Genomic DNA, 56,420 nt, shown 5'->3' with positions numbered 1-56,420 from the left:
TCGCCGAGGTCTTCAGGCCCGACTGCTGCCAGGCGCCCTGCTTGAGGTTGGCGACGTACTGCGGAATCCGGCGCTGGGCGGCCATGATCAGCGCCCAGGTCAGTTCGGCCGGCGCGACGGGCGAGCCGGAGCCTTCCAGCACGGCGATGCCGCGCTCGGTGCAGGCGTCCATGTCGATATGGCTCGACGCCTTGCCGGTCTGGCTGATCATGCGCAGATGCGGCAGTTTTGACAGCAGTTGGGAGGTGATGTGGGTGCGTTCGCGGATCAGGACCAACGCTTCGACTTCGGTGAGCCGGCTGGCGAGCTGGCCGAGCCCGCGCACCGTGTTGTTGAAGACCTTGACCTCGTGATCGGCGAGCAACTCGAAACAGGTGAGCTTGCGGACGGCGTCCTGATAGTCGTCGAGGATGGCTATTTTCATGAAGTATTCGAGAGCGGCACGGAAAAACGGATGCGCCGGGTGCGCGACCCGGCGGCCCGAACGGCGGGCCGTCATGATCTTATGCCGCCGCCCCGGCAGGTGTATCGCTTTTTAACAGCTTGTTACGGGCCGGACCGGCGGCGTCGGCTCGCTCGAAACAGTCGCCATCATTGGCATTGAGGCGCGAATCGGCGGGTTTGGCGCCTATTGTTTCCATCGGCAGAATAGTTAGATGAAATCCGATGGTAAGCCCCACCGCGCCGAACATTTTTTGTGAAATTCGCGACCTTCGGCGGCAACTCTGCACCAAATCCGCTGTCGTAGGAGAATTACGCATTTGCTACACAATTTTGAAGCTGTAATGCACAGCGGCGGGAGTGGTTATGGATCATCTGCAGTCGATGCGAGTGTTCGTCAAGGTGGCGGATCTGGGCAGCTTCGCGCGAGCGGCCAGTGCGATGGATATCTCGAACGCGGTGGCCACGCGCCACGTCGCCGATCTCGAAGGCCGGCTCGGCACCCGTCTGCTGAACCGGACGACGCGCAGCCTTTCCCTGACCGAATCCGGCCAGGTCTATCTCGAGCGGGCCCGCCAGATACTCGATGAACTCGAGGACGTCGAGCAGATGGTGGTCGCGCGCAACCACGAACCGGTCGGCACCTTGCGGATCGTCGCGCCGGTGGTATTCGGGCTGCACAATCTCGCGCCCGTGCTGCAGACCTACACCCAGCGCTATCCGAAGGTCGTTCCCGACCTGACCCTGGTTGATCGGCAGGTCGATCTGGTCGAGGAAGGCTTCGACGTCGGGGTCGTGATCGCGCGGCAGATGCGCAGCGCGAGCATTGTCACGCGGCGCCTGACCACGGGCTGCATGACGGTCTGCGCGACGCCGGCCTACCTGGAAAAGCACGGCGTGCCGACCCATCCCGAGCATCTGATGGAGCATCCGTCGCTGAGCCTGCCGTCCGAATACTGGGGCGACGAGCGCGTGTTCACGGGGCCGGACGGCGAGGTTCGGGTGCGGCCGACCAACGTGGTGGTCGCCAACAACACCGAAATGCTGCGCCAGTTCGCGCTGCTCGGGATGGGCATCGCGATGCTGCCGAGCTACCTGATCGGCGGCGACACGGCGCGCGGCAAGCTGGTGCGCCTGCTGCCCGACTACCGCCTGCCGCAGGTCGAGATCAACGTCGCCTACCCGAGCCGCCGCCACCTGCCGGCCAAGGTGCGCACGTTCATCGACCATCTCGTCGAGCACTTCAGCCACTCGCCGGAAACGGCCTTGGGCGAACAATGGGCCGCGCACAGCGGCCTGCAGCCGCCGTCCGAGTCGGCGCCCGGCGCGGCGAACGCCTCGCGCCCGGCCGCCGGCCCGTCGATGCCGGCCCCGCTGCCGAAGACGCGCCAGCGCGCGACCGCGCCGACGCCGCTGTAAGCCGTAACGGCCGAGGCGACGGACCAGGGTCGCTCGCCGTCGCCAAAACAAAAACGCACTGCCCGTGAGGACAGTGCGTTTTTTTCATGCCGACGCTCGGCGAGGGGGCGGCGAAGGCACCGCGCGTTGCCGCACGGCGCCACCCCGAATGGTGTCTTACGAGCCGGTCTTGCGAGCCGGCGTCTTCTTGGCGGCCGGGGCTTTTTTCGCCGCCGGTGTCTTCCTGGCGGCCGGCGCCTTTTTCGCGGCGACCTTCTTGGCCGGCACGGCGCCTTCTTGCGCCTCAGGCGCGGCGCCGTCCTCGTTCGCGGCCGTCCGGGCCGCGGCTTTCTTCGCGGCGGCGCCGGGCTTCGGCTCCTTCTTCTCGAACTCGAAGCCGATCTTGCCGTCCGGCTGCTTGACGAGGAACGCCTTGAAGTTACGGCCGGTACGCGACGACTTGAAGTTCGGCAGCAGGTCGGTGCGGCCGTCGGACAGCAGCTTCGCCATCTGCTCGCGCGCGATTTCCTGCTGCAGGATCACCTTGCCGGAGCGGAAGTCGCAGGTCTTCGGGTTCGCCACCGAGTTCTCGCAGACGTAGCTCATGCCGTGCTCGAATACGCGCGCCTGGCACTTCGGGCACGCGCCGACCGGCTCCTGCGCCGAGAAGTCGGGCGCCTCGCCGTCCTCGCCGCCCTGGTCCTGGCCGAAATCGAATTCGAGCTTGTAGTTCTTCGTCTCGTCGTCGAACGACAGCTTGAGGATCGCCGAGAACGGCCGCCCCATCTTGCTGCGGAAGCCCGACAGCGGGCCGATTTCCTTCTTTTGCAGCAGTTCCTCGACCTCGGCGATCTCGAACTGGCGGCTGCCCGGGATCTTCGAGATCGAGAAATCGCACTTGGTGCAGGCGAAGCGGCGGTAGTTCTCCTTCACCTGGCCGCCGCAGTTCGGGCACGGCGTCTGGAGCGTCGCGTAGTCGCCCGGGATCGTGTCCGAATCGTATTCCTTGGCGCGCTTGACGATGGTCTGCGTCATCCGCGCGATTTCCTGCATGAACGCGTCGCGCGGAAGGTTGCCGCGCTCCATCTGCGACAGCTTGTATTCCCATTCGCCCGTCAGCTCGGGCGCGGTCAGCTCGCGCACGCCGAGCCCGCGCAGCAGCGTCATCAGCTGGAACGCCTTGGCGGTCGGGATCAGCTCGCGGCCTTCGCGCAGCAGGTATTTCTCGCCGAGCAGCCCTTCGATGATGGCCGCGCGCGTGGCCGGCGTGCCGAGGCCCTTGGCGGCCATCGCCTCGCGCAGCTCGTCGTCCTCGACCAGCTTGCCGGCGCCTTCCATCGCCGAGAGCAGCGTCGCTTCCGAGTAGCGCGCCGGCGGCTTGGTCACGAGCGCGTGCGCGGCGACCTTGTCGGTGTTGACCTTCTCGTCCTTCTGCACCGGCACGAGGTTGGCGTCGGCGCCCTCGGCGTCGCGGCCGTACACCTGCAGCCAGCCCGGCTCGACCAGCACCTTGCCCTCGGTCTTGAAGTGATGGCCGGCCACCTCGGTGATGCGCGTCGTGACCTTGTACTCGGCCGCCGGGAAGAACACCGCCAGGAAGCGCTTGACCACCATGTCGTAGAGCTTCTGCTCGGGCTCGGACAGCGCCTTCGGCGCCTGCAGCGTCGGGATGATGGCGAAGTGGTCGCTGATCTTGGTGTTGTCGAAGATCCGCTTGTTCGGCTTCACCCAGCCCTTGTCGAGCACCTGCTTGGCATGCGGCAGGTAGTTGTTGCTCTCCTTGAGCATCTCGAGCGTCGACGACACCGTGCCGAGGTAGTCCTCCGGCAGCGCACGCGCGTCGGTACGCGGGTAGGTCAGCACCTTGTGCTTTTCATACAGCGCCTGGGCCAGGCCGAGCGTGTTCTTGGCCGAGAAGCCGAAGCGGCTGTTGGCCTCGCGCTGCAGGCTCGTCAGGTCGTACAGCAGCGGCGAGAGCTGCGTCGACGGCTTCGATTCCTCGCTGACCACGCCGGTCTGGCCGCGGCAGGCGGCCACGATCGTCTCGGCGGCCGGCAGGCTCCAGAGCCGCGAGTCGCGCTTTTCGGGATCGTGCTCGTCGCGCTTGAATTTCGGGTCGTACCAGCGGCCTTCGTAGACGCCGCCCGCGCAGACGAATTCGGCGCGCACTTCCCAGTAGTCGCGCGGCACGAAGCGGCGGATCTTCTCCTCGCGCTCGACGACGATCGACAGCGTGGGCGTCTGCACCCGGCCGACGGTGGTCAGGAAGAAGCCGCCGCCCTTGCTGTTGAACGCGGTCATCGCACGCGTGCCGTTGATGCCGACCAGCCAGTCCGCTTCCGAGCGGCAGCGCGCCGCGTCGGCGAGCGGCTGCATGTCCTCGTCGGTGCGCAGCTTCGCGAAACCGTCGCGGATCGCCGCCGGCGTCATCGACTGCAGCCACAGGCGCTGGACCGGTTGCTTGGCCTTCGCGTGCTGCGCGATCAGGCGGAAAATCAACTCGCCCTCGCGCCCCGCGTCACATGCGTTGATCAGCAGGCCAACGTCCTTGCGCTTGATCAGCTTGTTCAGGACCTTCAGCCGCGATTCGCTTTTTGCGATCGGGTTGAGATCAAAATGCGGCGGGATGACGGGCAGATGCGCGAAGCTCCACTTGCCGCGCTTGACCTCGTACTCCTCGGGCGCCGCGATCTCGAGCAAATGGCCGACCGCGGACGACAGGACGTAGTCGTCGCTTTCGAAGTATTCGTCATGCTTGGTAAAGCCGCCCAGGGCGCGCGCGATGTCGTTCGCGACAGAGGGCTTTTCCGCAATGATCAGTGCTTTGGACATGACTCGTGTTGGTTGGGTAGACCGGGGGCCGCCTGACGGCCCATTTACGACGGCTTTATAGCACACGGCGCCGGCCTGTCACCCGGCTCGTGTAAAAAGCGGGTCATCATAAGTGGGGGCCGAAGCGCCGGCAAGCCCGCCGAACTGTCAGGCGGCGCGTGCCTGCCGGGGCGCCCGGCGGCCTCGCCGGGCCCGCGCGGTCCGCGGCCGGGACGGCTGCCCGAATGACGCTCAGACGGCGACGTCGAGCAGGTTGCGCAGCTTCGGCGCGTGGGTGACGCCGGGAATCGCCGTGAGATCCGCGAGCATCCGCTCGACGATACCGCCGTGCGGCAGCACCGTGCCGAAGAAGCGCACGGCGTTGGCGTCCTCGATCAGGAGTGTCGGAAAATTCTCGACGTCGAACTCGTCGAGGCGGTCGGCGTGGGTTTCGATGTCGATCCAGACGAAGCAGGCGCCCGGATGCGCGGCCGCGAGCCGTTCGAAGACCTCGGCGTAGTCGCGGCAGGTGCCGCACCATTCGGCGCACAGGCAGGCGACGAGCAGCGCGTCCGGGTCCCGAAGGCGCTCGGCGATCCGATCTGCGTCGGTATCGAGATTCAGCGCGGGCATGACGATTCCTTGCTTGATGACGGCGGCGCGGGCTGCGCCTTGTCGCCGGAATGTAGCACGGCGGCCGAAACGCCGGACGGGGGCGGATCAAGCCGCTGGTAGCGGTCGCCGGGCAGGCTGGCGACGCGGCCGGCCAGCTCGAGCCGCAGCAGCAGGTGCGGCAGCGCGTCGGCGGCCAGGCCGGCCCGCGAGGCCAGCAGATCGGCCGGCACCGGGCCGTGGCCGAGCGCGTCGAGCAGCGCGAGCGCGTCGGGCGGCAGCGGTTCGGTGCCGGGGGAGTCGGGAGCGACGTGTCCGGTCGGCCGCATGACGTCACGCTCGTTCGGCGCTGTTTTTTCGCGCGGCGCCCGCCCGCCGGCGGCACGCGTGGGCGCGGCCTGCCGCGAATCCGCCGCGGCGATGGCGGCGGCGCGAAAATGCGTGTCCGGGCCCGCCGCGGCCGCCGCCTGCCGGATCGCGTCCCGCACGGTGATGCCGAACTCCTCGAGCACGTCGGCCGGTGTTTCGACGAGCTTCGCGCCGTCGCGGATCAGCGCATGGCAGCCGCGCGCGAGCGGCGCGTGGATCGAGCCCGGCAGCGCGAACACGTCGCGGCCGATGTCGTTGGCCGCGCGCGCGGTGATCAGCGAACCCGAGCGCGGCGCGGCCTCGACCACGAGCACGCCGTCGCAGAGCGCGGCGATCAGGCGGTTGCGCTGCGGGAAGTTCGCGGCGCGCGCCGGCGTGCCGAGCGGCCATTCGGACAGCACGGCGCCATGCTGCGCGATCGCCTCGGCGAGCAGGTGGTGCGCGGCCGGATAGACGCGATCGACGCCGGTGCCGACGATCGCGATGGTGCCCGCCGCGCTGTCGAGCGCGCCGCGATGCGCGGCGGCATCGATGCCGCGCGCGAGCCCCGAGACCACGACGAGCCCGGCCGCGGCGAGCGCCCGCGCGAACCAGGTCGCGTCGGCGCGGCCCTGCGGCGTGGCGAGCCGGCTGCCGACGATCGCCACCGCGCGCCGGTGGAGCCGCGCCGCGTCGCCCTTTACATATAGCAGCGGCGGCGGGTCGTAGAGCGCCGCGAAACGCGGCGGATAGCCGGCGTCGTGGCGCGTGACGAGCCGGTGGCCGGGCTTCGCGAGCCAGTCATGCACGGCGTCCGCTTCGGCGTCGAGCGCGGCGGCGCGCGGCGCGTGGACCGCGCGCGCGGCCGCCTCGCCGGCCAGGCCCGCGAGCGTCGCGTGATCGGCGCCGACGAGCGCCTCGATCGAATCGAAGGCGCGCAGCAGCGCTTCGCGGGCCGCCGCCGGCAGGCCGGGTACGGCGGCCAGATGCAGCCAGGCGACCAGGGCCTCGCGCGTGAGCGGCGCCTCGCTCATCGGCGCCGCCCGACGCGCCGCCAGCGGCCCGAAAGCTGCCATGCTAGAATTTTCATCATCCGAAATAAAACGAACGGTCGCGCGCACGAGCCCGCGGCGTTGGGCTGCGCGGCGGATTCCGCGCGACTCCGGCTTCATCTTCCGGATCCCGCGACGGCCCGGCCAGTCGGCCGGATGGCCGATCCGGCCAGCACGCAAGGCCGCATCAACCGCTTTCCGAATCGAACATCATGGCGCTTCTGAACATCCTGCATTACCCCGACAAACGGCTGCACAAGGTGGCCAAGCCCGTGGCGGCCGTCGACGACCGGATCCGCAAGCTCGTCGCCGACATGGCCGAGACCATGTACGCGGCGCCCGGCATCGGCCTCGCGGCGACCCAGGTCGACGTTCACGAGCGCGTGATCGTGATCGACACGTCCGAGGACAAGAACGAACTGCGCGTGTTCATCAACCCCGAGATCGTCTGGTCGAGCGACGGCAGGCAGATCTACGAGGAAGGCTGCCTGTCGGTGCCGGGCGTCTATGACGAGGTCGAGCGGCCCGATCACGTGCGCGTGCGCGCGCTCGACGCGCAGGGCCAGCCGTTCGAACTCGACTGCGAGGGCCTGCTGGCCGTCTGCGTGCAGCACGAGATGGATCACCTGCTCGGCCGCGTGTTCGTGCAATACCTGTCGCCGCTCAAGCAGAACCGCATCAAGTCCAAGATGAAGAAACTCGAACGCGCGATGTGACGCGCGTGACTGACCGATCCTCCATGACTCATTCGTTGCGCGTCATCTTCGCCGGTACGCCGGAATTCGCCGCCGCGGCGCTCGCCGCGATCCACGAAGCCGGCTTCTCGGTGCCGCTGGTGCTGACCCAGCCCGACCGGCCGGCCGGCCGCGGCATGAAACTGCAGGCGAGCGCGGTCAAGCGCTACGCGCTCGAGCACGGCATGCCGGTCGCGCAGCCGCCGTCGCTGCGCCGCGCCGGCAAGTACCCGGCCGAGGCCGCCGAGGCGCTCGACACGCTGCGCGCGACGCCGCACGACGTGATGGTGGTGGCCGCCTACGGGCTGCTGCTGCCGCAGGAAGTGCTCGAGATCCCGCCGCACGGCTGCATCAACATCCACGCGTCGCTGCTGCCGCGCTGGCGCGGTGCGGCGCCGATCCATCGCGCGATCGAGGCCGGCGACGCGCAGACGGGCGTCACGCTGATGCAGATGGACGTCGGGCTCGACACCGGCGCGATGCTGTCCGAAGGGCGTGTCGCGATCGCGGCCGACGAGACCACCGCGTCGCTGCACGACAAGCTCGCGGAAACCGGTGCGCGGCTGATCGTCGAGGCGCTCGTGCAGCTCGAACGCGACGGCGCGCTGGCCGCGACGCCGCAGCCGGCCGACGGCATCACCTATGCCGGGAAGATCGGCAAGCACGAGGCGGCGCTCGACTGGCGCGAGCGGGCCGCCGTGCTCGCGCGCCGGATTCGCGCGTTCGATCCGTTCCCGGGCGGTGCCGGCACGCTCGACGGCACGGTGATCAAGCTGTGGGCGGCCGAGCCCGTCGCCGCGCGCGGCGCGGCCGAGCCGGGCACGATCGTCGAGGCCGGCGCCGACGGTGTCGTGATCGCCTGCGGCGACGGTGCGCTGCGCGTCACGCAACTGCAGAAGCCGGGCGGCAAGCGCCTGCCCGCGCGCGAGTTTCTCGCCGGCGCGCCGCTCGCGGCCGGCCAGCGTTTCGCGCTGCCCGAGGCGGGCTGAGTATCGCCGGGCGGTGGCGGTTGCGCGGCGGTTGCCGCTGGTCGTTACTCTTGCCGCGCGCGCCGCTGGCACGGTCCGCATCCTGGCCTGCATGGCGGCTCGCTTCTCGAACGGCGTCGTGATTCGCGTTCCGATCAGCATTCCGATCCGGGCTTCGATGCGCATCACGATTCGAACCCGGCTTCGCGTCCCTCCCCGCGCCGCGCGACCGGCATGCGCCCACGCCATCCACCCCCGTTCACCCCCGTTCACCCGTCCGGCGACCCGCGTAGAATGCGAACGTCATTCACGCGGTTGCAGGCGTCCCCATGCTCGGCATCACCCATTTCGGTTTCTTCGTGCTGGCCGTGTTCCTGTTGAACGTCACGCCCGGCCCCGACACCGCGTACATCATCGGCCGCAGCGTCGCGCAGGGCCGCGGCGCCGGACTCGTCTCGGCGGCCGGCATCGCGACCGGCTGCGGCGTCCACTCGCTCGCCTGCGCGTTCGGGCTGACCGCGCTGATCGCGGCGTCGCCGGCCGCGTTCACGGTGATCAAGTTCGCGGGCGCCGCGTATCTGATCTATCTCGGCGTGAAGCTCGCGTTCACGAAGCCCGCCGCGGCTGGCGCGGCCGCAGTGACGCGGGCGGCCGCGCAATCCGGCCCCGCGCGGCCGCTGCGCCAGCTGTTCGTGCAGGGCGTCACCACCAACCTGCTCAATCCGAAGGTGGTGCTGTTCTTCGTGTCGTTCTTCCCGCAGTTCGTCACCGCGGACAGTGCCCACAAGACGCTCGCGTTCCTCGCGCTGGGCGGCGTGTTCGTGCTGCAGGGGCTGGCCTGGAGTGCGCTCGTCGCCTGGGCCGCGGGCAGCCTCACGCGCCGCCTCGGCGGCAACGCGGCCGTGAAGAAATGGCTCGACCGCCTGGTGGGCAGCGCGTTCGTGGGCCTCGGGCTGCGCCTCGCCGCCGCGACCCAGCGTTGATTACACCGGTAATGCGCGGGCTAATTTCGAGATATTGAATTTTCCGCGCGCATCCCTATCTAACGAATCGCTTACAATCGCTCGACGGCGCGCCACGGATGCCGCCGAGTGTGGTTTCGATCAAGGAGTCGACTATGTTCAACTGGGTCAAGACGGCAGCGCTGATGGCCGCGATCACGGCCCTCTTCATCGTGATCGGCGGGATGATCGGCGGGTCGCGCGGCATGGTGATCGCGCTGCTGATCGCGCTGGGCATGAATTTCTTCTCGTACTGGTTCTCGGACAAGATGGTCCTGCGCATGTACAACGCGCAGGAAGTGGACGAGGCCACGGCGCCGCAGTTCTACCGGATGGTGCGCGAGCTGGCCACGCGCGCGAACCTGCCGATGCCGCGCGTCTACCTGATCGACGAGGCGGCGCCGAACGCGTTCGCGACCGGGCGCGATCCCGAGCACGCGGCGGTGGCGGCCACCACCGGCATCCTGCGCGTGCTGTCCGAGCGCGAGATGCGCGGCGTGATGGCCCACGAACTCGCGCACGTGAAGCACCGCGACATCCTGATCTCGACGATCTCGGCGACCATGGCCGGCGCGATCTCGGCGCTCGCGAACTTCGCGATGTTCTTCGGCGGGCGCGACGAGAACGGCCGCCCGACCAACCCGATCGCCGGCATCGCGGTGGCGCTGCTCGCGCCGATCGCCGGCGCGCTGATCCAGATGGCGATCTCGCGCGCCCGCGAGTTCGAGGCGGACCGCGGCGGCGCGCAGATCTCGGGCGACCCGCAGGCGCTTGCGACGGCGCTCGACAAGATCCATCGCTACGCGTCGGGCATCCCGTTCCAGACCGCCGAGGCGCATCCGGCCACGGCGCAGATGATGATCATGAACCCGCTCTCGGGCGGCAGCATCCAGAACCTGTTCTCGACGCACCCGGCCACCGAGGAGCGCATCGCGCGCCTGATGGAAATGGCGCGCACCGGCCGCTTCGACTGAGGCGCAGGCCGCTTCGATCGAGGCACCGGCGCCGCCCGGCGGTTCGCGGCCCGGCGGTGCCGGCAGCGACACAAGCGGCATCCGGACGGCCCGGCGGCGCATGGCGTGCCGCCGGGCCGTCGTCATTGTCATTGCCGTTGGCGCAGCGAGCCCGCCGGCCGCCGCGTCGGTTCGAAGCACGGGGCGACATGCGGCGCGTCGCGGGGCGCGGTTTTTCCGGCCGGAGCGGGACGCCCGGCGCGCTACAATCCCTGGTTTGATGCCGTGCTCGCCCGGAGCGCGGCCCGCGCCGTGCCGGCGCGCTCGCTCCCGTATCCGATGACCCAGCCTCGTCCTGCCCGCCCGTCCCGTTCCCGCCAGCCGAAGCCGGCGACGCCGGCCGCCGCATCCGGCGCGCCCGCCTCGCGCGGGCCGCGCCTGGCGCCGTTGCACCTGTCGCCCGATTCGCTCGGCTTTGCGCTCGACGGCGCGGCGCGCGCGATCACGGCCGTCGCGCACGGCACCGCGCTGCCCGCCGCGCTCGCGGCGGTGCAGGCCGCGCAGCCGGCCGCCGCGCAGTCGACGTCGCGCGGCGCGATCCAGGACATCGCGTACCGCACCATGCGCCGGCTCGGCACCAGCGACTGGCTGATCGGCACGCTGGTCAGCAAGGCGCCGCCCGAGCACGTGCGCGCGCTGCTGGCCTGCGCGTTCGCGCTGCTCGTCGACGACGCAGCCGAGGCGGCCTACACGCCGTTCACGGTGGTCGATCAGGCGGTGACGGCGATCGGCGCGCGGCGCGAGTTCGCGTTCGCGAAGGGGCTCGTCAACGCGGTGCTGCGCCGTTTCGTGCGCGAGCGCGAGACGCTCGTCGCGCAGGCGCGGACCGATCGCGTCGCGCGCTGGAACTACCGGCCGTGGTGGATCGAGGCGGTCGAGCGCGCGTGGCCCGAGGCCTGGCAGTCGATCCTCGCGGCCGGCGACGTGGCCGGCCCGCTGACGCTGCGCGTGAACGCGCGGCACACGAGCGTCGAGGCCTGTCTCGCGACGCTGCGCGAACACGGCATCGAGGCGGCCGCGGCCGGCCGCCATGCGGTGCGGCTCGCGGCGCCGCTGCCGGTCGACCGGATTCCCGGCTTCGCCGACGGCGTGGTGTCGGTGCAGGACGCCGGCGCGCAGCTCGCGGCCGAGTGGCTCGGCGCGACCGACGGCATGCGCGTGCTCGACGCCTGCGCGGCGCCGGGCGGCAAGACCGGGCATCTGCTCGAACTGGCCGACGTCGAGGTGATCGCGCTCGAGAGCGACGCGTCGCGCGCCACGCGCATCGGCGAGAACCTGGCGCGCCTGAAGCTGGCCGCCGAGGTGCGCGTGGGCGACGCCGGCGCGCCCGACGCGTGGCACGACGGCCGGCCGTTCGACCGGATCCTCGCCGACGTGCCGTGCTCGGCCTCGGGCATCGTGCGGCGTCATCCCGACATCCGCTGGCTGCGCCGCGAGACCGACATCGCGGCGCTGGTCGCCGAGCAGCGCCGCATCCTGCAGGCCCTCTGGCCGCTCTTGAAGCCGGGCGGCGAGCTGCTCTACGTGACCTGCTCGATCTTCCCCGAGGAGGGCGAGGCGCAGGCGCGCTGGTTTGAAGGCGCGGTTCAAGATGCGGTACGATTGGACGCGCCCGGGCAACTGCTGCCGCGGGCCGCCGCGGGCCGGCTGCCGGATGCCGGCCACGACGAGGCCGCGCGGCAGGCCGATCACGACGGATTCTTCTACGCGCGCTTTCAGAAACGGTGACGATCTCTCGCCTCCTTCCACTTCGGTTCGCGGCCGCGCTGCTGGTCGCGATCACGCTGTGCCTCGGCGCCGCCGCGCCCGTCCATGCCGAACCGGTCAACGTGCAGCGCGCCTCGCTGCAGTCGGACGGCAGCGGCTGGGCGCTCGACGCGCGCTTCGAGTTCGAGCTGAACGCCAACCTCGAGGACGCCGTCAACAAGGGCATCCCGCTCTACTTCACGACCGACTTCGAGCTGAGCCGCGCGCGCTGGTACTGGTTCGACGAGCAGCCGGTGTCGGTGTCGCAGACCATCCGCCTGTCGTTCCAGCCGCTCACGCGCGAGTACCGCGTCTCCACGGGCGGGCTCCAGCTCGGCTTCCCGACGCTCAAGGAGGCGCTCGCGGTGGTCCAGCACGTCACCTCGTGGCATGTGATCGACCGCAGCCAGGTGCAGGCGGGCGAAACCTACACGGCGTCGGTGCGCATGCAGCTCGACACGGCACTGATGCCCAAGCCGTTCCAGGTCGACGCGGTGAACAACCGCGACTGGAGCCTGCTGTCCGACTGGAAGCGCTTCACGTTTACGGTGGCCGATCGTGCGAAATAGCCTGCGCCGCCTCGTGTTCGGCAGAAGCCTGATCGTCCGCGTGATCGTCCTCACGGTGGCGATCACGGCGCTGCTGCTGCTGGTGCTGCTCGCGGCCGCGAGCGCCAACACCGAGTTCTTCGACCGCTACTACTCCTGGCTCTACACGGCCAACATCCTGGTCGCGCTGGTGTTCCTGCTGGTGGTGCTGGCGCTGGTCGGGATGATCTTCGTGCGGCTGCGGCGCGGCAAGTTCGGCACGCGCCTGCTGGCCAAGCTCGCCGTGTTCTTCGCGCTGGTCGGCGTGGTGCCGGGCGGGATCATCTACATCGTCTCGTACCAGTTCGTCTCGCGCAGCATCGAGTCGTGGTTCGACGTCAACGTCGAGACCGCGCTGACGGCGGGCCTCAACCTCGGCCGCGGGATGCTCGACGCGTCGCTGTCGGACCTGCAGAACAAGGCGCGGCTGATGTCCGAGCAGCTCGCCAGCGCCGACGCCACCACCAACGGCACGACGCTCACGCTGCTGCGGCTGCGCGACCAGTTCGGCGTGCAGGACGCGACCATCGTCGAGCCGGGCCACACCGGCTCGGGCGCGGCGCCGGACCTGCATATCGTGGCGCAGGCCTCGGGCAACTTTGCCGCGCTGATCCCCGACGACATGCCCACCTCGCTGATGCTCGGCCAGGCGCGCGAGCACGGCGGCTACGCGGCGATCGAGGGTGAGGTGGACGGCGATCCGCGCGCGCGCGGATCGAAGGGCGCGCTGCGGCTGCGCGTGGTGCAGCGCATCCCCGATTCGTCGACGGCGCTGCTGCAGCCGGTCGAGCGCTACCTGCAGCTGACCCAGCCGGTCTCGCCCACGCTCGCGCGCAACGCCGACGCCGTGCAGCGCGCCTATCGCGAGTACCAGGAGAAGTCGCTCGGCCGCAGCGGGCTGCGCAAGATGTACATCGGCACGCTGACGCTCGCGCTGTTCCTCGCCACCTTCATCGCGATGATGATCGCGCTCGCGCTCGGCAACCAGCTCGCGCGGCCGCTGTTCCTGCTCGCGCAGGGCACCAAGGAAGTGGCCGAGGGCGACTACACGCCCAAGCGCGAGCTGAAGACGCGCGACGAGCTCGGCTTCCTCACGCAGTCGTTCAACGCGATGACGCGGCAGCTCTCCGAGGCGCGGCTCGCCGTGGAGCGCAACCGCGTCGCGCTCGAACATTCGAAAACTTATCTCGAAAGCATCCTCGCGAACCTGACGGCTGGCGTGTTCGTGCTCGACCGGCAGTTCCGGCTGACCATCGCGAACCGCGGCGCCGAGCGGATCTTCCGCCAGCCGTTCCAGGCGCAGATCGGCACCGCGCTCGACCACATCGTGGTGGTGGCCGAATTCGGCGCGATGGTGAGGAAGGCGTTCGCCGACCGCGAGGCGGCGGGCCAGGGCGGCGTCGCGGATCGCGGCCACTGGCAGCAGCAGTTCGCGGTGGTGGTGCCGGGCGAAACCGATCCGCTCACGCTGCTGGTGCGCGGCACGCGTCTTGCGTCATCGGTGGCCGGCGAGGCCGACGACCCGCAGACTTCGGGCTACGTGGTGGTGTTCGACGACATCTCCGACGTGATCTCGGCGCAGCGCTCGGTGGCATGGGGTGAAGTCGCGCGGCGCCTCGCGCACGAGATCAAGAATCCGCTCACGCCGATCCAGCTGTCGGCCGAGCGGCTGCAGATGAAGCTGGCCGACAAGCTGGCCGCGCCCGATGCCGAGGTGCTCAAGCGCGGTGCGACCACCATCGTCAATCAGGTGGCGGCGATGAAGCGCATGGTCGACGATTTCCGCGAATATGCGCGCACCCCGCCGGCGGTGCTCGGCAACCTGCAGCTGAACGATCTCGTCAGCGAGGTGCTGACGCTGTACGGTGTGGGCGAAGGCAAGAACATGATCGTGGTCGAGCAGGGGCCGCTGCCGGTGATCCGCGGCGACGCCACGCAACTGCGCCAGGTGATCCACAACCTGCTGCAGAACGCGCAGGATTCGGTGAACGAGGTCGCGCAGCCCCGTGTGTCGCTCGAAACGAGGGCAGTAGAATATGGCGACCCCGATGCGAACGGCACGAAGCGCATCGCGGTGCGGCTGACCGTGTCCGACAACGGGCCCGGCTTCCCGGCGCGGATCCTCACGCGCGCGTTCGAGCCTTACGTGACGACCAAGGCGAAAGGCACCGGGCTCGGCCTCGCGACGGTGAAGAAGATCGTGGATGAACACGGTGCGCGGATCGATCTGCGCAACCGGATGCAGGGCGAAGTCGTCGAGGGGGCGCAGGTGTCGATCCTGTTCCTGCAACTCGCCGACGACACGACGGGCTCCGAAGGCGGAGCGAACAGCGGAACGGCACCCGCCAAGACAAAAGCAACAGTGCAGACAAGGGCAGCGTAAATGGCAACCATCCTGGTGGTAGATGATGAAATGGGCATCCGGGAATTGCTCTCGGAAATCCTCGCCGACGAAGGACATGTCGTCGAGGTGGCGGAAAACGCGCAGGCTGCGCGCGAGTATCGCCAGCGTCACGCGCCCGACCTCGTGCTGCTCGATATCTGGATGCCCGATACCGACGGCGTCACGTTGTTGAAGGAGTGGGCGAGCCACGGACAACTGACGATGCCGGTGATCATGATGTCGGGCCACGCGACGATCGACACGGCGGTCGAGGCGACCAAGATCGGCGCGCTCGATTTTCTCGAGAAGCCGATCGCGTTGCAGAAGCTCCTGAAATCGGTGGAGCACGGGCTCGCGCGCGGCGCGGCGCCGGTGCTGCAGCATCCGGCCGCGAAGCCGGCCGCCGGCCCGGTGCCGGTCGCCTCGGCGGCCGCGCTGCCGTCGCTCGGCGAGGAGGTGGGCGTGCCAGTCGGGCTCGCGGGGCAGGCGGCCGCGATTCCGTTCGACATCCCGCTGCGCGAGGCGCGCGACGCGTTCGAGCGCGCCTACTTCGAGTACCACCTCGCGCGCGAGAACGGCAGCATGACGCGCGTGGCGGAGAAGACCGGGCTCGAACGCACGCACCTTTATCGCAAGCTCAAGCAACTCGGCGTCGAGCTCGGCAAGAAGGTGCCCGAAGGCGGTCTTTGAAATTTTCTGGAAAAGGGCTTGCTCTCCATTGGGGAGCTCACTATAATCTCACTTCTTCGTTGGCCCGGTAGCTCAGTTGGTAGAGCAGCGGATTGAAAATCCGCGTGTCGTTGGTTCGATTCCGACCCAGGCCACCAAGTATTCAAAGGTCCAAAGGCTTCGCGGCTTTTGGACCTTTTCCTTTTTCCGGAACGGCAAGCGGGCGCGCGGGTTCCTTGCGCGAGTCGATGCGCAGCAGGCCGCGCCACGCGCGGCCTCACCGGGCGCAGGCGCGGGCCGCATGATAAAATCCCTGCCGACTCAAAGACTTGAAGGACTTGAGGACGCAGCTTTCCGGCGCCGCAAGTCCTTTTTTGTTTGGCGCCGAGCCGCCGCATACTCCGCTCACGCGGCGTCGGCCATGCTGGCGGCGCCTCCGGCATCGCGCGACGCGGGCCTCTTGATACACGGAGTACACGGTGATTCGGACAGACGCTAAGGGCGGCGCGCTCGTGCTGTTTTCCGGCGGCCAGGATTCGGCGACCTGCGTTGCCTGGGCGCTCGAACGCTACCAGACCGTCGAGACGCTCGGCTTCGACTACGGCCAGCGGCATCGCGTCGAGCTGGAGTGCCGCGAAGGCGTCCGCGAAGCGCTGCGCACGCGGTTTGCGCAGTGGGCCGGCCGGCTCGGCGACGATCACATGATCGACCTGTCGGTGCTCGGCGCGATCAGCGATACCGCGATGACGCGCTCGATCGAGATCGAGATGGCCGACAACGGGCTGCCGAACACGTTCGTACCGGGCCGCAACCTGCTGTTCATGACGATCGCGGCGGCCGTGGCCTACCGGCGCGGGCTCAAGGTGCTGGTGGGCGGCATGTGCGAGACCGATTTCTCCGGCTATCCCGACTGCCGCGACGACACCATGAAGGCGCTGCAGGTCGCGCTCAATCTCGGCATGGACACGCGCGTGGTGCTCGAGACGCCGCTGATGTGGCTCGACAAGGCCGACACCTGGCGGCTCGCCGAGCAGCTGGGCGGCGCCGCGCTGGTCGAGCTGGTGCGCGTCGAGACGCATACCTGCTACGTGGGCGAGCGCGCCGAGCTGCACGACTGGGGCTTCGGCTGCGGCGCATGCCCGGCCTGCAAGCTGCGCCGGCGCGGCTACGAGGCATACCGCAACGGCGAACAGGTGAGCGAGGCGCCGGCCTGAGATGCCGTCCGAAGCGGCGTCGTCCGGGCGGCTCCCGCGCGGGTCGCGGATCGCGCCCGGCCAGCCGGGCATCAGTCAGTCGCGCGGGCATCCCGCGCACCAATGGAACGGGCGGCATCGAGCCGCCGCACGAGCGATGACGTACACGGTCAAGGAAATCTTCTACACGTTGCAGGGCGAGGGCGCGAACGCCGGGCGCCCGGCCGTGTTCTGCCGGTTCGCCGGCTGCAATCTGTGGACCGGCCGCGAGGCCGACCGCGACAGCGCCGTCTGCCGGTTCTGCGACACCGACTTCGTCGGCACCGATGGCGAGAACGGCGGCAAGTTCAAGACGCCCGAACTGCTCGCCGACCAGGTCGCGGCGCTGTGGCCGGCGGGCGAGGCGCACCGCTTCGTGGTCTGCACGGGCGGCGAGCCGATGCTGCAGCTCGACCAGCCGCTCGTCGACGCGCTGCATGCACGCGGCTTCGAGATCGCGATCGAGACCAACGGCTCGCTGCCGGTGCTCGACACGATCGATTGGATCTGCGTGAGCCCGAAGGCCGACGCGCCGCTGGTGGTGACCCGCGGGCACGAGCTGAAGGTCGTGATCCCGCAGGACAACCAGCGCCTCGCCGAGTACGCGCAGCTCGATTTCGAGTACTTCCTCGTGCAGCCGATGGACGGCCCCTCGCGCGACATCAATACGAAGCTCGCGATCGACTGGTGCAAGCGCCATCCGCAATGGCGGCTGTCGATGCAGACCCACAAATACCTGAACATTCCCTGAGCCGCGAGCTTCACTCATCGTGCTGATTACCCGAAAACTCGAATTCGACGCGGGGCACCGCATCCCCGACCACCGCAGCCAGTGCCGCAACCTGCATGGCCATCGCTACGTGCTCGAAATCACGCTGCGCGGCGACCTCGTCGACGTCGAGGGCGCACCGGACCGAGGCATGGTGATGGATTTCGCCGACGTGAAGTCGCTCGCGATGGAGCATCTGGTCGGCAAGTGGGACCACGCGTTCCTCGTCTACGCGCGCGACGAGGTGGTGCGCTCGTTCCTCGAGAAGATGGCCGACCACAAGACGGTCGTGCTCGACCGGATCCCCACCGTCGAGAACCTCGCGGCGATCGCGTTCGACATCCTCGCGGACGTCTACGACGCGCACTACGGCGTGAACCTGCGCCTCGAGCGCGTGCGGCTCTATGAAACGCCGAACTGCTGGGCCGACGTGGAGCGCGAGCCGGGCCGCTGAGCGGCGGTTGCGCGGGCGCGCGCCGGCTGCGTTGGTGCGCGCAGGGTGCATTTATCCGCTCGTGGCGGCTCTGCCTGCCGATAGCCGGCCGACGTCGTTCGACGCAATCGATCCGGCTGTCCGGCGCGTGCGTCGCTGATGCGCGGCGTGCCGTGCTCGCCACGCTGGCCGCTTGCTCCGGTTTTCTCCGATTTTTCTTCGTCGTTCCTGTTCGCCGCCGCGCTCGCGAGCGTCTTGCCCGCGGCGCCGTTGCCCGCTTTCTTTCCCCACCGACTCGACCGCTTCGCCCGGCCGTTTCCCGCGCCGCGTCAGCGCCCGGCAGCACATTTCTGGCCGCTGTATGATCGTCGCGCGCGTGGTGCCGCGGGCCGATCCGGTCGCTCGCCGCCGCGCGCCGCCACCCGCTCGGGAGCCGGCAGCCGCCTCGCGTCGCTCACGCCTTCCCCCGATTACAACAACGACTTCGCCGCCCGCGCGGCGAAACATCGGATCGCGCGCGCGCGGGTCGCGCGGGATCCGACGCGCGGCGGTCCGCGCGTGACGCAGGAGGAATGGACATGAACGGCTTACGGATGCGGGCGCGGCGCGCCATGCAGGAAATGCCCGCGCGTCGGCGCGTCGGCGGCGTGCTCGCGCTCGGCGTGGCGCTCGCGTGGTTCGCGGCGAGCGGGCCGGCGCAGGCGGCCGATGCCGCGGTCTCGGCACCGGCCGCCGCGGCAGCGAGCCGGCCCGCCGCGAAGCCGACGAAACACGCCGGCAAGCCGAAAGCCTCGCGCGCGACCACCGAGTCGGCCGTCGCGGACTACAACGCGGGCGACTATCCGGCCGCGCTGGCCGGCTTCCGGCGCGAGGCGGCGCGCGGCGACCGGCTCGCGCAGTTCAACTACGCGATGATGCTGCTCAAGGGCGAAGGCACGGCCGCCAGCGTGCCGGACGGCGTGCGCTGGCTGACCGAGGCGGCCGGGGCCGGCATGACGCAAGCGCAATACGTGCTCGCGACGATGTACGACGACGGCCAGTTCGTCGCGCGCGATGCGACGGTGGCGCACGGCTGGTATCTGAAGGCGGCGCGGCAGGGCAGCGTGCAGGCCGAACTCGCGCTCGCCAACCAGTTCCTGGACGGCCGAGGCACGCCGCGCGACAACCACGAGGCGTTCGTCTGGTACCAGAAGGCGGCCGACGCCGGCGAGCCGGTCGCGCAATACGTGACCGCATCGTTCTACGAGCGCGGCGGCGACGGCGTCACGGTGAACCTGAACATCGCGCGCGCCTATTACGCGGCGGCCGCGACGCAGGGCGACGAGGTAGCCGCGCTGAAGTACCAGGAGCTCAGCGGGATCCTGCGCGCGCAGGTGGCGGCGGCCGCTTCGCAGGCGTCGGCCGCGCAGCCGGCCTCGCAATCGGCCTCGCAACCGGCCTCGCAGTGAACGCGCGGCGCCGCGGCTAGATCGCTGCGCCGTCGCGGCGGCCCCGGTGCACGAGCGGCCGCCCCGTGGTGCGATCCGGTTGCCACGCGTCATGCGTCGAACCCGGCTCGCGGTGCCCGCCGCGTGGCATTGGGCGGCATCGCCGACGCCGGGACGGGAGCGGCCGGACCGGGCCGAAGAACCCTCGCGGCCACCGGGCACGCCGCTCGACGAACCGGCCGCCTGCGAACCGATCGCCCCCGCGAACCGGCTGCCTCGCCAATCGGCCAACCCGCCGCCTCAATGAAAAATGCCCGCTCACGCGGGCATCCTGCACATCGACGGCGGCAGCCACAGCGGCGGGGCCGGCCCGCTACGACTTCATCAGCCGCTTCTGCCGCCCGACGCTCATGATCAGGCCGGTCGCGACGCCGAGCGTGATCAGCGCGGTGCCGCCGTAGCTCATGAACGGCAGCGGCACGCCCACCACCGGCAGCACGCCGCTGACCATCCCGACGTTGACGAACGCATAGGTGAAGAAGCCGAGCGACAGCGAGCCGGCCAGCAGGCGCCCGAACAGCGTCGAGCCCTGCGCGGCGATGATCAGCCCGCGCGTGATCAGCGCCATGTAGAGCGTGAGCAGCACGAGGCCGCCCGCGAGCCCGAATTCCTCGGAGTACACCGCGAAGATGAAGTCGGTGTGCTTCTCGGGGATGAATTCGAGGTGGGCCTGCGTGCCCTTCAAATAGCCCTTGCCGAATGGCCCGCCCGAGCCGATCGCGATCACCGCCTGGATCGTGTGGAAGCCCTTGCCGAGCGGATCGGTGGTGGGATCGAGCAGGGTGCAGACGCGGTGTTTCTGGTAGTCGTGCATCAGCGGCCAGACCACCTGCGGCTGGCAGATCTTGTCCTCGAAGGTGGCGATCGCGACCACGGCGATCACGCCGGCGACGAGCACCGGCACGATCAGCTTGAACGACAGCCCGGCCAGGTAGATCACGAACAGGCCGGCCGCCAGCACCAGCACGGCGGTGCCGAGGTCGGGCTGCTTGGCGATCAGGCCGACCGGCAGCAGCAGGATGCCGAACGCGACCAGATAGTCGTACCAGCGGATCCCGCCCTCGCGGCGCTGGTAGTACCAGGCGAGCATCAGCGGCGTGGCGATCTTGAGGATCTCCGACGGCTGGATCACGACGCCGATGTTGAGCCAGCGTTTCGCGCCCTTCTTGGTCATCCCGAACAGCGCGACGGCCACCAGCAGCGCGATGCCGAACGAGTAGAGCGGCACCGCGAAGCGCATCAGCGTCTGCGGCGGGATGTTCGCGATGATCCACATCAGCACGAACGTCAGCATGATGTTGCGAAGCTGGTCCTCGACGCGTCCGGGCATGTCGATGCTCGCGCTGTAGAGCGTGACGATGCCCACGCAGAGCAGCAGGAACACGATCAGCGCGAGCGGGCGGTCGAAGCCCGCGAACATCTGTTTGGCCTTGTCGAGCCAGGCGCGCTTGTCGAATTGCATGCCTTTCTCCGTTATTCGTCGATGCCGGCCGCGGCGGGCCGGGCAGGGGTGCGCTCGTCGCGCGCCGCGGCGGGCGCGCTGGCCGCGCTCGCGGGCGCGCGGTGCGGCCGGCGCGGCAGCCGCCGCGCGGGCGGCAGGCTGGCCGCGGCCGGCGCCGCGGCGCCGGCGGCATCACTGGAGCCGGCCGCGCCCGCGCCATCGGGCATGCCGCCCGAGGCTGCGTCGGCCGCGCTCGCGCCGCGGGCCGCGGCGGCTTCGCTCGCGGCGGCGGGCGGCACCGGCTGCGGCAGCGCCGTGAAGCCGGCCGCGATCTCCACCGGCTGGGTGGTGTCGCCGACCACGGGCGCGCTGACGGGCGCGGTGGCCGAGGCGGCGGCGGCCACCGCGGTAGCCTCGTTGACGGGGTTCTGGCGCTCGACCAGATAGAAGTCGAGCACCTTGCGCGCGATCGGGCCGGCCGACTGCGCGCCCCAGCCGCCGTTCTCGACGATCAGCGCGAGCGCGATGCGCGGATGGTCGGCCGGCGCGTAGGCGGTGAAGAGCGCGTGGTCGCGCAGCCGTTCGGCGAGCAGGTGGCCGCGGTAGTTCGAGCCCTGCAGCGAGAACACCTGCGCCGTGCCGGTCTTGCCGGCCGCCGTGTAGGGCGCGCCGCGGAAGACCTGGTAGGCGGTGCCGGACGGGTTCTCGATCACGTTCTCCAGGCCGCGCTTGACCACGTCGATGTTGGCCTGCTTGAGCGGGATCACGGCGCTTTCCTTCGGCACGGTCAGGTGCCGCTCGCGCGTGATCGGGTCTTCGATTTCCTTGACCAGGTGGGGCTTCATCACGACGCCGTTGTCGGCCAGCGTGGCCATCGCGTGCGCGAGCTGCAGGATCGTGAACGAGTTGTAGCCCTGGCCGATCCCGAGGCTGATGGTCTCGCCGTCGTACCACTTCTGCAGCGCGGGCTTGCGGAACGTCTTGCGCTTCCATTCCGGCGACGGCAGCACGCCGCGCGCCTCGCCCTGCACGTCGATGCCGGTGATCTGGCCGAAGCCGAACGGCTTCATGAAGTTCGCGATGTTGGTCACGCCGAGGTCGCGCGCGAGCATGTAGAAGTAGGTGTCGTTCGACACCATGATCGCGCGGTTCATGTCGACCCAGCCCTGGCCCGAGCGCACGTCGTTGCGGAACGTATGGCCGCCGAACGTGAAGTAGCCGGGATCCTGGAAGCCCCAGCCGGGGGTGCGCTTGCCCAGTTCGAGCCCGGCCAGCGCCATGAACGGCTTGTAGGTCGAGCCGGGCGGGTAGGTGCCGTGCAGCGGGCGGTTCAGCAGCGGCTTGTCGGGCGAGGTGTTGAGTTCGTCCCAGGTCTGCTGGTCGATCCCGTCGACGAACGAGTTCGGGTCGAAGCTCGGCGACGACACGAACGCGAGCACGTCGCCCGTGCTCGGCTCGATCGCCACCAGCGCGCCGCGCTTGCCGGCGAACGCCTGCTCGGCCACCTGCTGCAGCCCGATGTCGATCGACAGCACGAGATTGTCGCCGGGCGTGGCCTGGGTGCGCGACAGCGTGCGCACCGGCCGCCCGCCCGCCGTCACCTCGACTTCCTCGAAACCGGTCACGCCGTGCAGCTCGGTCTCGTAGCTCTGCTCGACGCCGATCTTGCCGATGTAGTCGGTGCCCTTGTAGTTGTTGGCGTCGCGGCGCGGGTCGTAGTGCTCGGGATCACTGTCGTTCGCTTCGCTCATCGCGTCGATGTGGTCCTGGTCGCGCTTCGAGATCCGGCCGATGTAGCCGATCACGTGCGCGGCCGTCGGCCCGAGCGGGTATTGCCGGAACAGCCGCGCGCGCACCTCGACGCCGGGAAAGCGCCAGCGCTGCGCCGTGAAGCGCGCCACTTCCTCGTCGCTCAGGCGGGTGCGGATCGGCAGGCTTTCGAAATTCTTCGAATCCTCCTGCAGCTTCTTGAAGCGGCGGCGGTCGCGCGCGTCGATCGGGATCACTTCCGAGAGCGCGTTGATGGTGTTGTCGAGCGTGTCGGTCAGCTTCGACGGCGTGATTTCGAGCGTGTACGCCGAGTAGTTGCGCGCCAGCACCACGCCGTTGCGGTCGGTGATGATGCCGCGGTTCGGCACGATCGGCGCGACCGAGATGCGGTTCTCGTCGGCCTGCAGCGCGTATTTGCTGTGCTGCCAGACCTGCAGGTAGAAGAAGCGGGTCGCGAGCAGCCCGAAGCAGACGAACACGAACAGCCCCGCCGCCGCGACGCGCAGGCGGAACTTCGAGAGCTGCTGTTGTGTGTCCTTGAATTCGGTCATGCGAGTCTGGAGGAAAGCGGTCGCGCCGGCTGCGCGCGGGCGTCGCGGCTCGCGGCGGGGGCCGGTGGCGGGACGCTCGGCATGCGGCGGCCGGTGCGGGTCAGATCGGCCGCGTGTCGTCCGGATCGACCGGGCGGCGTTGCGGCATCAACAGCAGGAGGCTCGCGAGCGGCCAGAGCACGGCCTCGACGAACCCGTCGACGAGATAGCTCCAGCCCGGGAACGCGGCGCCCATCACGAGGCGGATCACGAACGGCACGAGCTGCGCCACCACCAGCAGCGGCGCCACGTAGAACATCTGCACGCCGAGCGAGAGCCACAGCACGCGGCGGTGGATCGTGATCGCGCCATACGACAGCAGCGTGTAGGCGAGCGCGTGCTCGCCGAGCAGCCCCGCGTCGTGGACGTCCATCAGGATCCCGAGCAGGAACGCCACGCCCATGCCGACCTTGCGCGGCTGGTGGATGTTCCAGAACAGCAGCACCACGGCGACGAAGTCGGGCACGCCGGGCAGTCGCCCCCATGGCATCAGGTTCAGCAGGAACGCGGCGGCGAGGCTGAAGACGATGAAGTACGGATTGACCGGCTGCAGGATGTATTGCGGACGGCTCATGGCTGCGCTCCGCGTGACGGGGCGGCGGCGGGGGCCGCCGGGGCCGGATGCGCGGCGGCCGGGGCCGCTGTCGTGGCGGGGCGCGGCGCCGGCCCGGCGGATTTTCCGGCCGGTTTTGCAGCCGGCTTTTCAGCTGACCTGGCGCCGCTGGCCGCGGCGGGCGTGCTGGCCGGCTGGCCGGCCCCGTCGCCCTTGCCCTTGTCGGCCGCTTTCGCGCCCTTTTTGCCCTTCGCGTTCTTGTCGGCGGCCTCCGGATCGACCGGACGCGGCGGCACGTCGCTCTGGTAGTGCAGCACCAGCATCTCGCGCGCGCCGCGCACGGCCGCGATCGGCATGCAGACGACGTGCGCGAACGCGGTATCGGCGAGCTTGTCGATGCGGACCACCTTCGCGACCGGCAGCCCGGGTGGATAGAGGCCGTCGAGGCCGCTCGTCACGAGCTCGTCGCCGACCATCAGGTCCGCGCTGGTCGGCACGAAGCGCAGGTCCAGCGAATCGCCCTTCGGGGTGCCGTAGATCACGCTGCGCAGCCCGGTGCGCAGCACCTGCACGGGGATCGCGAGATCGCGGTCGGTGATCAGCGTGATCTCGGCCTGCAGCGGGAACACGCGCGTGACCTGGCCGATCACGCCGTCCTCGGTGACCACCGGCGCGCCGTTCTGGATCTCGTCGTGCGAGCCGCGGCCGATCACGACCTTCTGCGAGAACGGGTCGCTCGTGTCGTACTGGATCTCGACCGGCGTGGCCTGCGCGGCGATGCGCGCGCGCAGGCCGAGCACGGCGCGCAGGTGGGCGTTGTCGGCCGCGAGCAGGGCCGCCTGATTGGCCTGCAGCGACAGCGCCAGGTTGCGCTGGTGCAGCTGCTGGTTGTCGTGGCGCAGCGACGCGTTGGTCGCGGCGAGATCGGCCGCGCCCATGAACAGGTCGCGCGGCACCAGCGCGGCCCGCTGCAGCGGGTACAGCGCGGTACCGAGAATGCCCCGGACGATTTCGAGCGTACTGAAGCGCGCGTCCGAGACGAGGAGCGCGATCGCCAGCGCGACGAAGAAGATCAGCCGCGCGAGCGCGGACGGACCTTGCTTGAAGAGGGGCGGCGGACTGTATTCCATGGTCGGCGCCGGGCGCTTGATCGGTTAAATGTTCCTCAGACGCGCAAAACGCGCGGCGGTTCGGCTGATCGTGACAAGCCGTGGCCTCGCGCGCGCGTTATCGGTATCTGCTGCATGCCGGGATCAGGGACGCGGCGGTCGGCCCCCGCGGGCCGGGCCGGCCGCGGCCCGGAGCGCATCACTCGTAGGAGAAGATGCTGCCGAGCTTGTCCATGCGCTCGAGCGCCATGCCGGAGCCGCGCACCACGCAGGTCAGCGGGTCTTCGGCGACCAGCACCGGCAGGCCGGTTTCCTCGGCCAGCAGGCGGTCGAGGTCGCGCAGCAGCGCGCCGCCGCCCGTCAGCATCATGCCGCGCTCGGCGATGTCGGCGCCCAGTTCCGGCGGCGTCTGCTCGAGGGCGATTTTCACCGACGAGACGATCTGGTTCAGCGGATCGGTCAGGGCCTCGAGGATTTCGTTGCTGGAGATCGTGAAGCTGCGCGGAATGCCTTCCGACAGGTTGCGGCCCTTCACTTCCATCTCCTTGACCTCGGAGCCCGGGAACGCGGAGCCGATTTCCTTCTTGATCGCCTCGGCGGTCTGCTCGCCGATCAGCATGCCGTAGTTGCGGCGGATGTAGTTGACGATCGCCTCGTCGAACTTGTCGCCGCCCACGCGCACCGAACCCTTGTAGACGATGCCGCCCAGCGAGATCACGCCCACTTCGGTGGTGCCGCCGCCGATGTCGACCACCATCGAGCCGGTCGCTTCCGACACCGGCAGGCCGGCGCCGATCGCCGCGGCCATCGGCTCCTCGATCAGGTAGACCTGCGAGGCGCCGGCGCCGTGCGCGGCTTCCTTGATCGCGCGGCGCTCGACCTGGGTCGAGCCGCACGGCACGCAGATGATGATGCGCGGCGAGGGCGAGAACATCCGCGACTCGTGCGCCGTCTTGATGAACTGCTTGATCATCTGCTCGGTGACGGTGAAGTCGGCGATCACGCCGTCTTTCATCGGACGGATCGCCTCGATGTTGCCCGGCACCTTGCCGAGCATCTGCTTGGCTTCCTTGCCGACGGCCTGGATCGTCTTCTTGCCGTTGGGGCCGCCTTCCTGGCGGATCGACACGACGGACGGCTCATCGAGGACGATGCCCTTGCCGCGCATGTAGATGAGGGTGTTTGCGGTGCCGAGATCGATCGCGAGATCGTTGGAGAAGTAGCTGCGCAAAAAACCGAACATTCAGAATCCTGTCTCGCTCTGGGCCGACCCGGCGGACGGGACGCTGGGCGGGCGGCGGAAAAAATAACAGCCTCGGATCGGGCGGGGAGCGGCCGCCTCTGGACCTCGAAGCTGCGAGTGAAATCTACCGGGACCGTCGCGCGTCCCGCTTGCATCCCGCCTGGCAGGCGGCTGACTTGCAGCCGGCTTGCAGCTAACGGTGGGCCGTGCGGGAGGGTCGGTCCGGCGCTGGGTCGAACGCGTAATGATACCTTATAATTTCGGGGTATTCGAACCCAAACGGACCGTCAATTCACCGCTTCGCGCCCGAATTTTGAGGGTTCGAACGAGTCCTCCAACCCCCTGTCGCGACCCGGCTTCCGAGGCGTCGCGCAGCCCAGTTTTCCCGGTGACCGCATGGCTTTGACCCTGAACGATGTGAAACGCATCGCGCACCTCGCGCGGCTCGAGATGAACGATACCGAGGCCGGGCACACGCTCGGCCAGCTCAACGATTTCTTCGGCCTGGTCGAGAAGATGCAGGCCGTCGATACGAACGGCATCGCCCCGCTCGCGCACCCGATCGAGCAGATCCAGGAAGTTGCGCAGCGTCTGCGCGACGACGTCGTCACCGAGACGGTCAATCGCGACGAGAATCAACGTCCGGCGCCGGCCGTCCAGGACGGCCTGTTCCTCGTGCCGAAGGTGATCGAATAAGCCTGATCGATCCAGCTCGGCCGGTCGCGACCGGCCTCGGGCTCGCGGCCGCGCCGCGAGCGCTCAAGAATCCAGGAATCCTCCAGCAATGCACGCAAACAGCCTGACCGAACTGCGCGCCGCGCTCGACGCCGGCCAAACCTCGGCCGTCGAGCTCGCGCAGCTCTACCTGCAACGCATCGACGCGGCGAGCGAGCTCAATGCGTTCGTCCACGTCGACGCCGAGCTCACGCTGGCGCAGGCGCGCGAGGCCGACGCCGCGCGCGCGGCCGGCCGCGCCGGCCCGCTCGCCGGCCTGCCGATCGCGCACAAGGACGTGTTCGTCACGCGCGGCTGGCGCTCGACCGCCGGCTCGAAGATGCTCGCGAACTACACCAGCCCGTTCGACGCGACCGTGGTCGAGCGGCTTGCCGCGGCCGGCATGGTCACGCTCGGTAAGACCAACATGGACGAGTTCGCGATGGGCTCGTCCAACGAGAACTCGGCGTTCGGCGCCGTGAAGAACCCGTGGGACACGCTGGCCGTGCCGGGCGGCAGCTCGGGCGGCAGCGCCGCGGCGGTGGCCGCGCGGCTCGCGCCGGCCGCCACCGGCACCGACACCGGCGGCTCGATCCGCCAGCCGGCCTCGTTCGCCGGCGTGACCGGCATCAAGCCGACCTACGGCCGGGTGTCGCGCTACGGCATGATCGCGTTCGCCTCGTCGCTCGACCAGGGCGGCCCGATGGCGCAGAGCGCGGCCGACTGCGCGCTGCTGCTCGATGCGATGGCCGGCTTCGACACGCGCGACTCCACCAGCCTCGAGCGCGACGACGAGCACTTCGGCCGCCACCTCGGCGCGCCGTGGACGCCCGACGCGCCGGCCGGCAAGCCGCTCGCGGGCCTGCGCATCGGCCTGCCGGACGAGTATTTCGGCGCGGGGCTGGCCGACGACGTGCGCGCGGCGATCGACGCGGCGCTCAAGCAGTACGAGGCGCTCGGCGCCACGCTGGTGCCGGTGTCGCTGCCGAAGACGGAGCTGTCGATCCCGGTCTATTACGTGATCGCGCCGGCCGAGGCCTCGTCGAACCTGTCGCGGTTCGACGGCGTGCGCTACGGCCATCGCGCGGCCGAGTACCGCGACCTGCTCGACATGTACAAGAAGTCGCGCGCCGAGGGCTTCGGTCCGGAAGTGAAGCGCCGCATCCTGGTGGGCGCCTACGTGCTGTCGCACGGCTACTACGACGCGTACTACCTGCAGGCACAGAAGATCCGCCGCATCATCGCGCAGGATTTCCAGAACGCGTTCGAGCAGTGCGACGTGATCATGGGGCCGGCCTCGCCCACCGTGGCCTGGGATCTCGGCGCCAAGGGCGACGATCCGCTGCAGATGTACCTGGCCGACATCTACACGCTGTCGGTCAGCCTGGCGGGCCTGCCCGGCATGAGCGTGCCGTGCGGCTTCGGCGCCGGCGCGAACGCGCGGCGCCCGGTCGGGCTGCAGATCATCGGCAACTATTTCAACGAAGCCCGGATGCTGCAGGTCGCCGACGCGTTCCAGCGCGCGACCGATTGGCATAAGCAAGTTCCGGCGGGGAGTTAAGCAATGACGCAATGGGAAGTCGTTATCGGTCTCGAGACGCACGCGCAGCTGTCGACCGCCTCGAAGATCTTCTCGGGCGCCTCGACGCAGTTCGGCGCCGAGCCCAACACCCAGGCCTGCGCGGTCGATCTGGCGCTGCCCGGCGTGCTGCCGGTGCTGAACCGCGGCGCCGTGGAGCGCGCGATCCGGCTGGGCCTCGCGGTCGGCGCGACGGTCGCGCCGCGCAGCATCTTCGCGCGCAAGAATTACTTCTACCCGGATCTGCCGAAGGGCTATCAGATCAGCCAGTACGAGATCCCGGTCGTGCAGGGCGGCAGCGTCACGATCCAGGTGCCCGCCAACGAGAAAGCCGGCAAGGATGCCTACGCGAAGACCATCAATCTCACGCGTGCGCACCTCGAGGAAGACGCCGGCAAGTCGCTGCACGAGGATTTCGCCGGCATGACCGGCATCGACCTGAACCGCGCCGGCACGCCGCTGCTCGAGATCGTCACCGAGCCCGAGATGCGCAGCGCGGCCGAGGCCGTGGCCTACGCGAAGGCGCTGCACGCGCTGGTGGTGTGGCTCGGCATCTGCGACGGCAACATGCAGGAAGGCTCGTTCCGCTGCGACGCGAACGTCTCGGTGCGGCCGGTCGGCCAGGAGAAGTTCGGCACGCGCGCCGAGATCAAGAACCTGAACTCGTTCCGCTTCCTCGAAGACGCGATCAACTATGAAGTGCGGCGCCAGATCGAGCTGATCGAGGACGGCGGCGAGGTGGTGCAGGAAACGCGCCTGTACGACCCGGACAAGCGCGAGACGCGCTCGATGCGCAGCAAGGAAGACGCGCAGGACTACCGCTACTTCCCCGATCCGGACCTGATGCCGGTGGTGATCGACCCGAAGTGGGTCGAGCGCGTGCGCGGCGAGATGCCCGAACTGCCGGCCGCGATGCAGCAGCGCTTCGCCGGGCAGTACGGCGTGACGCCCTACGACGCGGTGGTGCTGACTTCGAGCAAGGCGATGGCCGCCTATTTCGAGGCGGTGGTCGCCAAGGCCGGCGCCGCGAACGCGAAGACCGCCGCCAACTGGCTGATGGGCGACGTGTCGTCGCTGTTGAACCGCGAAGGCATCGAGATCGACGCGTGCCCGGTATCGGCCGCGCAGCTCGCGCTGGTGCTGCAGCGGATCGCCGACGGCACGATCTCGAACAAGATCGCCAAGGAAATCTTCCAGACGATCTGGGACGAGAAGGCCACCGACGCCGCCGCGGCCGACCGCATCATCGAGGCGAAGGGCCTCAAGCAGATCTCCGACACCGGTGCGCTCGAGGCGATCATCGACGAGGTGCTGGCCGCCAACGCGAAGTCGGTCGAGGAGTTCCGCGCCGGCAAGGAGAAGGCGTTCAACGCGCTGGTCGGCCAGGCGATGAAGGCGACCAAGGGCAAGGCGAACCCGGCGCAGGTCAACGAGCTGCTGAAGCAGAAGCTCGGCTGACGGTGGCCCGCTCGGTGGCCCGCTCGGTGGCCCGCTCGGCGGCCGGCGGCGGTGGCCACCTCGGCCGCTGCGGGCCGGCCGCTTGCGTTATGCTCGACGGCTCGCGCCGCATCGGCGACTTCCGAATCCCGTCCAGGAGGCATTGATGGCGAAGCAAGCGTCGCTCGACGATTTCCGCGTGCCGTACCACACCGACGAGAAGGCCGCCGCGGCGTTCCGGCTCGACGCGTTCGAGCCTGGCGCCAAGCCGTTCTCGGCCGGCTCGAAGGACACCGATCGCGCGCATCTGTCCGAGCTGTCGATGCAGATCGACGCGCTGCAGGACATGCTGCACACGCAGCCGCGCAAACGCCTGCTGCTGGTGCTGCAGGGCATGGATACCAGCGGCAAGGACGGCACCGTGCGCGCCGTGTTCCACGAGGTCGATCCGCTCGGCCTGCGCGTCGTGCCGTTCAAGGCGCCCACCGCGGTCGAGCTCGCCCACGACTTTCTCTGGCGCGTCCACGCGCAGGTGCCGGCCGCCGGCGAGCTGACCATCTTCAACCGCAGCCACTACGAGGACGTGCTGGTGCCGCGCGTGTCGGGCGGCATCGACAAGGCCGAATGCGAGCGCCGCTACCGGCAGATCCGCCAGTTCGAGCAGATGCTGTCCGAGTCCGGCACGACCATCGTCAAGTGCTTCCTGCACATCTCGAAGGACGAGCAGCGCGCGCGGCTGCAGGCGCGCGTGGACGATCCGGCCAAGCACTGGAAGTTCGACCTGTCCGACATCGAGGCGCGCAAGGACTGGGACGCCTACCAGATCGCCTATCGCGACGCGCTGGCCGCCACCTCCGCGCCGCACGCGCCGTGGTACCTGATCCCGGCCGACTCGAAGACGCATCGCAACGTGATGATCGCCGAGCTGCTGCTGCGCGAGATGACGGCGATGAAGCTCGCCTATCCGTCCGCCAAGCCCGAGCTCGCCGGCGTGAAGATCGAGTGAGCGAATGAGCGCCGCGGCGCCCGGCTGGCCTCGCCGCCGCGAAACCCCATCCATCGAACCCGGAACACTGAACGGAAACACATCATGCTGCGTGTCATTACGGCGAACCTGAACGGCATCCGCTCCGCCGCGAAGAAGGGCTTCTTCGACTGGCTCGGCGATCAGCAGGCCGACTGCGTCTGCGTGCAGGAAATCAAGGTGTCGGCCGACGATCTGCCCGCCGAATTCACGGCGCCGCACGGTTTTACCGGCTACTTCCACCATGCCCAGAAGAAGGGCTACAGCGGTGCGGGGCTCTACACGCGCCGCGAACCCGACGACGTGATCATCGGCTACGGCAGCAGCGAGTTCGACGCCGAGGGGCGTTACGTCGAGGCGCGCTTCGGCAAGCTGTCGGTGGTGTCGGTGTACGTGCCGTCAGGCTCGAGCGGCGACGAGCGCCAGCAGGCCAAGTACCGCTTCATGGACGAGTTCATGCCGCACCTGGCCGAGCTGAAAGCGAAGCGCGAGGTGATCGTCTGCGGCGACGTGAACATCGTCCACAAGGAAATCGACATCCGCAACTGGAAGAGCAACCAGAAGAATTCCGGCTGCCTGCCCGAGGAGCGCGCCTGGCTGACCAGGCTGTTCGACGACGTCGGCTACGTGGACGTGTTCCGCACGCTCGACCCGCGCCCCGACCAGTACACGTGGTGGAGCAACCGCGGCCAGGCCTACGCGAAGAACGTGGGGTGGCGGATCGATTACCAGATCGCCACGCCGGGCGTGGCGGGGACGGCGAAGGAAACCTCGATCTTCCGCGACATCAAGTTCAGCGATCATGCGCCGCTGACGGTGGATTACGACTATCAGTAACGCCCGTATGCGGTGAAGACGACGGCAGCGCCGGTGGAGCGATCCCCGGCGCTGTCTGCTTTTGGGGGAAGGTGCGGCGGAGCGTGCCCTCGTTACGGATGGCCCGCGGCAGGTTGAAATCGCATTGCTGGAATGAAATTATTTCTATAATTCCCGCATGATGCGAACTTCACCGAATTTCTTATTCAGAAAATTACTGACAGAGCTTCCCCGCGGGACACCACTCGGGACCGACTGGCTGTCGGCGCGGGGGCTCACGGCGAAACAGGTCGCCCGCCTGGCCGAGGCCGGCTGGCTCAGCCGGCTCGGGCGTGGCGTCTATCTCCTGCCCGGCGACACGCTCGACCGTGATGCGTCGCTCGCGTGGCTGGCCAGCGTGATGCCTGGCCTGCATGTCGGCGGCAGGACAGCGCTCGCGTGGCGAGGCATCCGCCACAACCTGGCCTTTCGCGAAACCGTGGCGCTCTGGGGCGATCGCGCGGCCCGGCTGCCGGCCTGGTTCACTGATGTCCATCCCGCGCACTACCAGGCGACCCACGTGTTCGATGCCGCGATGCCGGCGGATCTGGGGCTGGCGCCGCTGCCGGCAGGGCGTGGCGACGTGCTCGTCTCGACGCCGGAGCGGGCGCTGTTCGAACTGCTCAGCGACGTCGGAAAACGCCAGGGGATGGAAGAGACACGTCATCTCGTCGAAGGCATGCGCTCGCTGCGGATGCCGGTGCTCGAAGCGCTGTTCGCGCATCTGGAGCGGATCAAGGTCGTCCGTTTGGCGTATTACCTCGCCGACGAACTCGATCTATCGTGGAAAGCCGTCGCTTTCCATCACTGCGAGCGTCTGGGCGGCGGCCGGCGTTGGGTGGCGGTCGGTAAAAGCGGTGAGCGTCTCGATCTGAAACGTCCTGAATGAATGTCGACCTTGTCGGTACCGTCCAGTTGTTGGTGTGGGTGGCGCCGTTGATCTTCGAATCGCCGTGCTTCGCGATGAAGGGCGGCACCGCGCTGAATCTGTTCGTCCAGAACCTGCCTCGCCTGTCGGTCGATATCGACCTGGCCTTCGTCGACGGCACCTTGCCGCGCGACGCGGCGTTGCGAATGATCGGCGAGGAGTTGGGCGCCGCTGCCGCGAGGCTCGAAGCGGCCGGCTTGCGGGCCACGCTGCGCAAGTCGCGGGACGGCAGCGACACGAAACTGTTCGTCTCGGACGGCGTGCGCGAGGTGAAGGCCGAGGTCAACTGCGTGTTCCGCGGCACGGCGATGGCGCCGGTTCGCGCGGGCCTGAGCGCCGCGGCCCAGCGTCTGTTTGCCGTGAACATCGAGGTGCCGTTGCTGGCCACGCCGGAGCTCTACGGCAGCAAGCTGGTCGCGGCGCTCGATCGCCAGCATCCCCGCGACCTGTTCGACGTGCAACTGATGTATGCTTGCTTCGGCCTGCCGCCAGCCTTCGTCGACTGTTTCGTCGTCTATCTGGCCGGCCATCACCGTCCGGTTCATGAGGTGCTGTTTCCGAACCCGCGCGACATCGGCGCGTTGTTCGACGCCGAATTCTCGGGCATGACGCAGGCCGAGGTGTCGATCGACGCGCTGATCGCAACGCGTCGCCGCCTGTTCGCCGAGTTGCCGGCCGCGCTGTCCGCGCGCCATCGGGCGTTTCTCCTGTCGCTGGTGCGCGACGGGCCGGACTGGAGCCTGCTGCCGTTTGCGCGGGCGAGTGCGCTGCCGGCGCTGCAATGGAAGCTGATGAACCTGCGCAAGCTGAGGCCGAACCGGGTCAAGTTCGAGCAGCAGGCTGCCATGCTGACGCAGCGATTCGACCAGTTGCACTGACGGGCATCAATGAAAAACGCCGCCGGAATCGCTCCCGGCGGCGTTTTTCCTTTCCTGCTTATACCTCGCTCTCATACCCCGGCCCTGAAGCCGGGGCGGCACGCTTACGCCGCGTCCTTCAGCGAAGCGATGTCGATCACGAAGCGGTACTTCACGTCGCTCTTGAGCATCCGTTCATACGCGTGGTTGATGTCCTGGATCCTGATCAGCTCGATGTCCGACACGATGTCGTGCTCGGCGCAGAAATCGAGCATCTCCTGCGTCTCGGCGATGCCGCCGATCAGCGAGCCGGCCAGGCGGCGGCGCTTGAAGATCAGGTTAAACACGTTCGGCGACGGATGGTCGTGCTCGGGCGCGCCCACCAGCGTCATCGTGCCGTCGCGCTTGAGCAGGTTCAGGAACGGATTCAGGTCGTGCTGCGCGGCCACCGTGTTGACGATCAGGTCGAAGCTGTTGGCGTGCGCGTTCATCTGCGCCTCGTCCTTCGAGATCACCACTTCGTGCGCGCCGAGGCGCTTGCCGTCCTCGATCTTCGACGGCGAGGTGGTGAACAGCACCACGTGCGCGCCCATCGCGCGCGCGATCTTCACGCCCATGTGGCCGAGGCCGCCCAGGCCGACGATGCCGACCTTCTTGCCCGGGCCGGCGCCCCACTGGCGCAGCGGCGAGTAGGTGGTGATGCCGGCGCACAGCAGCGGCGCGGCGGCGGCGAGCTCGAGCTTCTCGGGCACGCGCAGCACGAACGCCTCGTCGACGACGACTTGCGACGAGTAACCGCCGAACGTGATGTCGCCCGTCACGCGGTCCTGGCCGTTGTAGGTGCCGACGAAACCGTTTTCACAATATTGCTCGAGGCCTTCCGAGCAGCTCGCGCAGGTGCGGCACGAATCGACCAGGCAGCCGACGCCGACCAGGTCGCCGGCCTTGAAGCGGCTGACTTCGGGGCCGACGGCCGTGACCCGGCCGACGATCTCGTGGCCCGGCACCACCGGGAAAATCGAGTTGCGCCATTCATTGCGCGCCTGGTGCAGGTCGGAATGGCAGACGCCGCAGTAGAGGATGTCGATCTGGACGTCGAGTTCGCGCAGGTCGCGGCGTTCGATCTGGAGGGGGGCGAGCGGGCTGGTCGCGCTTTGCGCCGCGTAAGCGTAAGTCGTGCTCATTGGGAGGCTCCTTACCGTGGGATTCGAGACGATCCGCGCACGCCAGCCGCAGCGGCCGGCGGCGCGAAACGGGTTCCCATACTAAGGACGGGGGCGGCGCGTCGATATACCTGAAGGTCTTGAAGCTTTGCCTTTTCCTCTTGAATTGTGCGGGCGCAGCACGCGCCGGCCGCCCGTGGTGCTAGATTGCAAGCCTGATCCTATTGCTGGTAACGGATGCGCAATGAGCTTCGAACCCCTGATACCGGATGGCGACCTGCGCGTGCAGCGGCGCATGATCGAGCTGATCGACCGGCTCGCGCCGAAAGACGGCTCGACCGACGCGGCGCTCGAAGGCGTGCGCTTCATGCGCGTGAGTACCACCGTGCCGCGCTGTCCGGTGCTCTACGAGCCGAGCATCGTGATCGTCTGTCAGGGCCGCAAGGTCGGCTACGTCGGCGAGCGCACGTTCGTCTACGACGAGCGCCAGTATCTGGTGCTGTCGGTGCCGCTGCCGTTCGAGTGCGAAACCTACACCGCGCCGCACGGCCCGTTTCTGGCGATCTCGGTGCGCATCGACCTCGGCGTGATCGCCGAACTCGCGATGCTGCTGGAGGAAACGCACGGCGCGGCCGCGAGCGAGCCGGACAGCATCTGCTCGACGCCGCTCGGCGCGCCGCTCGCCGACGCGGTGCTGCGCCTGCTCGAAACGCTGCAGTCGCCGCACGACACGCGCGTGCTCGGCCCCTCGATCATGCGCGAGATCGGCTACCGCGTGCTGACGGGCGAGCAGGGCGACGCGATCCGCGCGGCGCTCGGCCAGCGGCATCATTTCGGACGGATCGCCAAGGCGCTGCGGCGCATCCACCTCAATCTCGGCGGCGAGCATTCGATCGACGCGCTCGCGGCCGAGGCCGGCATGAGCGCCGCGGTGTTCCACACGCATTTCCGCAGCGTGACGGGCACCTCGCCGATGCAGTACGTGAAGGCCACGCGGCTGCACAATGCGCGGCTGATGATGGTGCAGGAAGGCGTCAGCGCCGGCGCGGCGGCCGCGCGCGTCGGCTATGCGAGCGCCTCGCAGTTCAGCCGCGAGTTCAAGCGCATGTTCGGCCGCAGCCCCGGCGACGAGGTGCGCTGGGTGCAGGCCAACGGCCTCGTCGTGAACGGCGAGCCGGCCGAGATCAATTGACGGGTGAGGCGGGGCGGCGGCGCACCGCGCTGATGCCGGCATACGGCGGCAGCGTCTCGACGCGCTTGCCGATCGCCTTCGCGTAGACCGGCATCAGGTCGGCGAGCCGCTTCATCAGATCCTGGCGGCGCCGCGCGTCGTAGGGATGCGAGTAGATGAAGCCGTGCCGGCGGTCGCCGCGGGTGGCGGCCGCGAGCTTGTCCCAGAGCGTGATCGCGGCGCGCGGATCGATGCCGGCGCGGGCCGCGATGTCGCCGCCGATCACGTCGGCCTCGGTCTCGTCGGTGGCGCCGTAGCGCAGCGTGGCGAGCCGTTCGGCGATCGCGGGCGGCGCGGGCAGCGGCTCGGCCAGCCCGTACAGCGACGAGATCGGGTTCGCGCCGGGCGCGGCGGCGGGCGGCATGTCGCCAAGGCCGGCGCGCGCGTGTTCGCGCAGCGCATGCGCCATCTCGTGCGCGAGCAGCACGCCGAGTTCGTTGTCGTTCAGGCGCAGCCGTTCGAGGAGCCCCCTGTCGACCAGCAGCTTGCCGCCCGGCAGGCCGAGCACGCGGATCTCGCGCGCGCGCACCACGTTCACGTCCCAGTGCCAGCCCTTCACGCGCTCGTTCCACTTGATCGCATACGGCGCGAGCCGCGCGACCAGCGCGCGCAGCCGCCTGACGCGCGCGTCGTCGGCCGCCATCAGCGTGCCGGACTGGGCGGCCGCCTGCACCATCCGCTGGTATTGCGCGCCGGTGATCTGCTCGAGCACCGGCGACGGGATCAGGTTGCGGAACGCGAACGCGTTGCCGTAGCGCACGCCGGCGGGCGGCTGCCCGTAGGTGGCTCCGTGCCCCGGTTGCGGCGCAGGTGCAATGGCCGAAGGGGGCGAAGGGGGCGGCGCGGCGGCCGACGCCGCGCAGGCGAGCCCGGCCGCGCCGGCCAGCAGCGCGCCGAGCGCGAGGCGCGCGCGCTCAGCTCGCACGGGCGGCCTCGTCGGGCGCGCCGCCGCGCCACGGCGCGACCTTGAACAACAGCAGCAGGCCCGGGATGCCGAGCACGGCGCAGACCAGGAAATAGTCGAACCAGCCGATCCGCGCGACGATGAAGCCGCTCGACGCCGACGCGAGCGTGCGCGGCACCGAGGCGAGGCTCGTGAACAGCGCGAACTGCGTGGCCGTGTAGCGCGGATCGGTGGTGCTCGCGATGTAGGCGGTGAACGCGGCGAGCGTGAGGCCGGTGGCGAACGTCTCGAAGCCGTAGACGCCCGCCATCAGCACCGGATCGGCGCCGGCGCGGGCGAGCCAGGCGAAGCCGAGCGTCGAGGCGATCTGCACCACGCCGAAGATCCACAGCCCGCGCGCGATGCCGATTTTCACCAGCCAGACGCCGCCGATGATGCCGCCAGCGAGGCTGGCCCAGAACGCGGTGGTCTTCGCGATCACGCCGATCTGCGTCTTGTTGAAGCCGATGTCGAGGAAGAACGAGGTGGACAGCGTGGTGGCCATCACGTCGCCGAGCTTGTAGAGGAAGATGAAGCCGAGCACCAGCGCCGCGTTGCGCCAGCCGCCGCGCGCGAGGAATTCGCGGAACGGCAGGATCACCGCGTCGCGCAGGTTCTTCGGCGGCAGGCCATGCACCTCGGGCTCGCGCACTACGAGCGTCATCACGATGCCGGGCAGCATGAACGCGCCGGTGACGATGAACACGAGGCTCCACGGCAGGTGGTCGGACAGGATCAGCGCGAGCGAGCCGGGCACCAGCGCGGCGATCTTGTAGGCGTTCACGTGGACCGCGTTGCCGAGGCCCTGCTCGGTGTCGTGCAGCAGCTCGCGGCGGTACGCGTCGATCACGATGTCGGAGCTCGCGCCGAAGAACGCGACCAGCGTGGTCAGCGCGGCGACGGTCCAGATCGAGTCCTTCGGCGAGACGAAGCCGAGCGCGCCGATCGCCACCGCCACCAGCAGCTGGGTGGCGAACATCCAGCCGCGCCGGCGCCCGGGGCGCCAGCCGGGCAGCCGCGGCACGAAGCGGTCCATCAGCGGCGCCCAGAGGAATTTCCAGGTGTAGGGAAACTGGATCAGCGCGAACAGGCCGATCTCCTTCAGGTTCACGCCTTCCGAGCGCAGCCAGGCCTGCACCAGGTAGACCAGCGTGAACAGCGGCAGCCCCGAGGTGAAGCCCAGGAACACGCAGATCAGCATTCGCGTGTTCAGGAAGGCCCGCCAGCCGGGATGGTCGTCGTGGGCGGCGAGCGCGGGCGCGTCGTGCGGCTCGGGTCGGGTCATTGGCTCGTCAGGGATGGCTGCGCTTCACGCGATAGACCGCAAGACTACCACGCCAGTTCGCGCCCCAACGGACCGGCTGGCCGCCGTGCAGCACGATCCGGTCGAGGATCTCGATGCCGACTTCGGGCGCCAGCGCCTCGAAATCGCGGATCGTCAGCACCCGCACGTTCGGCGTGTTGTGCCACTGGTACGGCAGCGATTTCGACACCGGCATGCGCCCCTTCAGCACCGACAGCCGGTGCGCCCAGTAGCCGAAGTTCGGGAACGACACGATGCATTCGCGGCCCACGCGCACCGTCTCGCGCAGGATCGCGGCGGTCTGGTGGATGGTCTGCAGCGTCTGCGAGAGGATCGCGAAATCGAAGCTCTGGTCCTCGAACAGGCGCAGCCCGTCCTCGAGGTTCTGCTGGATCACGTTGACGCCGTGCTTCACGCAGCCGTGGACGCCCGCGTCGTTGATCTCGATGCCGTAGCCCGACACCTCCAGCTCCTCGGCCAGCAGCGCGAGCAGCGAGCCGTCGGCGCAGCCGAGGTCGAGCACCGTCGCGCGCGGTTCGACCCAGCGCGCGATGGCGCGAAAGTCCGGCCGCGCCGAAAGCATCGTCAATGCCTGCTGGTTCATGCTCCCACCTCCGCGGCGATTCGTTCGTAATAGGCGCGCACCACGTTGTGGTAGCGCGCGTCGTCGAGCAGGAACGCGTCGTGGCCGTGCGGCGCGTCGATCTCGGCATAGCTGACCTGCCGGCGGATGTCGAGCAGCGCCTTCACGAGCTCGCGCGAGCGCGCCGGCGCGAACCGCCAGTCGGTCGTGAAGCTGGCCACCAGATACTTCGCCGTGCTGCGTTCGAGCGCGGCGCTCAGGTTGCCGCCGAACGCCTTGGCCGGATCGAAGTAGTCGAGCGCGCGCGTGATCAGCAGGTAGGTGTTCGCGTCGAAGTACTCGGCGAACTTGTCGCCCTGGTAGCGCAGGTACGACTCGACCTCGAACTCGACGTCGAAATTGAAGTTGTAGGCGTCGAGCGCGCCGTCGGCGCGGCGCAGCGCGCGGCCGAATTTCTCGGCCATGTCGTCGTCGGACAGGTAGGTGATGTGGCCGATCATGCGCGCCACGCGCAGCCCGCGGCGCGGGATCACGTGGTGCGCGTAGTAGTTGCCGCCGTGGAAGTCGGGGTCCGACAGGATCGCCGAGCGCGCCACCTCGTTGAACGCGATGTTCTGCGCCGAGAGCTTCGGCGTGGAGGCGATCACCATGCAGTGCGCGACGCGCTCCGGATACATCAGGCTCCAGGCCAGCGCCTGCATGCCGCCGAGGCTGCCGCCCATCACCGCGGCGAAGCGCTCGATGCCGAACGCGTCGGCCACGCGCGCCTGCGCGTTGACCCAGTCCTCGACCGTGACCACCGGGAAGCGCGCGCCGTAGGGCGTGCCGGTGGCGGGGTCGAGGCTCATCGGGCCGGTCGAGCCGAAGCACGAGCCGAGGTTGTTCACGCCGATCACGAAGAAGCGGTTGGTGTCGAGCGGCTTGCCCGGCCCGACCATGTTGTCCCACCAGCCGGTGCTGCGCGGATCGTCCGCGTAGGTGCCGGCGACGTGGTGCGAGGCGTTCAGGGCGTGACAGACGAGCACCGCGTTCGAGCGCGCGGCGTTCAGTTCGCCGTAGGTCTCGACGACGAGCTGGTAGCTGCCGAGCACGCTGCCGCTTTGCAGCTGCAACGGCTCGGCGAAATGCATGGTCCGTGGAGCGACGATGCCGATCGATTCCATTCGTGGCGCCTTATGACTGGGCGGCTAGATGGTGTCGGCGATGCGCGGAAGAGGGATGGCGCGGCTGACGACCTCTTTAGCCGCATTTATAGTGAACCCGGCCGGTGGTCCGGCAGGCTCGCGCGCCCGCAATCGAGTCAGCAAATCGGCGCGCTTCGTTGGCCGCCGCCGCGTGGACGCGGCAGCGAATCGGGAAAGTATAGCGGAAATCGCCGCACGCGGCGGGGCGGCGGCCGGTGCCGTCGGCCCGCGCTCAGCAGAGGATCAGCTGCAGCTGGACGTCGGCGTGTTCGATGGGCGACTTGCCGAAGCCGCTGCGCGCGTAGCGGTGCCAGCGGCCGATCACGTGCGTGACGAGCAGGTTGGCGCGCATCGCCGGATCGTAGCCGGGCGGCAGCGGCGTCGCGCCGGCGGGGGGCGTCGCGCCGGCGTCCGGCGGCGCGGATGCCGCGAGCGCCGTGCGCAGGCACTGCCGCACCGAGGCCTCGACGCGTTCGAGCATCCGGTCGATCCGCTCGATCAGCCGCTCGTGCTCGCCCACCAGCGCCTCGCCTGTCAGCACGCGCGTCATGCCCGGGTTGCGGGCCGCGAAGTTGAGCAGCATCAGGCCGATCGCACGCGCCTGCAGCACGCCGTCCGGCTCCTTCTCGACGATCTGGTTGACGAGCCCGAAGATCGTGCTCTCGATGAATTCGATCAGGCCTTCGAACATTTGCGCCTTGCTCGCGAAGTGGCGGTAGAGCGCCGCCTCCGAGATCTCCAGCCGGGCCGCGAGCGCGGCGGTGGTGATCTTCTCGCGCTTGGGCGCCTCGAGCATGGCGGCCAGCGTCTGCAGGATCAGCACCCGCCGCTCGCCGGGCTTCGGTCGCGCGCGCGGGCGCGGCGCGGCGCCGGCCGCCGGATGGCTGGTGCCGGCCGGATCGGCCGGGTCGGCCGTGGCTAGGGCCGGGTCCCGCGGTTCAGTCGGCTGCATTTGCGTCGCCCCGCTCGTGTGCTCAGTCGCAGCGATTGTAGCGAAGCAATGCGACGATCGACATAGTGCGGGCGACCGATTCGCGGCAAGTGGCCGGGCAGGTGCCCGGTGATCCAGATGGTGCGGATGCCGAGCCCCTTGTAGCGCTTCAGGTGGCTGCGCGTGTCCTCGACGAGGATCGCATCGGCGAGCCTGACGCGCGCGTCGCGCATCGCCCGGCGCAGCATCGCGGCATCGGGCTTGGCGCGCCAGGCGCGGCGGTCGCGCATCTGCTCGATCGCGATCACGCGCTCGAACAGCCGCTCGATGCCGAGTTCGGCCAGCACCGCGCGCGCGTAGACTTCCGGCGCATTGGTCAGGATCAGCTTGCGGCCCGGCAGCGCCGCCACGCGGCGCGCGAGCCCACGCTCGCCGCGCACCATCGACGGCAGGTCCGTGAAGGTATGCACGACCTTCAGGAAATCGTGCGGATCGATCGGATGATGGCGCGCGAGCCCGAGCAGGGCGGCGCCGTAGCGGTGCGTGTAGAACGTGCGGAGGTGGTCGGCGCGCGCGCGATCGACCTGCAGCGTGTCGATGATGTACTGCGTCATCGCGGCGTTGATGGCCGGGAAGATCGCGTGCGAGGCGTGGTGCAGCGTGTTGTCGAGGTCGAACAGCCAGACCGGCCGGCCGGCCTCAGGCCGGACGCGGCGCGCGCGGCGCACCGGCGGCGCCGGCTCGGCCGCGGACCGGGCCGGCGTGCGGGCTGGCTCGTGGCCCGACTCCCGGGCCGGCGTGCGGGGGCCGCTCAATGCGAGCGGATCATCGTGCCGAACGGCTGTTCGGTCAGGATCTCGAGCAGCACCGAGTGTTCGATGCGGCCGTCGACGATGTGGACCGACTTCACGCCGCTCTTGGCCGCGTCGAGCGCCGACGAGATCTTCGGCAGCATCCCGCCCGAGATCGTGCCGTCCTCGAACAGCGCGTCGATCTCGCGCGCGGACAGGTCGGTCAGCAGGTTGCCTTCCTTGTCCATCACGCCCGGGATGTTGGTCATCATCACCAGCTTCTCGGCGTTGAGCACGGTGGCGAGCTTGCCGGCCACCAGGTCCGCGTTGATGTTGTACGACAGGCCGTCCTCGCCGAAGCCGATCGGCGAGATCACCGGGATGAACGCGTCGTCCTGCAGCGCCTTCACCACCGCCGGGTTGATCGCCTCGACCTCGCCGACCTGGCCGATGTCGATGTACTGGCCCGGGTTGTCGCGGTCCGGCATCATCAGCTTGCGCGCGTGGATCAGCGCGCCGTCCTTGCCCGTCAGGCCGACCGCATGGCCGCCGAAGTGGTTGATCAGCGTGACGATGTCCTGCTGGACCTCGCCGCCGAGCACCCATTCGACGACTTCCATGGTTTCCTCGTCGGTCACGCGCATGCCCTGGATGAACGTGCCCTGCTTGCCGATCTTCTTCAGCGCCTGATCGATCTGCGGGCCGCCGCCGTGAACGATCACCGGGTTGATGCCGACCAGCTTCAGCAGGATCACGTCGCGCGCGAAGCCCTGCTTGAGCCGCTCTTCCGTCATCGCATTGCCGCCGTACTTGATCACCACGGTCTTGCCGTGATACCGGCGGATGTACGGCAGCGCCTCCGCGAGGATTTCGGCTTTCAGCGTGGGCGCGATCTGCGAGAGGTCGAGAGGATCGGACATGGCGGAGACTCGGGTTCGGGACGATTGATTCTGGACGGGCGAAACGGGGGAATTGTACACAACTGGCGCAGTGCAGCATGGGGTTTTTGGCCATTCGGGCCAAGCTTGCGCCAGCGCGGTTTCGCTGCATTTTTAATGCGACAAAAGGGCGCGATCATGGACAAACGGACGCGGCAGTCGAGGGCCGTCGCGCTATGCTTGCAGCACGTCTTTCCGATCGTTTCATGGCGCCGATGTCACCTGCCGCAACCACCGTTCCCGCTTCGCGCCGCTGCCCGCAGTGCCGGCGCCCGTTCGGCTGCGGCGCGCCCGCGCCCGACGGGTTCGTTCCCGATGAGTTCGCGGCCGACGGGCTCGCGGCCAGCGCGGCAGCGGGCGGTGCGGCGCCGCTGCGGTGCTGGTGCGCGGCCCTGCCGCCGTTGCCGGCCGGGCCGGAGTGGCCGCCGCTGCCGGCCGGCCACTGCCTGTGCCCCGATTGTTACGCGCGAAGGCTCGCCGGGCAGCCGGCCGGCGGACGCGCCATGCCGACGGAGTAAACTGCGCCGATCATGCACAGAATCACGACCACCGGCCGCGTCAATCTCGGCAACCTCTTCTGGCTGCGCACGCTCGCGATCCTCGGCCAGCTCGTCACGATCGCCGTCGCCCAGCGCTTCTTCGGCGCGAACCTGCCGCTGCCGGCCATGCTCAGCGTGATCGCGCTCGAGGTCGTGTTCAACGGGCTGACCTGGTTGCGCGTGCTGCGCGCGCGCCCCGAGACCAATTTCGAGCTGATGGGCCAGCTGTGGGTGGACATCGGCGCGCTGTCCGCGCTGCTGTTCCTGTCGGGCGGCACCACCAACCCGTTCGTGTCGCTGTACCTGCCCTCGCTGGCGATCGCGGCCGCGGTGCTGCCGTGGCACCTGATGGTCTGGCTCGCGGCGTTCTCGGTGGCCTGCTATTTCACGCTCGGCTTCAATTCGGTGCCGCTCAACCTGGACAACCCGGCGAACCTGTTCGACTACTACCGCGCAGGCCAGGGCGTGAACTTCCTGGTGTCGGTCGGGCTGATCGCCTGGTTCGTCGCGCGCATGTCGAACGCGCTGCGCCAGCGCGACGCCGCGCTCGGCGAGGCGCAGCAGCGGCTGCTGCGCGACGAGCGGGCGGTCGCGCTCGGCGTGCAGGCCGCCACCGTCGCGCACGAGATGGGCACGCCGCTGTCGACCATCGCGATGCTGACCGAGGAGCTGCGCGACGCCGCGCGCGCCGATCCGGGCCTCGCGCGCTACGACGCGGACCTGAAGGTGCTGGAAGAACAGATGTCGCAATGCACGTCGGCGCTCGCGCGGCTGCGCAGCCGCGCCTCGGGGCCGACGCGCGAGAGCGTCGCCGCCTGGCTCGAGACGTTCGGACGCCACTGGCGGCTGCGCCATCCGCACGTGCAGTTCGATCAGATCGGCGAGGGGCCGTCGGGCGTCGAACTCGTCGACTCCGTCGCCGCCGGGCAGATCCTCACGATCCTGCTCGACAACGCGGCCCGCGCGAGCCGCGATCGCGTGACGCTGCAGGCGCGGCTCACGCGCGTGTCGGATCGCGACACGATCGTGTTCGAGGTGGTCGACAACGGTCCGGGCATTCCGCCCGCGCTGCGCGAATCGCTCGGCACCGCGCCCGTCGACAGCACCCAGGGCGGCAACGGCGTCGGGCTGTATCTGGCGTTCAGTGCCGCCGCGCGGCTGGGCGGCACGATCGAACTGAACGACGCGCAGCCGCGCGGCACGCGCGCGCTGCTGCGCTTGCCCGTAGTAAGCAGCACCATGCGGCCGGCCGAGGCGCAGCAACCGGCCGCTTAACATTCGCTGAACCGAAGGAGAAGAAAATGAGCGACAACCATTTCCTCGTGATCGATGACAACGAGGTATTTGCCGGGACGTTGGCGCGGGGCCTTGAACGTCGCGGTTATCTCGTCGAGCAGGCGCACAGCCGCGAGGCTGCCCTGAAGCTCGCGAGCGCATCGAAGTTCCAGTTCATCACCGTCGACCTGCATCTCGGTGACGATTCGGGGCTTTCGCTGATCGCGCCGCTGTGCGACCTGCAGCCCGATGCGCGGATCCTCGTGCTGACCGGCTACGCGAGCATCGCCACCGCGGTGCAGGCCGTGAAGGACGGCGCCGACAACTATCTGTCGAAGCCGGCCAACGTCGAGTCGATCCTGGCCGCGCTGCAGACCAACGCGAGCGAGGTGCAGGCCGAGGACGCGCTCGAGCATCCGGTCGTGCTGTCGGTCGACCGGCTCGAATGGGAGCACATCCAGCGCGTGCTGGCGGAGAACAACAACAACATCTCGGCGACCGCGCGCGCGCTGAACATGCATCGGCGCACGCTGCAGCGCAAGCTCGCGAAGCGGCCGGTCCGGCAGTAACGGCACCGGCAACGGCACCGGGGCCGGATTCGGCCGCCGGTGCCTTTTGCCCCGGCGCTATCGCAAAAAAGCAGAAAAACGGGCGGCCCGCCTGCGCAGGGCCGCCCGTCCGGTCCGCTCCGTATCCCGGCGAGTCGCCGCCGGCTTACAGCACGTAGCGCGACAGGTCTTCGTCCTTCGATACTTCGCCGAGCGCGCGATCGACATAACCCGCGTCGATCGTGACGCTCTGGCCCGCATGATTGCCGGCCGCGAACGACACGTCCTCGAGCAGCTTCTCGATCACGGTATAGAGGCGCCGCGCGCCGATGTTCTCGGTCTTCTCGTTGACCGAGAACGCGATCTCGGCCAGGCGCCGGATGCCGTCCTCGGCGAACTCGAGCTGCACGTCCTCGGTGGCGAGCAGCGCCTGGTACTGCTTGACGAGGCTCGCGTCGGTGGCCACCAGGATCGATTCGAAATCCCCGACCGACAGCGAGTCGAGTTCGACGCGGATCGGGAAGCGCCCCTGCAGCTCGGGAATCAGGTCGCTCGGCTTCGACAGGTGGAACGCGCCGCTCGCGATGAACAGGATGTGATCGGTGCGGATCATCCCGTACTTGGTGTTCACCGTGGTGCCTTCCACGAGCGGCAGCAGATCGCGCTGCACGCCCTGGCGCGAGACTTCGCCGCCGCCGCCCTCGTGATTGCGCGAGGCGATCTTGTCGATCTCGTCGAGGAACACGATGCCGTTCTGCTCGACGTTCTGCACGGCCTTCGTCTTCACTTCCTCGTCGTTGAGCAGCTTGCCGGCTTCCTCGTCGGTCAGCAGTTTCAGCGCTTCCTTGATCTTCACCTTGCGGCGCGTTTTCTTGCCGCCGCCGATGTTCGAGAACATCGAGCGGATCTGTTCGGTCATCTCCTCCATGCCCGGCGGCGCCATGATGTCCATGCCGGCCTGCGGCTGCTCGATGTCGAGCTCGACTTCCTTGTCGTCGAGCGCGCCCTCGCGCAGCCGCTTGCGGAAGGTCTGGCGTGTCGCGTTGTTGTCCTCGTTGGCGGACTCGGCGTTCGAGCCGAAGCCGACCGCACGCGGCTGCGGCAGCAGGATGTCGAGGATCCGGTCCTCGGCCTGGTCCTGCGCCTTCGAGCGCACCTTGCGCATTTCCGTCTCGCGCGTCTGCTTGACCGAGATCTCGATCAGGTCGCGCACGATGCTGTCCACGTCGCGGCCGACGTAGCCCACTTCGGTGAACTTGGTCGCCTCGATCTTGATGAACGGCGCGTCGGCGAGCTTGGCCAGGCGGCGCGCGATCTCGGTCTTGCCGACGCCGGTCGGCCCGATCATCAGGATGTTCTTCGGCGTGATTTCCTGGCGCAGCGGTTCGGCCACCTGCTGGCGGCGCCAGCGGTTGCGCAGCGCGACGGCCACCGCCTTCTTCGCCTTCGCCTGGCCGATGATGTGCTTGTCGAGTTCCGAGACGATCTCGGCAGGGGTCATGGTGCTCATGGAAGCGTCCTTACTCGATCGTTTCGATGATGTGGTTGTGGTTCGTGTAGATGCACATGTCGCCCGCGATCGTCAGCGACTTGGCGACGATCTCCTGCGGCGACAGGTCGGTGTTCTCGGCCAGCGCGCGCGCGGCGGCCTGCGCATACGAGCCGCCCGAGCCGATCGCGCAGATCCCGCCTTCGGGGTCGAGCACGTCGCCGTTGCCGGTGATGACGAGCGTGGTGGTCTTGTCGGCCGTGATCAGCATCGCCTCGAGGCGGCGCAGCATGCGGTCGGTGCGCCAGTCCTTGGCCAGCTCGACGGCCGCGCGCGTGAGGTTGCCCTGGTGCTTCTCGAGCTTCGCCTCGAAGCGGTCGAGCAGCGAGAACGCATCGGCGGTGCCGCCCGCGAAGCCCACCAGCACCTGGTTGTTGTAGATGCGGCGCACCTTGCGCGCCCCGCCCTTCATGACGATATTGCCGAGCGTGACCTGGCCGTCGCCGCCCAGGGCGACCTGATCGCCGCGGCGTACCGAGACGATCGTCGTGCCGTGATATTGCTCCATCTGCGTTCCTTCAGAAATCCGGGGAAGACGCGGCGGTGCGGACACCACCGCCCTTGTGCGGCGCGCGGCGTGGCGAATGGCCCCACGCGCATTACGGACATGTTAGGGCACGCGCGACGATATCAAGAGCGGAAATCTGGCGAAGCGGGGCGGGATCAAGGGCGGTCGAGGCGAGGGTCGCAAACGCCGGGGCGCCGCGAACGACCGGCGAAGGCGCGCCGGACGGCGGGAGCGTGGCGGGCACGGCAGGCCGGGAAACGGCGCCGAAAAAAGAAAAGCGCGCGGCAAGCCGCACGCTTTGTCGAAGCAGCGTGAAGAGGCGCGGGAAGCGGCCGCGCCGGCGCGATCAGTCGCCGAACAGCTTCTGGCGCAGCTCGCGGCGCTCCTGCGCCTCGAGCGACAGCGTGGCCGTCGGCCGCGCGATCAGGCGCGGGATGCCGATCGGCTCGCCGGTTTCCTCGCACCAGCCGTAGTCGCCGGAATCGATCCGCGCGAGCGACTGCTGAACCTTCTTGAGCAGCTTGCGCTCGCGGTCGCGCGTGCGCAGTTCGAGCGCGTGTTCCTCTTCGATCGTGGCCCGATCGGCAGGATCCGGCACGATCACCGTTTCGCGAAGGTTCTCGGTCGTCTGGCCTGCGTTGCGGAGGATTTCCGCCTGCAGCTGCTCGAGTCGATTTTTGAAGAAGGCGAGCTGATCATCGTTCATGTAATCCTTGTCGCTCATCTTCAGGATTTCGGCTTCGGTCAAGAGTTTGTTCGTCATCTGCTTGCTTCTTCAATGTGCTGCAAATCGCGAGATATTGCCCGCACTTTGGGATTACCCGCAACGGCCTTTGTCATGGTTTGCCAATCATTTGCCGTGTCGGGGCCGAAAGCCTCCGGTACCGGTTCGCCAGGTACCCTGGTGCCGGCCCGCTCGCGCCGTTGCCTCGAAGCGAGGCCTGCCGCATCCGGTTCATGACCGGCCGGCGGGGGCGATGCCGGTGTGCCCGGCAGCTAATGCAAGAACCGGGCCTAATAACTGCCGTTTCCAGTGGGCACGTATTGTAACTGAATCGCTCAGCCGCTCCGCAAGCGAGGAAATTCCACGGCCGTGCCGGCTGGATATCCTAAAAATATAACCTGCAAAGCGCGAAAAAGCGATGACGCGTTCAAACCGCGTGCCCGCCGGCCGGCCGGCCGTGGGCGCGGCCTGCCGCGGGACGGTGCGGGCCGGCTGGCCCGGCGCGATGGATGGCGTGCGGCGGGCAGGAAGCGAGGCGCGGGTGGCGCCGCGATGCGGCCGGCCCGAGGCGCCCGGGCGGTGGTACGGGCCGCCCCGGAGCGGGAGGGGACGGCGCGGGCGCCGCCGCGCGGGATGCCCGCGCGACGCTTATGCGAGGCAGGCGTCGAGGCCGTCGGTGATCAGGTCCTGCGGCAGGTCGATGCCGATGAACACCATCTTGTTGGTCTTCTTCTCGGCCGGCATCCACTTCCCGGCCAGGTCGCTGCCCATCATCTGGTGGACGCCCTGGAACACCACCTTGCGATCGACGCCCTTCATGTACAGCACGCCCTTGTAGCGCAGCAGGCGCTCGCCGTAGATCTGCAGGATGCCGCCGAGGAAGTCCTCGAGCTTGGTCGGGTCGAACGGGCGGTCGTTGCGGTAGACGAACGACTTGATCTTGTCGTCGTGGTGCGCGTGGTGGTGGTGGCCGTGCGCGTGATCGTGACCGTGGTCGTGATCGCAGTGGCCATGGTCGTGATCGCAGTTCGCGTGGTCATGGCCGTGATCGTGGCCATGGTCGTGATGCGCGTGGTCGTGGTCGTCCTCGACGAGGAAGTCCGGGTCGATCTCGAGCTTCGCGTTGAGGTTGAAGCCGCGCAGGTCGAAGATTTCCTTGATGTCGGCGTCGCCGAAGTTCACCTGGCGCACGGCCGCCTTCGGATTCATGTGCAGCAGGCGGTGCTTGAGCGCGGCGAGCGCGGCTTCGTCGACGAGGTCGGCCTTGGTGATGAACAGGCGATCGGCGAAGCCGACCTGGCGCTGTACCACCTCGTGCTCGTCGAGCTGCGCGTTCGCGTGCTTGGCGTCGACCAGCGTGATGATCGCGTCGAGCAGGAATTCGTCGGCGATCTCGCTGTCGATGAAGAACGTCTGCGCCACCGGGCCCGGGTTCGCGAGGCCGGTGGTCTCGATCACGACGCGGTCGAAATCGAGCTTGCCGTCGCGCTTGCGGGCGGCCAGATCGCCGAGCGCGCGCGCCAGGTCGCCGCGGATCGTGCAGCAGATGCAGCCGTTGCTCATCTGGATGATCTGCTCGTTGCTGTCCTGCACGAGGATTTCGTTGTCGATGTTCTCTTCGCCGAACTCGTTCTCGATCACGGCGATCTTCATGCCGTGCTGGTCGTTCAGGATGCGCTTGAGCAGCGTGGTCTTGCCGCTGCCGAGGAAGCCGGTGAGGATGGTGACGGGAATGGCCATGTCGATCGCCTTGGTTCGTGAAACGGGGTCAAAACGTTGCGGCTTTGCCCGCGGGCCGCGCGCCGCCGGAGCATGCCGCGGCACGCCGGCTGGATGCCGCGCGTGCCGAACTACCTATTGAAACATAGTTGTCAAGCGCCCGCGCCCCGGCCATTCGGCCGGCGTGCGCGCCGGAACGCCCCAGATCGGGGCGCTCAGGCGATTTGCAACAGCAGGCCCTTCAGATATTCGCCTTCCGGGAACGCGGTCAGCAGCGGGTGGTCCACCCCGGCGCCGAGCCGCTTGAGGATCCGCGCATCGACGCGCGCGTCGGCGGCGGCGCCGGCCACGATCTTCTGGAACAGGTCCATGTCGATCGCGCCCGAGCACGAGTAGGTGAACAGCAGGCCGCCCGGGCGCAGCAGCCGGAAGCCGCTCAGGTTGATGTCCTTGTAGGCGCGCGCGGCGCGATCCACGTGCTCGCGCGCCGGCGCGAACTTCGGCGGATCGAGCACCACCACGTCGAAGCGCTCGCCCTCGTCGGCCAGGCGGCGCAGCGTCTTGAACGCGTCGGCATCGAGCCAGCTCGCGCGCGCCGGGTCGAGCCCGTTGGCGCTCACGTTGCGCTGCGCGAGCGCGAGCGCGTCGCCCGAGGAATCGATCGAGACCACGCGGTTCGCGCCGCCGGCGAGCGCCGCCAGCGAGAAGCCGCCGGTGTAGCAGAAGCAGTTCAGCACGTCGCGCCCGTTCGACACCTGGCCGACCAGCGCGCGGTTGTCGCGCTGGTCGACGTAGAAGCCGGTCTTGTGGCCGTTGAACACGTCGACGTGATAGCGCACGCCGTTCTCGCGCGCGACCAGCGTGGCGGGCGGCGCGTCGCCGGCCAGCACGCCGGTGGTCTGCTCGAGCCCCTCCTTCTGGCGGATCGACACGTCCGAACGCTCGTAGACGTTCGGGCAGCCGGTCGCGCCGATGAGCGCGGCGACGATCGCCTCCTTCCAGGCCTCGACGCCGGCCGCCATGAACTGGCAGACCAGCTGGCCGCGCCGCGCGCCGGCGGTCGGCGCGGTCTCCGGCGACTGGCCGGGCGGCAGCTCGTGCGGCAGGCCGTCGTCCACGTAATAGTCGACGATCAGGCCGGGCAGGCCGTCGGCTTCGCCGAACACGAGCCGCACGGCGTCGGTGCCGGTCACCATGGTCTGGCGGTGTGCGACCGCGCGCTGGACGCGCCGCTTGAAGAACGCGTGATCGACCGGCTCGGCCTCGTCGAAGCTCCAGACCCGCACGCGGATCTGCGAATGCGGGCTATAGGCGCCGCGCGCGAGGAAGCGGCCGTCGTGCGAGCGCACCATCACGGTCGCGCCGGCGGCCGGCCGGCCTTCCACGTGCTCGATCGCGTTCGCGTAGATCCACGGGTGGCGGCGCAGCAGGGATTTGTCTTTCGACGGTTTGAGCGTAACGGTTTGCATGTCGGTATCGGTTCGGGGGCCGCGCGGGGCGCGGCGACAACAAGGGCTGGTGAAAGAGACGGCGGCGGGGCGGTGCGCCCGGGCCGTCAGTCGCGCTTCTTCGCGCGCGGGTGCGCGCTGTCGTAGATGCGCGCGAGATGCTGGAAGTCGAGCGAGGTATAGACCTGCGTGGCCGAGATGCTGGCGTGGCCGAGCAGCTCCTGCACCGCGCGCAGGTCGCCGCTCGACTGCAGCACGTGGGTCGCGAACGAGTGGCGCAGCACGTGCGGATGGACGTTGGCGGGAATCCCGGCCACCAGCGCCGCGCGCTTGACGCGCTCGCGCACCACGCCGGGCGCCATGCGGTTGCCGCGCACCGACAGGAACAGCGGGTGCGGATCGGCGCGCACCCAGCCCTCGCGCACCGCGAGCCAGGCGTCGAGCGCCTCCAGCGCCTTGCGGCCCACCGGCACCTTGCGTTCCTTGCCGCCCTTGCCGAGTACGCTGACCTCGGCCTCGCCGCGATCGAGCCAGCCCGCCGAGCGGTAGCCGCCGGCGTTCGCGTAATGGACGTCGAGCCCGACCAGCTCCGCGAGCCGCAGCCCCGACGAATAGAACAGCTCGACGATCGCGCGGTCGCGCAGCCCCTCGGGCGTGTCGGGGAACGGCGACTCCATCAGCGTGTTCGCGTCGTCGACCGACAGCGCCTTCGGCAGCGTCCGGGCGCGCTTGGGCGCGCGCACCGTGGCCACCGGGTTGGCCGCCATCTCGACGCGCTGCGCGTACCAGCGGTAGAACGCGCGCCAGGCGGACAGCCGGTGCGCGATCGAGCGCGCCGACAGTCCGCCCGCGTGCGCGCGCGCCACCGCGCTGCGCATGTCGGCGGCGGTGAGGCTCGCGAGCGGCCGGCCGTGGGCGAACGCGGCCAGCGCGTCGAGTTCGTGCGCGTAGCCGCGCAGCGTGTGTTCCGACAGCTGCCTGACGTGCTGCAGGTACGACAGGTAGGCGGCGATCGGCTCGTCGGTCATGGCGCGGGTGGACGCTTCAGTGCGGCAGCAGGCGCGTGAGCGCGGCGCTCGCGAGCGTGCCGATCTGCGTCAGGAAATCGGTGCCCATGCCGTCGTGGAAGCGCCGCGCGTCCGGCGAGCCGAGCACCAGCAGCCCGAAGGCCGAGGCGCCTTCGCCGGCCTCGGGCGCACGCAGCGCGATCAGCGCGATCGAGGTGGCCACGCCGCTCGCGCTGACGGTGGTGGCGGCGCCGTCGGCCCCGTCCGCCGCCTCGGGCGCGGCCGGCACCGGCGCGAGCCACTGCGCGGCCTCGAAGCCGCTGTTGGCGCCGCAATAGGGCGTGACGAGGCTGTTCGCGAACAGGCGCACCTCTTCGCCGACGTTGCGCGCGAAATCGGCCTGCGCGTAGGCGTCGGCCACGTCCCAGATCCGCAGCGCCGTCTGCGGCACGTCGAACACGTCGGCGAGGCCGCCCGCGATCGCGCGCGGCAGCGCGTGCGCGTCGCGCTCGGCGATCACGCGCGCGGTCCAGCGGCCGAACTTGGCCGCCAGCCCGTCGTTCTCGTGCCCGTAGCGCAGCAGCTCGGCCAGACGCCGTTCGAGCAGCTTGTTCTTGTCGCGCAGCATTTCCATCTGCCGCTCCTGCAGCGAGATCGCGGCCTTGCCGTGCGGGTTCGCGAGCCGGACCGTGGCGAGCAGCTCCGCGTGCCGGGCGAAGAATTCGGGGTTGGCGAGCAGGTAGTCGGCGACGTCGCGATCGTTCATGGAGCGGTGTGGTTGGAGGAGGGCGGGGGCCGAAAGGCTCAGGCGGTCAGTTCGACGACGCCGTCGAACACGGTGACGGCGGGGCCGGCCATCGACAGCGGCGCGGCTTCGTCGCGCGCGCCGTCCCAGGCGATCGTCAGCACGCCGCCGTGGGTCTGCACGGCCACCGGCGAATCGAGCAGGCCGCGGCGAATCCCGGCGGCCACGGCCGCGCAGGCGCCGGTGCCGCAGGCGAGCGTCTCGCCGGCGCCGCGCTCGTAGACGCGCAGCTTCACCTCGCGGCGCGACACGATCTGCATGAAGCCGGCGTTCACGCGCTGCGGGAAGCGCGCATGGTGTTCGATCACGGGGCCGTCCTCGAGGACCGGGAACGCCTCGACGTCGTCCACCACCTGCACCGCGTGCGGGTTACCCATCGAGACGACCGAAATCCAGCGCGTCGCGCCGCGCACCTCGAGCGGGAACAGCGTGTCCGCCCCCTCGTGGCGCGCGTCGAGGCCGGCGGCGTCGAACGGCACGCGGGCCGGCTCGAACACGGGCGAGCCCATGTCCACCACCACCTCGCCGTTCTCCTGCAGCGTCAGCGTGAGCAGGCCGTGGCTGACCTGCACGCGTACCGTCGTCTTGTCGGTCAGGCCCTTGTCGCGCACGAACTTCACGAAGCAGCGCGCGCCGTTGCCGCAATGCTCGACCTCGCCGCCGTCGCAGTTGAAGATCCGGTAGCGGAAATCCGCGCCGTCGAGCGTCGGCCGCTCGACCAGCAGCAGTTGATCGGCGCCGACGCCGAAATGGCGGTCGGCGAGCGCGCGCACGCGCTCGGGCGTGAGGCCGAGGTCGCCGGCGGTGCCGTCGAGCACGACGAAGTCGTTGCCGGCGCCATGCATCTTGGTGAACGGAAGTTTCATGGGCGTTATTGTATGCCGCGCCGGGCGCGGCTTGCGAACCCCGGCGGCGGCGGCCGTCCCGGCGCCGCCGCGGCGTCCGCGATCAGTAGAAGCCCGGCTCGCCGGCCGGACGCGTCTTGAAGCGCTTGTGGACCCAGTAATACTGCTCGGGCAGCAGCGGGATCTGTTCCTCGAGGAACGCGTTCATGCGGCGCGCGTCGAGATCGTCGTCGCCGGTCGGGTACTGCTCCCACGGCTTGAACACGCGCAGCCGGTAGCCCTTGTAGTTCGGCAGCACCTCGCCGATGAACGGCACGACCTGCGCGCGGCCGGTTTTCGCGAGCCGGCCCACCGCCGTCAGCGTGCAGGTCGGGATCCCGAAGAACGGCACGAACGTGGAGTTGCGCGTGCCGTAGTCCATGTCGGCGCCGAGCATCACGGGCTTGCGGTCGCGCAGCCAGCGCAGCACGATCCGCGCACTGTCGGCGCGGCTCGCCATCTCGGCGTCGAAGCGCGCGCGCGCGCGCTTCGCCTCGGCTTCGAGCAGCGGGTTCGAAAACGGTTGGTACAACGAACCGCAGGTGCGTTGCAGCGAGCGGTTCAACCAGATCGAGCCGGCCTCGATGCCGACGAAATGCAGGCCGAGAAACAGCGTCGGCGGCAGGTCCGGATCGGTCAGGTCGATCGCGCTGTCGACCTCGATCAGCCGGGCCAGCTTCTGCTCCGAGCCGAACCACTGGACGCTGCGCTCGACGTAGCTGCGAATCGCATGACGAAAGTGCCGGCCCGCCACTTCCTCGCGCCGCGCCTCGCTCCACTCGGGAAAGCAGAGTTTCAGGTTCGTATGTACGATGCGCTTTCGGCGGCTCGGGATGCGGTACAGCAACCAGCCGAGCGCGTCGCCGAAACGCGCCGTCACGCCATACGGCAGCAACGCGAACAGCTTCAGCAGAAGCAGCGCGAACTGCGTGCCGAGACGGCCTAGCATGAGCGGTCTCCATGGGGCCGGAAGGCCCGCGCCTGGCGGGGGAAATTCAGAACGTAGCGGTGGGCAACCACGAATGCACCCTTGTGTGACAAGACTGGAAAGCCGCTATAATACGGGCTTCGCCGAGTTAACTGACAACTTGCGGGGCGAAGCCGGAGGGGTGCAGGATGCCTGTCCGGGTCAAGGAATCCGCTAAAGCGTCGCCACTTCATCCGGTTCCGAAGCTGGCTACGTGAATGCAACCGTAACCACCAAGGAGCTTAGCCAAGTGGCAAACGATTATCTCTTCACGTCCGAATCCGTTTCCGAAGGCCACCCGGACAAGGTCGCCGACCAGATCTCCGACGCGATTCTCGATGCCATTCTCGCGCAGGACAAATACTCCCGTGTGGCAGCCGAAACGCTGTGCAACACGGGTCTCGTCGTGCTCGCGGGTGAGATCACCACGACTGCCAACATCGACTACATCCAGATCGCGCGCGACACGATCCGCCGCATCGGCTACGACAACACCGACTACGGCATCGACTACAAGGGTTGCGCCGTGCTCGTCGCCTACGACAAGCAGTCGCCGGACATCGCGCAAGGCGTCGATCGCGCGCACGACAACAACCTCGACCAAGGCGCCGGCGACCAGGGCCTGATGTTCGGCTACGCGTGCGACGAAACGCCCGAGCTGATGCCGCTGCCGATCTACCTGTCGCACCGCCTCGTCGAGCGCCAGGCCAACCTGCGCCGCGACGGCCGCCTGAACTGGCTGCGTCCGGACGCGAAGTCGCAGGTCACGGTCCGCTACGTCGACGGCAAGCCGCACTCGATCGACACCGTCGTGCTGTCGACGCAGCACGCCCCGGAAATCGACCTGCCGCAACTGCGCGAAGCCGTGATCGAGGAGATCATCAAGCCGACGCTGCCGGCCGAACTGATCAAGGGCGACATCAAGTTCCTGGTGAACCCGACCGGTCGTTTCGTGATCGGTGGCCCGCAGGGCGACTGCGGTCTGACGGGCCGCAAGATCATCGTCGACACCTACGGCGGTGCCGCTCCGCACGGCGGCGGCGCGTTCTCGGGCAAGGATCCGTCGAAGGTCGACCGCTCGGCCGCCTACGCGGGCCGCTACGTCGCCAAGAACATCGTGGCCGCGGGCCTCGCCTCGCGCGCGCTGATCCAGGTGTCGTATGCGATCGGCGTGGCCGAGCCGACCTCGGTGATGGTCAACACGTTCGGCACCGGCAAGGTCTCGGACGAACTGATCACGAAGCTCGTGCGCGAACACTTCGACCTGCGTCCGAAGGGCATCGTGCAGATGCTCGACCTGCTGCGCCCGATCTACGAGAAGACGGCCGCCTATGGCCACTTCGGCCGTGCCGAGCCGGAATTCTCGTGGGAAGCGACCGACAAGGCGCTGGTCCTCGCGGAAGCGGCAGGCGTCACGCCGGCCGTCGCGCAACCGGCGTAAAACCGGCGCAAAACTCACATAGCGTGCCGCGGTCCGGATCCGGACCGAACGGCTTGAATGAAAAAAGCCCGCCGAAGCGGTAATGCCGTTCAGTTAAGGTTCTTTCTGAGGAACCGAACGGCATAACGAGCAGGACGGGACTTGACGGCCCGATC

General features: G+C 68.9%; 52 protein-coding genes and 1 tRNA gene (1 of these 53 cut by a window edge). 26 read left to right on the top strand and 27 right to left on the bottom strand.

All coding sequences use genetic code 11. The features are described 5' to 3' along the window. Positions 1 to 424: the start of a D-2-hydroxyacid dehydrogenase family protein gene (locus tag BpN12_RS33070; protein WP_246796273.1), read on the bottom strand. 593 nt of this gene lie to the left of the window's left edge; only the first 424 of its 1,017 coding nucleotides appear in the window; it begins with the start codon at positions 422 to 424; its stop codon lies beyond the left edge, outside the window. Between the two features lie 383 nt (positions 425 to 807). On the opposite strand from BpN12_RS33070, the gene BpN12_RS33065 reads away from it, so the two are divergent. After that, complete coding sequence (locus BpN12_RS33065) at positions 808 to 1,860, top strand: LysR family transcriptional regulator (protein ID WP_246796272.1); 1,053 nt, start codon at positions 808 to 810, stop codon at positions 1,858 to 1,860. A 156-nt stretch (positions 1,861 to 2,016) separates the two neighbouring features. Here the strand turns inward: BpN12_RS33065 and BpN12_RS33060 are convergent, their stop codons facing one another. From BpN12_RS33060 to dprA, 3 genes are all read right to left on the bottom strand, one after another. After that, positions 2,017 to 4,671 (bottom strand): DNA topoisomerase III, encoded by a 2,655-nt coding sequence (locus tag BpN12_RS33060; RefSeq protein WP_246796271.1) that lies wholly within the window; start codon positions 4,669 to 4,671, stop codon positions 2,017 to 2,019. A gap of 231 nt (positions 4,672 to 4,902) precedes the next feature. Continuing rightward, positions 4,903 to 5,283, bottom strand: coding sequence for a thioredoxin family protein (locus tag BpN12_RS33055; RefSeq protein WP_246796270.1), 381 nt, complete (start codon positions 5,281 to 5,283; stop codon positions 4,903 to 4,905). Then, positions 5,271 to 6,686: a DNA-processing protein DprA gene (gene dprA / locus BpN12_RS33050; RefSeq protein ID WP_425306387.1), complete on the bottom strand. Its 1,416-nt coding sequence runs from the start codon at positions 6,684 to 6,686 to the stop codon at positions 5,271 to 5,273. Before dprA ends, BpN12_RS33055 begins: the two co-directional genes overlap by 13 nt. A gap of 188 nt (positions 6,687 to 6,874) precedes the next feature. On the opposite strand from dprA, the gene def reads away from it, so the two are divergent. The 14 genes from def (at position 6,875) to BpN12_RS32980 (ending at position 19,645) form a co-directional block, all read left to right on the top strand. Then, on the top strand, positions 6,875 to 7,378 hold the full coding sequence (def, locus tag BpN12_RS33045) for a peptide deformylase (RefSeq protein WP_246796269.1): 504 nt from the start codon (positions 6,875 to 6,877) through the stop codon (positions 7,376 to 7,378). Between the two features lie 23 nt (positions 7,379 to 7,401). Next, positions 7,402 to 8,385 (top strand): methionyl-tRNA formyltransferase, encoded by a 984-nt coding sequence (gene fmt, locus BpN12_RS33040; protein ID WP_246796268.1) that lies wholly within the window; start codon positions 7,402 to 7,404, stop codon positions 8,383 to 8,385. A 308-nt stretch (positions 8,386 to 8,693) separates the two neighbouring features. Further along, on the top strand, positions 8,694 to 9,347 hold the full coding sequence (locus BpN12_RS33035) for a LysE family translocator (protein ID WP_246796267.1): 654 nt from the start codon (positions 8,694 to 8,696) through the stop codon (positions 9,345 to 9,347). Positions 9,348 to 9,481: 134 nt separating this feature from the next. Next, positions 9,482 to 10,339 carry a zinc metalloprotease HtpX gene (gene htpX, locus BpN12_RS33030; RefSeq protein WP_246796266.1) on the top strand — a complete coding sequence of 286 codons (858 nt, stop codon included), beginning with the start codon at positions 9,482 to 9,484 and terminating at the stop codon, positions 10,337 to 10,339. Positions 10,340 to 10,657: 318 nt separating this feature from the next. Continuing rightward, complete coding sequence (rsmB, locus tag BpN12_RS33025; RefSeq protein ID WP_246796265.1) at positions 10,658 to 12,106, top strand: 16S rRNA (cytosine(967)-C(5))-methyltransferase RsmB; 1,449 nt, start codon at positions 10,658 to 10,660, stop codon at positions 12,104 to 12,106. Continuing rightward, positions 12,103 to 12,693 carry a DUF4390 domain-containing protein gene (locus BpN12_RS33020; RefSeq protein ID WP_042626304.1) on the top strand — a complete coding sequence of 197 codons (591 nt, stop codon included), beginning with the start codon at positions 12,103 to 12,105 and terminating at the stop codon, positions 12,691 to 12,693. Before rsmB ends, BpN12_RS33020 begins: the two co-directional genes overlap by 4 nt. 1 nt (position 12,694) lies before the next feature. Then, positions 12,695 to 15,094 (top strand): sensor histidine kinase EsaS, encoded by a 2,400-nt coding sequence (gene esaS / locus BpN12_RS33015; RefSeq protein WP_425306386.1) that lies wholly within the window; start codon positions 12,695 to 12,697, stop codon positions 15,092 to 15,094. Then, the gene (gene esaR, locus BpN12_RS33010; protein WP_246796263.1) at positions 15,095 to 15,784 is read left to right on the top strand and encodes a response regulator transcription factor EsaR; all 690 of its coding nucleotides are present in this window, start codon (positions 15,095 to 15,097) and stop codon (positions 15,782 to 15,784) included. 61 nt (positions 15,785 to 15,845) lie between these two features. Further along, a tRNA-Phe gene (locus BpN12_RS33005) sits at positions 15,846 to 15,921 on the top strand. Between the two features lie 321 nt (positions 15,922 to 16,242). Next, the gene (gene queC / locus BpN12_RS33000; RefSeq protein ID WP_246796262.1) at positions 16,243 to 16,977 is read left to right on the top strand and encodes a 7-cyano-7-deazaguanine synthase QueC; all 735 of its coding nucleotides are present in this window, start codon (positions 16,243 to 16,245) and stop codon (positions 16,975 to 16,977) included. Between the two features lie 136 nt (positions 16,978 to 17,113). After that, positions 17,114 to 17,746, top strand: a complete 633-nt coding sequence (gene queE, locus BpN12_RS32995; RefSeq protein WP_246796261.1) for a 7-carboxy-7-deazaguanine synthase — start codon at positions 17,114 to 17,116, stop codon at positions 17,744 to 17,746. Positions 17,747 to 17,765: 19 nt separating this feature from the next. Next, positions 17,766 to 18,218, top strand: a complete 453-nt coding sequence (gene queD, locus BpN12_RS32990; RefSeq protein WP_198250843.1) for a 6-carboxytetrahydropterin synthase QueD — start codon at positions 17,766 to 17,768, stop codon at positions 18,216 to 18,218. Between the two features lie 138 nt (positions 18,219 to 18,356). Then, the gene (locus BpN12_RS32985) at positions 18,357 to 18,779 is read left to right on the top strand and encodes a hypothetical protein (RefSeq protein ID WP_246796260.1); all 423 of its coding nucleotides are present in this window, start codon (positions 18,357 to 18,359) and stop codon (positions 18,777 to 18,779) included. Continuing rightward, positions 18,776 to 19,645, top strand: coding sequence for a tetratricopeptide repeat protein (locus BpN12_RS32980; protein WP_246796259.1), 870 nt, complete (start codon positions 18,776 to 18,778; stop codon positions 19,643 to 19,645). The genes BpN12_RS32985 and BpN12_RS32980 overlap by 4 nt, the downstream gene beginning before the upstream one ends. Before the next feature lie 352 nt (positions 19,646 to 19,997). Here the strand turns inward: BpN12_RS32980 and rodA are convergent, their stop codons facing one another. The 5 genes from rodA to BpN12_RS32955 form a co-directional block, all read right to left on the bottom strand. Beyond that, entirely contained in the window at positions 19,998 to 21,146 is a 1,149-nt protein-coding gene (gene rodA / locus BpN12_RS32975) for a rod shape-determining protein RodA (RefSeq protein ID WP_042626297.1), read from the bottom strand. A gap of 11 nt (positions 21,147 to 21,157) precedes the next feature. Continuing rightward, the gene (gene mrdA / locus BpN12_RS32970; RefSeq protein ID WP_246796258.1) at positions 21,158 to 23,446 is read right to left on the bottom strand and encodes a penicillin-binding protein 2; all 2,289 of its coding nucleotides are present in this window, start codon (positions 23,444 to 23,446) and stop codon (positions 21,158 to 21,160) included. Between the two features lie 100 nt (positions 23,447 to 23,546). Then, complete coding sequence (gene mreD / locus BpN12_RS32965) at positions 23,547 to 24,059, bottom strand: rod shape-determining protein MreD (RefSeq protein WP_042626295.1); 513 nt, start codon at positions 24,057 to 24,059, stop codon at positions 23,547 to 23,549. Next, on the bottom strand, positions 24,056 to 25,168 hold the full coding sequence (gene mreC, locus BpN12_RS32960; RefSeq protein ID WP_246796257.1) for a rod shape-determining protein MreC: 1,113 nt from the start codon (positions 25,166 to 25,168) through the stop codon (positions 24,056 to 24,058). Before mreC ends, mreD begins: the two co-directional genes overlap by 4 nt. Positions 25,169 to 25,346: 178 nt before the next feature. Next, positions 25,347 to 26,390, bottom strand: coding sequence for a rod shape-determining protein (locus tag BpN12_RS32955; RefSeq protein ID WP_004189550.1), 1,044 nt, complete (start codon positions 26,388 to 26,390; stop codon positions 25,347 to 25,349). Positions 26,391 to 26,786: 396 nt separating this feature from the next. Here BpN12_RS32955 and gatC point away from each other — a divergent pair, with 396 nt between their 5' ends. The 7 genes from gatC to BpN12_RS32920 all read left to right on the top strand — a co-directional run bounded on the left by gatC (position 26,787) and on the right by BpN12_RS32920 (position 33,805). Then, a complete protein-coding gene (gene gatC, locus BpN12_RS32950; RefSeq protein WP_246796256.1) occupies positions 26,787 to 27,086 on the top strand; it encodes an Asp-tRNA(Asn)/Glu-tRNA(Gln) amidotransferase subunit GatC in 300 nt (99 codons plus the stop codon). Between the two features lie 88 nt (positions 27,087 to 27,174). After that, complete coding sequence (gene gatA / locus BpN12_RS32945) at positions 27,175 to 28,665, top strand: Asp-tRNA(Asn)/Glu-tRNA(Gln) amidotransferase subunit GatA (protein ID WP_246796255.1); 1,491 nt, start codon at positions 27,175 to 27,177, stop codon at positions 28,663 to 28,665. Positions 28,666 to 28,668: 3 nt separating this feature from the next. After that, the gene (gene gatB, locus BpN12_RS32940; RefSeq protein WP_246796254.1) at positions 28,669 to 30,141 is read left to right on the top strand and encodes an Asp-tRNA(Asn)/Glu-tRNA(Gln) amidotransferase subunit GatB; all 1,473 of its coding nucleotides are present in this window, start codon (positions 28,669 to 28,671) and stop codon (positions 30,139 to 30,141) included. Between the two features lie 145 nt (positions 30,142 to 30,286). After that, positions 30,287 to 31,126 (top strand): PPK2 family polyphosphate kinase, encoded by an 840-nt coding sequence (locus BpN12_RS32935; RefSeq protein WP_246796253.1) that lies wholly within the window; start codon positions 30,287 to 30,289, stop codon positions 31,124 to 31,126. Positions 31,127 to 31,210: 84 nt separating this feature from the next. Further along, entirely contained in the window at positions 31,211 to 31,981 is a 771-nt protein-coding gene (locus BpN12_RS32930) for an exodeoxyribonuclease III (protein WP_246796252.1), read from the top strand. A 157-nt stretch (positions 31,982 to 32,138) separates the two neighbouring features. After that, complete coding sequence (locus tag BpN12_RS32925; protein WP_246796251.1) at positions 32,139 to 32,888, top strand: type IV toxin-antitoxin system AbiEi family antitoxin domain-containing protein; 750 nt, start codon at positions 32,139 to 32,141, stop codon at positions 32,886 to 32,888. After that, positions 32,885 to 33,805, top strand: a complete 921-nt coding sequence (locus BpN12_RS32920) for a nucleotidyl transferase AbiEii/AbiGii toxin family protein (protein WP_246796250.1) — start codon at positions 32,885 to 32,887, stop codon at positions 33,803 to 33,805. Before BpN12_RS32925 ends, BpN12_RS32920 begins: the two co-directional genes overlap by 4 nt. A 104-nt stretch (positions 33,806 to 33,909) precedes the next feature. Here the strand turns inward: BpN12_RS32920 and BpN12_RS32915 are convergent, their stop codons facing one another. Beyond that, positions 33,910 to 34,968 (bottom strand): NAD(P)-dependent alcohol dehydrogenase, encoded by a 1,059-nt coding sequence (locus BpN12_RS32915; RefSeq protein WP_246796249.1) that lies wholly within the window; start codon positions 34,966 to 34,968, stop codon positions 33,910 to 33,912. Positions 34,969 to 35,191: 223 nt separating this feature from the next. On the opposite strand from BpN12_RS32915, the gene BpN12_RS32910 reads away from it, so the two are divergent. Continuing rightward, entirely contained in the window at positions 35,192 to 36,139 is a 948-nt protein-coding gene (locus tag BpN12_RS32910) for an AraC family transcriptional regulator (RefSeq protein ID WP_246796248.1), read from the top strand. Here BpN12_RS32910 and BpN12_RS32905 read toward each other — a convergent pair. From BpN12_RS32905 to argB, 7 genes are all read right to left on the bottom strand, one after another. Then, positions 36,132 to 37,103 (bottom strand): M48 family metallopeptidase, encoded by a 972-nt coding sequence (locus BpN12_RS32905; RefSeq protein ID WP_246796247.1) that lies wholly within the window; start codon positions 37,101 to 37,103, stop codon positions 36,132 to 36,134. The two genes, BpN12_RS32910 and BpN12_RS32905, sit on opposite strands and share 8 nt — an antisense overlap. Further along, positions 37,093 to 38,406 (bottom strand): AmpG family muropeptide MFS transporter, encoded by a 1,314-nt coding sequence (locus tag BpN12_RS32900; RefSeq protein ID WP_246796246.1) that lies wholly within the window; start codon positions 38,404 to 38,406, stop codon positions 37,093 to 37,095. Before BpN12_RS32900 ends, BpN12_RS32905 begins: the two co-directional genes overlap by 11 nt. Before the next feature lie 7 nt (positions 38,407 to 38,413). Further along, positions 38,414 to 39,028 carry a methionine biosynthesis protein MetW gene (gene metW, locus BpN12_RS32895; RefSeq protein ID WP_246796245.1) on the bottom strand — a complete coding sequence of 205 codons (615 nt, stop codon included), beginning with the start codon at positions 39,026 to 39,028 and terminating at the stop codon, positions 38,414 to 38,416. Beyond that, complete coding sequence (gene metX, locus BpN12_RS32890; protein WP_246796244.1) at positions 39,025 to 40,170, bottom strand: homoserine O-succinyltransferase MetX; 1,146 nt, start codon at positions 40,168 to 40,170, stop codon at positions 39,025 to 39,027. Before metX ends, metW begins: the two co-directional genes overlap by 4 nt. 253 nt (positions 40,171 to 40,423) lie before the next feature. Then, complete coding sequence (slmA, locus tag BpN12_RS32885; RefSeq protein ID WP_246796243.1) at positions 40,424 to 41,143, bottom strand: nucleoid occlusion factor SlmA; 720 nt, start codon at positions 41,141 to 41,143, stop codon at positions 40,424 to 40,426. Further along, positions 41,110 to 41,850: a pyrimidine 5'-nucleotidase gene (locus BpN12_RS32880; RefSeq protein WP_246798066.1), complete on the bottom strand. Its 741-nt coding sequence runs from the start codon at positions 41,848 to 41,850 to the stop codon at positions 41,110 to 41,112. Before BpN12_RS32880 ends, slmA begins: the two co-directional genes overlap by 34 nt. An 83-nt stretch (positions 41,851 to 41,933) precedes the next feature. After that, positions 41,934 to 42,833, bottom strand: a complete 900-nt coding sequence (gene argB, locus BpN12_RS32875) for an acetylglutamate kinase (RefSeq protein ID WP_042626280.1) — start codon at positions 42,831 to 42,833, stop codon at positions 41,934 to 41,936. Positions 42,834 to 43,381: 548 nt separating this feature from the next. Here argB and BpN12_RS32870 point away from each other — a divergent pair. Together BpN12_RS32870 and BpN12_RS32865 are read left to right on the top strand one after the other, a co-directional pair. Then, positions 43,382 to 44,665 (top strand): ATP-binding protein, encoded by a 1,284-nt coding sequence (locus tag BpN12_RS32870; protein WP_246796242.1) that lies wholly within the window; start codon positions 43,382 to 43,384, stop codon positions 44,663 to 44,665. A gap of 26 nt (positions 44,666 to 44,691) precedes the next feature. Next, positions 44,692 to 45,234, top strand: a complete 543-nt coding sequence (locus BpN12_RS32865; protein WP_042626278.1) for a response regulator transcription factor — start codon at positions 44,692 to 44,694, stop codon at positions 45,232 to 45,234. Positions 45,235 to 45,379: 145 nt separating this feature from the next. Here BpN12_RS32865 and hslU read toward each other — a convergent pair whose 3' ends face one another. From hslU to BpN12_RS32820, 9 genes are all read right to left on the bottom strand, one after another. Then, positions 45,380 to 46,723, bottom strand: a complete 1,344-nt coding sequence (gene hslU, locus BpN12_RS32860; RefSeq protein ID WP_198250862.1) for an ATP-dependent protease ATPase subunit HslU — start codon at positions 46,721 to 46,723, stop codon at positions 45,380 to 45,382. A gap of 10 nt (positions 46,724 to 46,733) precedes the next feature. Next, entirely contained in the window at positions 46,734 to 47,270 is a 537-nt protein-coding gene (hslV, locus tag BpN12_RS32855; RefSeq protein WP_246796241.1) for an ATP-dependent protease subunit HslV, read from the bottom strand. Positions 47,271 to 47,616: 346 nt separating this feature from the next. Beyond that, a complete protein-coding gene (dksA, locus tag BpN12_RS32850) occupies positions 47,617 to 48,033 on the bottom strand; it encodes an RNA polymerase-binding protein DksA (RefSeq protein WP_015877289.1) in 417 nt (138 codons plus the stop codon). A 609-nt stretch (positions 48,034 to 48,642) separates the two neighbouring features. Then, a complete protein-coding gene (locus tag BpN12_RS32845; protein WP_483298942.1) occupies positions 48,643 to 49,734 on the bottom strand; it encodes a CobW family GTP-binding protein in 1,092 nt (363 codons plus the stop codon). A gap of 194 nt (positions 49,735 to 49,928) precedes the next feature. After that, a complete protein-coding gene (locus BpN12_RS32840) occupies positions 49,929 to 51,182 on the bottom strand; it encodes a class I SAM-dependent rRNA methyltransferase (protein ID WP_246796240.1) in 1,254 nt (417 codons plus the stop codon). Positions 51,183 to 51,268: 86 nt separating this feature from the next. Further along, on the bottom strand, positions 51,269 to 52,189 hold the full coding sequence (gene xerC, locus BpN12_RS32835) for a tyrosine recombinase XerC (protein ID WP_246796239.1): 921 nt from the start codon (positions 52,187 to 52,189) through the stop codon (positions 51,269 to 51,271). 16 nt (positions 52,190 to 52,205) lie between these two features. Then, complete coding sequence (locus tag BpN12_RS32830) at positions 52,206 to 52,934, bottom strand: DUF484 family protein (RefSeq protein WP_246796238.1); 729 nt, start codon at positions 52,932 to 52,934, stop codon at positions 52,206 to 52,208. A gap of 38 nt (positions 52,935 to 52,972) precedes the next feature. Continuing rightward, complete coding sequence (gene dapF / locus BpN12_RS32825) at positions 52,973 to 53,839, bottom strand: diaminopimelate epimerase (protein WP_246796237.1); 867 nt, start codon at positions 53,837 to 53,839, stop codon at positions 52,973 to 52,975. A gap of 82 nt (positions 53,840 to 53,921) precedes the next feature. Beyond that, positions 53,922 to 54,806 carry a lipid A biosynthesis lauroyl acyltransferase gene (locus BpN12_RS32820; protein WP_198250869.1) on the bottom strand — a complete coding sequence of 295 codons (885 nt, stop codon included), beginning with the start codon at positions 54,804 to 54,806 and terminating at the stop codon, positions 53,922 to 53,924. Positions 54,807 to 55,074: 268 nt separating this feature from the next. Between BpN12_RS32820 and metK the strand changes: the two genes are divergently transcribed. Further along, positions 55,075 to 56,265 (top strand): methionine adenosyltransferase, encoded by a 1,191-nt coding sequence (gene metK, locus BpN12_RS32815; RefSeq protein WP_198250870.1) that lies wholly within the window; start codon positions 55,075 to 55,077, stop codon positions 56,263 to 56,265. Here metK and BpN12_RS32810 read toward each other — a convergent pair. Continuing rightward, the coding region (locus tag BpN12_RS32810; RefSeq protein ID WP_246796236.1) for a hypothetical protein at positions 56,237 to 56,420 on the bottom strand (184 nt) is incomplete at its 5' end. The two genes, metK and BpN12_RS32810, sit on opposite strands and share 29 nt — an antisense overlap.

Source organism: Burkholderia perseverans, from assembly GCF_022870505.1.
Lineage (GTDB): Bacteria > Pseudomonadota > Gammaproteobacteria > Burkholderiales > Burkholderiaceae > Burkholderia > Burkholderia plantarii.
This window is presented reverse-complemented; position numbering and strand designations above follow the sequence as displayed.

Excerpts from the sequence above, each read along its gene's own strand:
- BpN12_RS33065 (WP_246796272.1), top strand. The coding sequence starts at position 808 with ATGGATCATCTGCAGTCGATGCGAGTGTTCGTCAAGGTGGCGGATCTG.
- BpN12_RS32915 (WP_246796249.1), bottom strand. The coding sequence starts at position 34,968 with ATGAGCACGACTTACGCTTACGCGGCGCAAAGCGCGACCAGCCCGCTC.
- BpN12_RS33060 (WP_246796271.1), bottom strand. The coding sequence starts at position 4,671 with ATGTCCAAAGCACTGATCATTGCGGAAAAGCCCTCTGTCGCGAACGAC.
- BpN12_RS32920 (WP_246796250.1), top strand. The coding sequence starts at position 32,885 with ATGAATGTCGACCTTGTCGGTACCGTCCAGTTGTTGGTGTGGGTGGCG.
- metX (WP_246796244.1), bottom strand. The coding sequence starts at position 40,170 with ATGGAATCGATCGGCATCGTCGCTCCACGGACCATGCATTTCGCCGAG.
- BpN12_RS32935 (WP_246796253.1), top strand. The coding sequence starts at position 30,287 with ATGGCGAAGCAAGCGTCGCTCGACGATTTCCGCGTGCCGTACCACACC.
- BpN12_RS32900 (WP_246796246.1), bottom strand. The coding sequence starts at position 38,406 with ATGACCCGACCCGAGCCGCACGACGCGCCCGCGCTCGCCGCCCACGAC.
- rsmB (WP_246796265.1), top strand. The coding sequence starts at position 10,658 with ATGACCCAGCCTCGTCCTGCCCGCCCGTCCCGTTCCCGCCAGCCGAAG.
- dprA (WP_425306387.1), bottom strand. The coding sequence starts at position 6,686 with ATGGCAGCTTTCGGGCCGCTGGCGGCGCGTCGGGCGGCGCCGATGAGC.
- metW (WP_246796245.1), bottom strand. The coding sequence starts at position 39,028 with ATGAACCAGCAGGCATTGACGATGCTTTCGGCGCGGCCGGACTTTCGC.
- BpN12_RS32845 (WP_483298942.1), bottom strand. The coding sequence starts at position 49,734 with ATGGCCATTCCCGTCACCATCCTCACCGGCTTCCTCGGCAGCGGCAAG.
- gatB (WP_246796254.1), top strand. The coding sequence starts at position 28,669 with ATGACGCAATGGGAAGTCGTTATCGGTCTCGAGACGCACGCGCAGCTG.
- BpN12_RS32985 (WP_246796260.1), top strand. The coding sequence starts at position 18,357 with ATGCGCGGCGTGCCGTGCTCGCCACGCTGGCCGCTTGCTCCGGTTTTC.
- BpN12_RS33055 (WP_246796270.1), bottom strand. The coding sequence starts at position 5,283 with ATGCCCGCGCTGAATCTCGATACCGACGCAGATCGGATCGCCGAGCGC.
- dapF (WP_246796237.1), bottom strand. The coding sequence starts at position 53,839 with ATGAAACTTCCGTTCACCAAGATGCATGGCGCCGGCAACGACTTCGTC.
- hslU (WP_198250862.1), bottom strand. The coding sequence starts at position 46,723 with ATGAGCACCATGACCCCTGCCGAGATCGTCTCGGAACTCGACAAGCAC.
- hslV (WP_246796241.1), bottom strand. The coding sequence starts at position 47,270 with ATGGAGCAATATCACGGCACGACGATCGTCTCGGTACGCCGCGGCGAT.
- argB (WP_042626280.1), bottom strand. The coding sequence starts at position 42,833 with ATGTCCGATCCTCTCGACCTCTCGCAGATCGCGCCCACGCTGAAAGCC.
- htpX (WP_246796266.1), top strand. The coding sequence starts at position 9,482 with ATGTTCAACTGGGTCAAGACGGCAGCGCTGATGGCCGCGATCACGGCC.
- BpN12_RS32830 (WP_246796238.1), bottom strand. The coding sequence starts at position 52,934 with ATGAACGATCGCGACGTCGCCGACTACCTGCTCGCCAACCCCGAATTC.
- slmA (WP_246796243.1), bottom strand. The coding sequence starts at position 41,143 with ATGCAGCCGACTGAACCGCGGGACCCGGCCCTAGCCACGGCCGACCCG.
- xerC (WP_246796239.1), bottom strand. The coding sequence starts at position 52,189 with ATGACCGACGAGCCGATCGCCGCCTACCTGTCGTACCTGCAGCACGTC.
- BpN12_RS33035 (WP_246796267.1), top strand. The coding sequence starts at position 8,694 with ATGCTCGGCATCACCCATTTCGGTTTCTTCGTGCTGGCCGTGTTCCTG.
- BpN12_RS32955 (WP_004189550.1), bottom strand. The coding sequence starts at position 26,390 with ATGTTCGGTTTTTTGCGCAGCTACTTCTCCAACGATCTCGCGATCGAT.
- BpN12_RS32980 (WP_246796259.1), top strand. The coding sequence starts at position 18,776 with ATGAACGGCTTACGGATGCGGGCGCGGCGCGCCATGCAGGAAATGCCC.
- mreC (WP_246796257.1), bottom strand. The coding sequence starts at position 25,168 with ATGGAATACAGTCCGCCGCCCCTCTTCAAGCAAGGTCCGTCCGCGCTC.
- BpN12_RS32865 (WP_042626278.1), top strand. The coding sequence starts at position 44,692 with ATGAGCGACAACCATTTCCTCGTGATCGATGACAACGAGGTATTTGCC.
- mrdA (WP_246796258.1), bottom strand. The coding sequence starts at position 23,446 with ATGACCGAATTCAAGGACACACAACAGCAGCTCTCGAAGTTCCGCCTG.
- BpN12_RS32910 (WP_246796248.1), top strand. The coding sequence starts at position 35,192 with ATGAGCTTCGAACCCCTGATACCGGATGGCGACCTGCGCGTGCAGCGG.
- mreD (WP_042626295.1), bottom strand. The coding sequence starts at position 24,059 with ATGAGCCGTCCGCAATACATCCTGCAGCCGGTCAATCCGTACTTCATC.
- gatC (WP_246796256.1), top strand. The coding sequence starts at position 26,787 with ATGGCTTTGACCCTGAACGATGTGAAACGCATCGCGCACCTCGCGCGG.
- BpN12_RS32870 (WP_246796242.1), top strand. The coding sequence starts at position 43,382 with ATGCACAGAATCACGACCACCGGCCGCGTCAATCTCGGCAACCTCTTC.
- dksA (WP_015877289.1), bottom strand. The coding sequence starts at position 48,033 with ATGACGAACAAACTCTTGACCGAAGCCGAAATCCTGAAGATGAGCGAC.
- queE (WP_246796261.1), top strand. The coding sequence starts at position 17,114 with ATGACGTACACGGTCAAGGAAATCTTCTACACGTTGCAGGGCGAGGGC.
- gatA (WP_246796255.1), top strand. The coding sequence starts at position 27,175 with ATGCACGCAAACAGCCTGACCGAACTGCGCGCCGCGCTCGACGCCGGC.
- esaR (WP_246796263.1), top strand. The coding sequence starts at position 15,095 with ATGGCAACCATCCTGGTGGTAGATGATGAAATGGGCATCCGGGAATTG.
- def (WP_246796269.1), top strand. The coding sequence starts at position 6,875 with ATGGCGCTTCTGAACATCCTGCATTACCCCGACAAACGGCTGCACAAG.
- rodA (WP_042626297.1), bottom strand. The coding sequence starts at position 21,146 with ATGCAATTCGACAAGCGCGCCTGGCTCGACAAGGCCAAACAGATGTTC.
- BpN12_RS32820 (WP_198250869.1), bottom strand. The coding sequence starts at position 54,806 with ATGCTAGGCCGTCTCGGCACGCAGTTCGCGCTGCTTCTGCTGAAGCTG.
- BpN12_RS32925 (WP_246796251.1), top strand. The coding sequence starts at position 32,139 with ATGATGCGAACTTCACCGAATTTCTTATTCAGAAAATTACTGACAGAG.
- BpN12_RS32930 (WP_246796252.1), top strand. The coding sequence starts at position 31,211 with ATGCTGCGTGTCATTACGGCGAACCTGAACGGCATCCGCTCCGCCGCG.
- BpN12_RS32840 (WP_246796240.1), bottom strand. The coding sequence starts at position 51,182 with ATGCAAACCGTTACGCTCAAACCGTCGAAAGACAAATCCCTGCTGCGC.
- fmt (WP_246796268.1), top strand. The coding sequence starts at position 7,402 with ATGACTCATTCGTTGCGCGTCATCTTCGCCGGTACGCCGGAATTCGCC.